The organism is Calothrix sp. CBUCES-K 9914 (assembly GCF_059640475.1).
This window is the reverse complement of the sequence record NZ_JBXXZH010000031.1, coordinates 1-55,546: the sequence shown is the minus strand read 5'-3', so window position 1 is coordinate 55,546 and position 55,546 is coordinate 1. Positions and strand designations below refer to the sequence as shown.

Below are 55,546 nucleotides of genomic sequence, written 5' to 3'. Positions count from 1 at the left end.
CGCCGTTGGAGTCGCTCATCGACACCCCGTCCGACAGGGTCAGGCCATAGGTCCGTTCGCCCTCGCGGGCCGTGAACTGATAGGATCCGCCGAACAGATCCTGTCCGCCCTCGAACAGATTGGCGTTCCAGGTGACGATGTGCTGGCGGCTGGCAGTGGTCTTGAGCACCACGTTCACGACGACCGAATAGCCCTGCATGTCTATGCCCGGCGCGCCGCCGCGGATCAGCTCGATGCGATCCACCTGATTGGCCAGGGTGCGGCCCAGCACATTGGTGCCTGTGTCGCTCTTGGAGGCCGGCCGCGCGCCGTTGATCAGGATGTTTCCGACCGCGCCTTCGAAGCCACGCGCGCCGGATCCGTTGTCGGCGGAGAAGCCGGGCACGCGGTTGACCATGTCCAGCGCGGTGTTGGGCCGCTGCTCGGCGAAGAAGTCAGGGGTGAAGACCAGGACCCCCTTGTCAGCGGCGTCCACCAGTGGCGAGGTGGAGGTCGGTCCGGTGGGGACAGGAGCCTGGGCGACCTGAGGTTCGGGACCGTCATTGCTGGTCTGGGCCAGGGCGGCGCTAGGAATGAGCAGCAGGGCCGTGCCGGCCAGCAGAATGGTCTTGGACATGGCGGTCCCTCCTCGTGTGGCGCGAAGGTGGCCGTGCGGCCCTGATCAAGCCAGTTACAAGGCGGCAAGGTGGATTAAACATTCGCCATGTATTACAGTGGTTTAAGATTACGCATCGGCAATGTTCGCGCCGCATTCCGGCCGCGATCCACGGGGGCTTCGATGATCCGACGAATGGTGGTGCTGGTCCTTGCGGCCGTGCTGATGCTGCCGGCGCACCCTGGGCGAACTCAGGACGCTGCGCCTGCGACCCAGGTCGAGGACATCATCGTCACCGCGCGGCGCTCGGGCGCGCCGATGTGGGAGATCACCCAGGACGACCGCACCCTGATCCTGGTCGGGGCCATCACGCCGCCGCGCGAACTTGAGTGGCGGCCCGACGCCCTGGAGGCGGCGACCCTGCGCGCCGACCGCATTTTGTTTCCTCAGCAGGGGCGCGCCTCTGCGGCGGACGTGCTGCGCCTGATCTGGCGCATCCGCACCATTTCCAACTTGCCGGCCGGAACGACGACCGCGGACTATCTCGAGCCCGAATGGCAGGCGCGGCTGGAGGCGGTCATGGCCAGTGAGCGCAGTCAGCGCTGGCGCACCACCAACTTCGTGCCGCTGAGCATCGACCTGCTGAACGACAAGGCGGGCTTTTCGCGCCGGACCAGCGCCGGACCCGACGACGTTGTGCGCCGCGCCGCGCGCCGGGCGCGCGTTCCGGTCACGCCGGTGGGCATAATCCGGGGCGACGAACTGATCGACGGCCTGATCAATGCGCCGCCGTCCACCTATGCGCCGTGCGTCAAGGCGGCCATCGTCGCCGCCGAGGGCGGTCCCGAGATGACCCTGGCCCGCGCCGAGGCCTGGCGGCGGTTCCGCGTCGCCGAGGTCGCGGCCTCGCCGATCGACGCGGCGCTGGACGTCTGCTGGCCCTGGGGCGACCCGGAGGTCGCGCCCCTGTTGCGCGGCCAGTGGGACGAGGCGTTGAACCAGGCGCTGACCCAGCCCGGCGTCACCCTGGCCGTGGCGCCGATCCGACTGCTGGCGCGGCCGGGCGGCGTGCTGGACGCCCTGGAGGCGCGCGGCCTCGAGATCGAGGGGCCGGAATGGCGTCCGATCACGCAACCGACAGGTGACGCGGCCGATTCAGGCGTCTAGACGGATTCCACGCCTTGAAATGGCCGCGCTCCGCCGCTCGAACGGGGCGACCCATCCTCTGATCCGCCGCAGGACCGCTGAATGACCGCGCCCGTCGACGCCTCGATGCTGAATCCGATCGAATTGTTCATGCATGCCGACTGGGTGGTGAAGGCGGTCATGATCGGCCTGGCCGTCGCCTCGGTCTGGTCGTGGACGGTCATCATCGACAAGGCCGTGCGCCTGACCCGGCTGAACCGCCAGGCCGACGCCTTCGAGGCCGATCTGAACTCGGGCCGTTCACTGGAAGACGTGGCGGCCCAGTCGGGCGCCGAGCCCGCCCACGCCCTGCCGCGGATGCTGAAGCTGGCCCTGGCCGAGTGGAAGGACACGCGTCAGCGCGGTCCGGTCGACGCCGATCAGGGAAGCCTTTTGGTCGCGCGCATCGACCGCTCGCTGAACAGCCTGATCTCACGCGAGGGCCAGCGGGTCGAGAACGGCCTGGGCGTGCTGTCGGTGGTCGCCACCTCGTCGCCCTTCATCGGCCTGTTCGGCACGGTCTGGGGCATCATGAACGCGTTCGACGCCATCGCCTCGGCCGGCAACACAAATCTGACCACCGTTGCGCCGGCGATCGCCGAGGCCTTGTTCGCCACCGCCATTGGCCTGGGCGCGGCGATCCCGGCCTATATCGCCTACAACAAGTTCTCGATCGACGCGGGCAAGTACGTCGGCCGGCTGGAAGCCTTCGCCGACGACCTGCAGGCGGCCGTGGCGCGCCGGCTGGCCTCGCCGTCCGCGCCGCCGCCTCCGCCGCCCCCGCCCTCGTCGGACTTCAGCCTGCGCCGGGGCGCCTGACCCATGGCCCTGGGCGGAGGAGGCGCGGCCGGCGGCTCGGGCCGCGGTCGTGGCCGCAGGCGGCGCGCGCCGCCTGTGCTACAACACACGAAAACGTTTGACATGAACCACTAATACAGCAATATCCTGATATAATTCATCGGCTTCGTTGTATCTGTTGCGTTCCTACTCATCCGAAGCAGACAAACTATGTTCTAACTGTTGCGGCGCCTCCAAAGCAACCGCCTGACTAGTTTGTTCAAGTTCTGCTTGTTTCGGTAGAATATCGCGGATTACGTCCGGTGTCTCGCTAAAATAAGAACCCACCAATTTATTGTAGTTGGAAGCAACCGCCAGAAAGGCGCCTCCTAATATATATATAGGTAAGGGCAGAGTAAAATCTTTTACCCAGTCAAATAATTCTGCTAAAGCAAACAGTAGAAAGAAACAAACAAACCAAACTGCCATATCAATACCCCAAAGCTGCAAGTAAGTATATATCATAGTGCAACTTTTAGAATAGTGTATTAGTACCATAAAAATAAATATGGTAGATGCATGGTTATTAGTAGACTTGATTAAATCTCTTATTTCCGAACTAAAGCTTGTCGCAACTGCTTGAGTTGTGCAAACAAGTCTTTGAAGTATGGATGCTGGGAAATTTTGACAAGTACTTCAGGTGAACTTGTTCGTACAAGTTGATTGTAAGCGTTGATTACCTGATTCAATTGGTTGATATTTACAGAGCTACAAGACCCCGACTGGCAACTTGGCAATAAATTTGACAGCGCATTTTTGAGTGTATCTACTGTATCCTCTCTTGCGCCCAATTCGACTAACGCTGTTTTAAATTGAAATCCTGCGACACCTGCTTCTTTGCCAAGCATCAGGTCAATAACAACATTGTTTTTGCCTTGAAACTCTTCACGAATATCGGTGGCAATTTTATCAAATTCTTTTAATGTTTCACTTGGTGCCGAGAGCGAACCACCATCAAAGTTGATGTTAGTATCAGGCGCCACTTGGGTAGTTACTTCTTGGTTAAACGGATGAAACGTGCCTGAATAACCGGATGATTCATCAGTGGCGCCTGTCACATTAGTAGAACCAGCATATACACTTTTAGGCATTGATAGCAGTGCAGTACAGACAATTAATACTGTACTTAAATAAGTGGAAATACGCTTCATAATGTTTACTTTGTTGTTGAACGTTTAGGATTTGAGCTAAGACTTAAAACTGGAACGCAGAACCTGCGACAATTGTCAAACCAGAGCCTTGATTCAAATTATCGGTGACATCTGTAAAAATGGCATTAATGACAAGAGGAATATTTCTAATAGGCACAACTGAGGTGCCAACGTTTAAGCGGTTGCCAGTCCAGCTAGTAGTTAAAGAAATTTCGGGTGTAACTTGTAGACCCACACTCCCAAATAAGTTAGGAGTGTTTTCACCCTGAAGAATTGCACCTTTGGAACGGAAGGCGCCGCTGCCAACACCAACAGAAATAGTTAATGGCAGTCTATCTGAAAGAAGTGGAAACGCTTGAGTAACTACACCGTAAACCGTCGCATTTGCTGCAAGAGTATCTCCCCAACGAATAGGGTTTGACCATCCAAAAGCTGCTGCTGTGCCTCTACCAAAATATTTATGCAGCTTGAAGCCTATCGTACCGCTATCTCCAAAGTCAAAATCATTGAAGTTGCCACCACCAACACTAGTGATATTAAAGTTGAACTCAATGCCCAGTGAATTAACGGCATCACCTTCACCAAAACCGAATGCCAACGAGCCATCTACTCTATCACGCTTGTCATCAAAAGGAAATCTCAACCCACCACCAATATAAGCTTGTCTGGAACTGGCGCCGTAAGCAGTTGGAGTTCCAGCACTCGAAGCTGGAGCAACCCTGCTTTGTGTTCTAGTCTCAATGACAATAGGTTCGATAAGAAGGTCTTGACGTAATTTGTTGATTTCTCCAAAAGTATCGCCAACAGTACCGGAAGAATCTGTCTGAGCAAGTAATGGTTGCTTTTTTGATGACTTCCTATTAAGAGCGTTCGATAGCTTAGAATAGGGTTTCAAGTCCTCTTTATTAAAATCCCCATTAGATGTTTGACTAAAAGCTTGACTAACAACTTGACTCGAAGCTTTATTGAAGTCAGATAGCAAGCTCTGAGGTTTCTTTACAATAGGTTGCTTTACAATAAGTTCTTGTTTGGCAGCATATCTATATCTACTTTGTGCATAAGCGCGTAGTTTCTCAAGAAGTTGATTTTGTGATGAATTTGCTAAAGTGCTGTCAGCAATTTCTGATTTTGTAATGGTATCTTGACTTTCCACACCTTTAACCGCTTCTTTTGCCGTCAAAGATTGTTCCTCTGCAAAAAAAGCATAACTGGCAGTCGGACTTAGTAAAATAGCTGATGACACTAACCAAGAGGTAGTGAATTTACTGACGGTATTTTCTAAACGTTTACACTTTCGTAAAGAAACGGTTGTATCTATTCTGTTATTCCAATTCATTTAAGGGACTCCTCACACCAAATTTTGATATGGTATGTATTTGTTTTTTGCTCTGTACTCATAGAGTTACAGTAGAAACAACAGTGTGCAAGATTCTCATCATTAATGTCCGAGAGGCGCCACGTGTCTTTACTTACATGAGCATGTACATATAATTCCCAGAAATCATGTGAAACGAACATCAAAAAATCACAATTTGCTGGAAAAGTTAAAGATTTTATTCACTAAAAGAATAATGAAATTAAAATAGGGGCTTGTACGTACTAGTACAAGCCCCATGCGTATGGGCACTGCCCACCCTACAATCAAGCTAATTTATTTAACCAAGGACTTACGCAAACGTTGAGTTTCTCACCTAATTTGAGCATTAGTCGGCATTGAGTTGTATCTTGACGATTCGCAATGCTTGCTGCACAGTTAGGTAACACGTGATTGTGTAAGTGATGGAAGTAAAGTTCCTGCGGTCTGTCCATAGAAATACCAATATTTAGCTGATGTGCAGCATTAACTAGTCGCTCGAAGTGCTGAATATCGGTTTCTAAGTTGCCGTTGGCATCGTGTAACAATTGCCAAAGGCTTTTTAGGATGACTTGCTCCAATAAAATTTTGCCTTCTGGAATATTAAGTTTACAGTGTAGATGTTTAGCTTCGGTAACTACAGCTTCTAACTCGACAAGATGATTTGTAATTTGCGCGCGTTCAGCAATGTCTTGCTCTAATAATCGCAGTATAATCATACAGCGATACCCTAAAGCAATATCTGCTGCAACCTGTAATTCTTGAGGTACTGGCAAACCATCGCGATGAAATGCCATTAAAATTCCGTAATTATCTCGATAGGTTTGTGTATAAAGTTGGTCTAATCGGCTTAATGTTTCTTGGCTTAACAAGTGCATAATCCGATGACGTTCTTCAGCAAAGAGAGTTTGTAGGTTATATGCTTCGTCGCCAAATAACTGTGTCATGACCAAAATTGTGTTCGCCGTACTTGCTAGTTGCAAGGCGCCAAACAATTTTTCTTTGAGGTTAGTATAAGCCCGTCTTCCCTCAAATGGTTGAATACAACAATGAAAATCCCATCCACCAAGATGCAGGACAGCAAACTGCAAATGTTCGCTTTCCCAGGTTATTTGTGAAACTAGATTTAAATGCCCAATTGCTAAAGTCATGGCGCCCATGCGTTGCAACTGGAAGTCTTGCTCGGAGACTGTATAGCAATAAATCTGTTTTTGGTAGTTAGCAGTCTGATAGTGCGACTGTTTGTTAAATAAACAGGTAATTGCGTATTGCGCGGCAACTTGTCTAAAGTTAACCTGTGCCGTCATCACAAGCTGTCGATAAACTTCGGCACCGTGTCCAAACAGCTCTATATTACTGGGCGCCGCATTTAAACGCTTAACAAACCCAGATTCAAGCTGTACACCTGCCACATCACCAGCAAGTTCCAACGCGCGGGCAGCATAGCGCAGAATTTGTGTACCTTCTGGACGTGATAGTTCTTCAAAGAACCAACCACAACTTGTAAACATTAGTAACGAGTGACGCTGCATTTCTAACAAACGCAGTGCATCAACTTGCTCTTCTTCTGTCAAATTATGGTTTTGATGACGGCTAAGGAAACGCTGAACATTTTCTTCGCTACGGTCGCGAATGACATTAACATATTCATCACGCGCTTGCCAAGGGTCATTGAATAATTTTCCACCCTGGTCAGAGTAAACTTTTATTAACTGATCACGCAGCCAGTTTAAAGCATCGCGTAATGGGCGCCGCCATTTTAAATGCCAACCTGGGGCGCCACCACAACCACAGTCATCTTGCCATCGATCAGCACCATGAGCGCAACTCCAAGCGGTAACAGGTTTGATCTCAACTTCCCAAGTTGGCTCGTTCAAACTCAAATAATGAGCAAAGTTTGTTACCGTCCAACCGCGATGAGGAAATTCTCCAGTAAAAGCAAATGCGAGTGTTTTTTCGGTTCCACCTTTGTGATGTCCAAAAGTCTCACCATCTGTTGCGACCGAAATTAACTGCGAAGAACGATGATCCCCGCGTACAGCGGCGCCGATACGTCCGGCAAAGTGACTTGAGTTATAGACAACATCACTAAATCCCATATCGCGCGAAATCGGGCCATCATAGAAAAAGATATCTATAAAACGTCTATGAACCCCTTTACCCTTTTCCCCTTTTAGATAACACCGATATGGACGTGTGGGATCAATTTGACTTCCACCAACTTCTTGCCATTCTGGGTTAGCGTTGTCCTGAGTTGGAAGATTACGACAGCGCTGTGCTTGTGATGGCGCCAGTACTATAAACTTTATTCCTTCTGCCACCAAAGCTTCTAAAGTTGCATAGTCTACAGCAGCTTCAGCCAACCACATTCCTTCGGGATCACGTCCAAATCTGGATTTGAAGTCTGCTTTACCCCAGCGAATCTGCGTATATTTATCGCGCTCATTCGCTAGCGGCATGATGATGTGATTGTACACCTGAGCCATAGCATTACCATGACCATTAAGGCGCGCGCTTGATTTGTGATCAGCTTCCAAAATTCGCTGATAGACTTCAACATCGTACTTCTCTAGCCACGACATCAGCGTTGGACCGATATTAAAGCTCAAATACTCGTAATTATTAACGATCCCCACCAACTCGCCTCGGTCATTAAGCACTCTAGCAAAGGCATTCGGACGATAACACTCAGAATGAATCCGCTCGTTCCAATCGTGAAACGGCGCCGCACCACTTTGACGCTCAATTGCGTCTAAATAAGGGTTTTCACGCGGAGGCTGGTAAAAATGCCCGTGTACCGCAACATAAACACCCGTTGCATTTAACAGCGGATTCGTAGATGTTGAATGCGGCATCGAATGTGTGCCAGAGCTAGCTGGCAGTTCAGCAGCAGAAGTCATGTAATATTATTCCAGTGTTTAGATAAACTTGCGCGATTTGTCACGCGACAATCAATATAAAATTCTCTACACTTGCAGTTTCGCTCTCATCAGTACAGGTGACAATTAGTCGAGAACTAAATGCTTATTTTCCTATCATAATTCGACATTCGTGAGTAAACCACATCACCTTGTAGCTAGATTTTTGAAGGCATAACTATATCCAAAGTATTTAATAACGCCTTCATCTGAGCAATTGCCCCATATACAGTCAGAATTTAATACTGTCTTAATTTATTAAACATCATGACTAGGATATAATTTTGCTTTTTATTTTAAATTTTGCTAAAAATAATTATGAAACTTACATTATTGCACAACTAAACTTCATAAAACTCAACAAAATGAAACAAAACTAAAAAGCAGTAGAAATTCGGAGCCGCTCACCCATACCTAAAGGACTATGCTAGAGGTTTAGTGATGAGTAATGAGAGTAATGAGTGCTGAGTGCTGAGTGCTGAGTGCTGAGTGCTGAGTGCTGAGTGCTGAGTAATGAGTTAAGAGTTAATCTAAAAGCCTATTTCAATAATAAATATGCACACTTAACTTATCAAAATGACAACCACTGGTTGTCAAATTAAAACCTCCAACTCCGCACCTCACCACTTATTACTCAGCACTTAGCACTCAGCACTTCTACGTATTGAATAAGGTGAAAAATGTCAGTAAAAGATAAGATTTTCTTAGTGTTGTTACTATTTGTCCCCATTTCCCTTGCTGCACACTATTTGGAATGGGGAGACTTGACGGTTTTTGTTACAGCAGGTTTGGCAATATTGCCTTTGGCTGCTTGGATGGGTACGGCAACGGAAGAAATAGCTGTTGTTGTAGGCCCTTTACTTGGAGGGCTACTTAATGCCACTTTTGGTAATGCTACAGAACTAATTATTGCGCTTGTAGCACTTAATGCTGGTTTAGTCGATGTCGTTAAGGCTAGCATTACGGGATCAATTATTGGTAACTTGCTGTTGGTTATGGGTTTGGCGATGTTGCTGGGAGGGTTACGCTATAAGGAGCAGAAATTCCAGCCAATTGTCGCGCGTGTAAATGCAGCCTCAATGAATTTGGCTGTAATTGCGATATTATTACCAACTGCGATGAACTACACATCGCAAGGAATTAGTCCTAAGACGCTGCAAAATTTCTCTTTCGCTGTAGCAATCGTGTTGATAGCAGTCTATGCACTAACCCTGTTATTTTCAATGAAAACTCACTCATATTTATATGATTTGGGTGTTGCCGAAACCGAAATATTAGAAACTCCAGAGGGAAAACCGAATATGTGGCTTTGGACAGGAGTACTACTTGTTTGTACTTTGTTCGTAGCTCTTGAGTCAGAATTATTGGTAGATTCACTTGAAGTTGCGACATCAAAACTTGGTTTAACTGCTTTATTTACTGGGGTGATATTAGTACCTATTGTGGGTAACGCTGCCGAACACGCAACAGCCGTTACCGTTGCCCTGAAAGATAAAATGGATTTATCGCTATCGGTAGCAGTTGGTTCGAGTATGCAAATTGCCCTTTTCGTGGCGCCTGTACTCGTGATCGTAGGCAAAATAATCGGTCAACCAATGAACTTAGATTTTAATCCATTTGAACTAGTAGCTGTTGCAGTATCAGTACTTATCGCTAATACTATCAGTTCCGATGGTAAATCAAACTGGTTAGAAGGTACTTTATTACTAGCCGCATACACAGTTTTAGGATTTGCTTTTTTCTTCCATCCAGTCCCAGCAGTTAGCTAGTAGGGTGCGTCAAAGCTATTAGGGTCTTCAATAAAACGAAAAATCATGTGCTTTGACGCACCAGCACGAGCTTAATTATTGAGCGCAATGCGACTTTTGATAGATTTTCTGTAAATAGTTGATGCCGCGCGTGTATATATAAGCGTAGTACTCTCCTCAATCTAAACTGATATGGATTCTCAACCAAGTAACCTAAACAATACCGCAATATTTGAAGGCTTTTTTCTGCAAATGGTTATGCCAAGCCTGGAAAATAAATGTCAGGAAATCGTAACTAAAGTACTTGGTTCCGATTGGGAAGTTGAGATGATTGGTGATAATGGTACTGAGTTTGAAATTACAAAGGGGGATGCGACGACATTCTCAACAAAACAAGCTTGGGACAAAACTTATTATTTGCGCTCTCAACCGGGAGTAGTATACGCAGAACCGCTGTTTGCTGTCCCCGTTGACATGCGTATATACTCGAACCAAAACTTAAGTCAAGATGAAAATCAACCACTCGCGCGACAGTTTAGAGGATTCAATAACCTTAGTCAGGAAAATCAATCAAGTGTAGATGATGAAAGTCAAGATGTAGACTGGCCTTTAAAGCAACTTCGCGTATTTGAAGTATGGCAACGTTTTTTTCCTGACCCTAACAAGTTGCCGGGAAATGGAATCATTATCGGACATCCTGACACAGGCTACACGCCACATCCAGAAATTGTCTCAAATCTACTTGTTAACAGAGGCTACGATTTTTTAAAGAAAGACAACGACCCAGAAGACGAACTCGAAACATCTCCAAACGAAATCATTAATAACCCTGGTCATGGTACATCATCTGCCAGTGTAGCTATTGGGACTGTAGACAAACAAGCGAACTACCCAACTGCAAAAGCTATAACGGGTGTTGCACCTGGCTCCAAATTAGTTCCTTTACGAATATCTTTATCAGTAGTACTAATCAGTATTATAAATATTTCTAAAGCTATTGAATACGCAGCAGATAACGGGTTTCACGTAGTCTCAATTAGTGTAGGAACCGCTCTCCCAAGTCAACGGTTACGGAGTGCAATTATTTATGCTCAAAAACGAGGTGTAATAATTGTTGCTGCCTCTGGTACAGCAATTCCCTTTGTTGTATGGCCTGCTGCTTACGAAGAAGTAATTGCCGTTACAGGTTGTAATGTAAAGCGTGAAGTATGGGTCGGTTCATCGCGCGGAAGACAAGTTGATGTAACGGCGCCGGGTGCAGGTGTTTGGTACGCAAAAACGAATAAAACCGATACTGGTTTAGAATATGACATCAACCAAGGTAATGGTACTTCGTTTTCGGCGCCATTTATCGCGGGTGTAGCAGCACTATGGCTTTCGTATCATGGACGCGACCAACTTGTACAACAGTACGGCGCCGAAAAAATTCCCTTTATATTCAATCAAATATTGCGTGATAGCTGTGAAAAGTTTCCAACATGGAGACCTAACCAATTTGGTGAAGGACTTGTCAACGCAGAAAAAGTACTCTCCACACCATTGCCTGATAACATAACTCAATCAGTAATGGCGCCAGCATTCGCATTACAACAACACTCACCTGTAGACAACGGCATCAATATATTTACTCATCTATTTGAACAACAGCTAGTAGATCAAAACGAAACTAATACAGAAAATCCAGATAACAGCACACTGCAATATAACTTAGCTCAATTATTACAAACAACACCAAACGAATTACCAAAACGTTTAAAAGAAGTCGGTCAAGAACTAGCTTTTCACTTTGCAGCAGACCCAGAACTTTACAACCAGCTAACTCAAACCATGACTCCAAAACCCGGAATAACTATTCAATCAGAAAGCAATTCACCCAACAAATTAAATAACTTACGCACCCGCTTATCACAAGGCGCCTCCCAACTGTTAAAAAATAAAATCCAATAACCCCTCTTAATAAAACATTCACTTGTAAAACACTCTCTTGTGGAACGGGCATCCTTGCCCGTCCCAAAACTATTATTTAATTTTTATATTCTAAAATTATCTCTCCAAACCAAATTAAATTTAGCTTTAAGCTCAAATGCCTCCCAAGGACTAAGCCAAAAAATAAATGACCTTAAAGTGATTAGTTAGTTCTTTAGTACTGTTTTAGCAATATTTAGCACTTCAGATTACGTAGAATCAGGATTTTGTTATTAGAACGTTGGAATCAAGAGCGAGGATAAAATGTTGAGGAATCTTAAGTCTTGAACAAGCATCGCTAGTAAAGGCGTTATCTCTGCTAAAATATCTTGGTTGTTTAAGAAGTGCGAAGCATCCGTCTTTGAGCCAGTCAACAGACCTTATTAATAATATCGACACATTAGCGCAAGAACTGGCGACTATCCAGCAAACAGGTTCTAAACGAATTGCACTGCTGGGTTCGCGTCACGTCCCCATTACGCATCAGAGTCTGATAGAGATGATGACTTATGCCCTGGTCTTATCAGGCAACCGTATCATCACTTCGGGTGCAACCGGTACCAATTCTGCTGCGATCAAAGGAGCAATGCGCGCTGACCCCAATTTTTTGACGGTAATTTTACCTCAAAGTCTAGACCGTCAGCCGCTAGAATCGCGCCAACAACTCGAACAGGTTATGCATCTTGTGGAAAATCCAAGTAATGATAGTTTGTCGCTGGCTGAAGCCAGTTATCTGTGCAATAAGGAAATAGTATCCCGTTGCCAGCAACTTATTTGCTTTGCCTTTCACGATAGCCGCACCCTGCTACAAACATGTGGAGAAGCCGAAGAACAAAGGAAGGTGGTAACTTTATTCTACTTTGATTAATTTTTCGTTCCAGTCGGCAGTCAATAAGTCAAGAGTCAAGAGTTATTAGCTATAATTCTAGATTATAGACTTAAGACTGAGGACTTTAAACGACAAAAATCGATGACAAATCAAAATTAACATTTCAGAGTTAGCCGTGTCTGCCATTTTTTTATACTGTATTTTCGCTAGCTTTTTGCTGATTTACGCTCCATTTCTAGTAGTCAGCTATGGTCGTTTTCACGTAGGTTACGATATGGCTGCTCCTCGCGCAATGTTTGATAAGTTACCACCTTACGCACAACGAGCAACTTGGGCACACCAAAATTCTTTTGAAACGTTTATGGTGTTTTCCATAGCAGCTTTAATGGCTTATGTAACTGGTGTTAATTCACAGACTTCAGCAGTCGCAGCAATTACTTTTGTTATCGCTCGATTGCTTTACTCTATTTTTTATATTTTGAATATACCCATTTTGCGCTCCTTAATGTTTGCTCTCGGCGGACTCTGTTCTATAACTTTGTTTGTTCAGAGTTTCATTCAAGTTCATAATTAGAAGGGGCAATGGGATTGCGGGTAAGGGAAAAGGTTCTACAAAACCTATCCCTACCTCCACACCTTTTAATCAAAAATCAAACATCAAAAATTCTTATGGCTTCAACATATTCGTTTGACATTGTAAGCGATTTCGACAGACAAGAATTGGTCAATGCTGTAGACCAAGTTGTACGAGATGTCAAAAGTCGTTTTGACCTCAAAGACACTAACACGACAATTGAGTTGGGTGACGAAAAGATCACTATTAATACTGACAGCGAATTTACTTTAGATACCGTACAAGGTATCCTACGTGAAAAAGCTGCAAAACGTAATCTTTCACAAAAAATCTTTGAGTTTGGCAAAATTGAATCAGCAAGCGGAAACCGTATTCGTCATGAAGTAACGCTTAAAAAAGGTATTAGTCAAGAAATTGCCAAGCAAATCTCTAAGTTAATTCGCGACGAGTTTAAAAAGGTTCAAGCTTCAATTCAAGGTGACGCAGTTCGTGTCAGTGCTAAAAATAAAGATGATTTGCAAACAGTTATTGCTCGCTTGAAGCAAGAAGACTACCCTGTTGCTTTGCAGTTCACGAATTATCGATAAATGTCTCAAGGGGTAAAGGGTAAGGGCGCCTCTAATTCAATCTTTTAAGCTGCTCTATATATACTATCCTTATGTGCCCGCAATCTTATCTGCCGTTATTTTAAACTCCGAAGTGACAAAAAACGTTGCTGTCTCCACTTCTTGGGATTGTCCTGCTCGCCTTATTTTGACTTTTCCGGTCAAAACTATTTTTTGCTCGGATTTATAATACTCTGCTTTTTCGGCAGTTGCTATAATCTTCTCCTGCTCGTATTTAAACTCTACATCTCCCGACCAGGTGATTACATCCGAACGTATCAATCCATTCGGTACTACTACATTCTCCGTCGGCGCCCCTTGTACTGGTATTTTAATTATCCCATCTAATGGTGCCTCGATAACTGGAGCTTTCACTGTATTGGTCGCTGGCGCCTGCAAATCCACCGTTTGAGCATAAATACTCTTGACAGTTGCATGGAATAAAACCACGTAAGTTAGCACTCCAGGCAGCAAAAACGATAAATGCAGGCGCCGTAACCATGAGAAGTTACTCAATAAACCGTATTTCCCAAACATTCTTACTAGAACCTCACATCCAAAATATAACTGCAACATCTTGGCACGACACATACACAAATGACCACATTCTTCAACTACCAAACGGCGCCTATGTAATCTCCCAATGTAGTACATATACGTACATGTAGTGTACTTGTTTTACTTTCAGCACCAAAAAAGCGATTTTTGTCAATTGAATATCAAATATAAATTGCACAAAAATGAGATATCAATTAGTAAACATAAGTCAAGTCTGTATAGTATATAAGTTTTAAATACGCATATACTTTAAAGAAGTAGTCCTGTCACATACCAGATTCTTACAGGTCTATTTAGTTTTTCTCAATCCTTAATTATGTTTATAATGAATTTAACTGGATACATAATATACACGTAGTTTACCTAAAAGTAAGCTCATTGGCTTTGAGATGTTCAGTATAAGGACATAGCAAAATATATATGAGGATAAATAATTGACAACACTGTTTTAAGTAAGAATACTTGTATTAAATTTAGAAGCCAAATTGGCATAAATTTGTCAAAAATTAGATATTTTTTGGGTATTCTATAGTAAACTCGATTATGGTATATTAAATACTTACAAACAAAATTTAAATGTAAAGCCTTCATTTTTGCCTTTCTTGAAATACAGTTAAGCTAACTTTTTAGCTACCTATATCAATTGCAGTAATTGATACAGTATGAATTTAAAAAATGCAGTCAAAACCTGTTCATCACTTATTTGTCCACATTTAAATTAAAGATTGTCTTAATTATGAATAAATCTGCTTTAAATCAGGGTCAAATTAACACAGTTAATCTCGGTAGGCAAAAATTTTTCCAGCCACTGGAACATTTATCGTTTTTGCAAAAGGTTTCTCAGGACTATATAAGTGGAAAAATACAGGTATTTAGCATTTCTCAACAATGGTCTATATATTTTGAGGAAGGAAAGCTAATTTATGCTTGTCAACTGAACGGGATGTGGGATGTATTCTACAAAAAATTACAGCAGCTAAATCCAGAGTTTATAAATTTAAACGGTTTAAACGGTGAAGTATCTAATCAATTAAAAGCAATTTTCGATGGGACTCATGATGATTTTAGTTGTTCGAGCTATTTAGCAATATGTTGGTTACTAGACCAGCAGTATTTAAGTACTTCACAAGTCACGCAACTAATTGAAGAACTTGCACTCGAAGTAATGGATTCATTTTTAAAATTGCGGGACGGTATCTACGAATTCTTGCCCGAAAGCTTTTTAGATGATTTGCCAAAGTTTACTCACATTGATATTGCCACCATCGCGCGGCTTTGCCAACAGCGCGCTCGAAACATGGGTAACTTCATTCACCCAGTATATCGTAGTGGTAGTTATTTATTTTCTGATACAAAAGAACCTGATATCAATATTAATCGAACACAGTCACCTAATCAGCTTAAACAGGGGCCTGTCAAAGTGTATCAGCAAGAGTCAGCAGTTAAAGTGAAGGTTCCAATCAAACGAGTTAATGGTTATATTGACACATTAGCCGCAAAACCAGTAAAAGAAGCTACTACAATTAATACACAATATCAGGCGCCAGTAACAGACACAAGCATTAAGTCAAACATAATAGGTCAATACAAAGTGATATGTATAGACGATAGTCCAACAATAATCAAAGCCATCCGAGGATTTTTAGACGAAGAATTATTTGAAGTTATCGGTATTAGTGATTCACTCAAAGCACTAATGCAAATTCTTCGTATCAAACCCGATATTATTCTACTTGATATTTCAATGCCCAATTTGGATGGCTACGAACTCTGTTCCTTATTACGTAAACATCCAGAATTTCGTAACATCCCTGTAATTATGGTGACAGGAAGAACTGGATTTATCGACAAAGCGCGCGCAAAACTCGTTAAATCATCAGGATATTTAACCAAACCTTTCACTCAAGCAGAATTAATCAAAACAGTATTTCAACAAATTGGTTATATAAAATAAAATGAGTGCTGAGTGAGCGTGATAAATATTTTGAAGCTGGATTGAGAACAAATAAATGCTAGATAAAGTTAATAGTGCCAGTAGTAACTTAAATCATGATAATGATACGCAAGATGTTAATTCTATAGCTTTATCTAACTCTCAATCAGCAAAACATTTTTTTAACAAAATTGGATTACGCTCGAAAGCTGTTTTGTTTGCTGTCTCGATTAGTACATTACCAGTGTTAGTTATAGGTGCCATTTCGTATTCATTTGTTAGTCAGTCACGTCGGCAAGATATTGAAACAGCACACACTAATCAAGCAAAGCAAATTACAAGAAATCTGAAAAACTCTTTAAAAAAACATTTACAAGAAATTCAGTATTTACCAAATCCATATTTACTCGATAATCGTCGGTTTCTAGAGCAGCAACAAATACTTAAGAGATGGCAAGACCAAAATTTAGCAAATTCAAATAATCAATTATATATCATTGATTTGAATGGCAATATCGTTACAAATTCTCAAAACAAATTAATTGAGAACCAGAAACAAGAAGAATATTTTGAAACCGTTTTAAAAACCAATAAACCTTTTGTTAGTCAACCTATAACCGATACTGATAATCAAGATTACCTCATATTAGCGGTGCCTGTAAAAGATGCTAGGACGGGTGAGACAGTTTATGTAATTCGCAACTCTATACCTGTTAACTATTTTCATAATATAATTAAAAATATCATCAAGGATACTACTAAAGGAAATTACTATATTACTGACGCTTCAGGAAAAATATTTTTGTCTAACGATGAAAGCTATTTAGGTAAAAATGCCCGACAATTCCCAGAATGGACACAAATCCAGAATTCCAATCAAAACCAAACTGTCACCAATATAGACGTGCGTCGAAATGGAAGAGAAGTACTGCTGACCTACGCTCCCTGGCAACCAGAAGCACCACTTAGTGATTTACAATGGAAAACGGTTTTGACGACAGATAAAGCAGTCGAAGAAGCTCCTGTTTCTCAATTACTCTGGAAACTAGGTCTTGCAACAATTGCCACAACTCTAATAACTGGAGGTATTGCGGCAATTTTAGCTCATCGAATGATTTTGAGAATCATTAGTGCTAATCATGCATTAAAAAAACTGGGACGTGGTAATCTCCAAACAAGAATTCCGTTACAGGGAAGGGATGAGTTGACGAGTTTAGGGCTTAATATAAATGAAATGGCTTCTAAACTAGAAGAATTACTCCAACAGCAAAAGCAGGAAACCGAGCAACTACGGTTATTTACCAACATATTAATTTCTACTCGCGTACCACATAATACAGAAACTCTACTTTCTACAACTGTTGCTAAACTTAGACAGGTTTTCAATGCTGACCGGGTGGTGATATATCGCTACGTACAAGCTGATAATGAAGTGCTGGCTGAATTCGTTATGCCGGGATTGCTTGGTTTATCAGATAAAATTATTACAAACCAGTATGTCGAACTAGAACCAATAGAGACTCTTAGAAATAATCAAGTTCTAGCTATTAACGATATTCGCGAAGCTAATTTTGAGGTTGAGCAAAAGTACTTATTAGAACAGTTGCAGGTGAAATCAAAAATAAGCGTACCTATACTTAAAGACAACGTATTTTTTGGTTGTTTGATTATCCATCACTGTAGTACACAGCATCTTTGGCAACCGCAGGAAGTAAATTTTATTCAACAGCTAGCGCTACAATTTGGGTTGAGCTTGGAAAGAATACGCTTGCTCGAAGATTCCCAGTCTCTCAAAAATCTAGCGGTGCTTTTATCGAGTTCGTGGAAAACCCTGGAAATATATAATCTAGCGGTACTGAGTATTCGGCAAGCACTCAAAGCAGACCGCGTTGTAATTTATAAATTTGATGAAAACTGGCAGGGAGTTTTTCTTGCTGAGTCGGTAGTTGCAGGTTTTCCTTGTGCGATGAATGTCAAGCTGGTAGAACCATGTTTAGAAAACTATATAGATCAATATAGAAAAGGTCGAATTCAAGCGACAAATAATATCTATCAAGCGGGATTAAGCGATTGTTACTTACAACAGTTAGAAACTTTTGGTGTCAAAGCTAATTTAGTGGCGCCAATTATTGTAGGAGACAATCTACTAGGTTTACTAATTGCACATCAATGTTCACACCCGCGCAACTGGCAGCAGTCAGAGATTGATTTATTCGAGCAGTTCGCGCGTTTGGTTGGTTTAGCGTTGGAAAGGGCAAACTTGTTAACAGTTACAGAGCAAGCACGAGTCAGTGCTGAAAATTTATTTTCAGAACAGCGTCAGCAAAATGTTACACAAATTCATGTTGCAGCGACTCAATTAGAAGATGTATTAACCAAAAATTCCACAGTCATACACCACTTAACTGACATCAAACATAACCAAGCAGAACAAATAAATAACGCGCTCACGACAGCTACCGAAACTCGAAACGCAATTAAAACTGTTGCCAAAAGCGCGCGTCAAGCTGCACTAGCTGCAAACAACGCTAAAATTGCAGCAGTAGATACTAACTCGATAATCAATACAGTAATTGAGAATTTCACGACGTTAGAAACCGCAATTGATATCAGAACGAGTAAAATTAAGCATTTAGAAGAAGATTCAAATGAAATCGCTAAAATTGCCATGTTAATCCACCAAATCGTTACACAAACCAATTTATTAGCGATTAATGCTGGTATTGAAGCTGCACATGCGTTTGAAGATAAAGGATTTAGTCTTGTTGCGGAAGAAGTTGCTGCATTAGCAACTAAATGTATTGCCGCAGCAAATCAAATATCTTCGATAACTAATCGCATTCAGTCGGAAACTACAGAAATTATTACGACGATGGAATTGGAAAGTCAGCAAGTCAGTCAAGATACCCTTTCGTTAACCTCAATAAAAGCTACTTTAAATAATCTTACTGACTTACTTGGTGATATTGACAACGCAGTGAATTTGATTTATGGCACCACAGCATTGCAAATTCAGGCATCGAAACAAGTTGCTACTGTGTTAAAAAATGTAAGTAAAGAATTAGATACAGCGAGCGAATATTCCCAGCTTGTAGATTGTCAAAATGAAATAATGGCAATTATTGAACAAATGAAATCTAATGTTGAAATGTATAAAGTTTAAGTTAAGGACTAAAGTCCTTAATACGATGAAAGGAGAAAACAATGGAGAGTGATAAAGAACAAGCAATCAAACTTCATTTTCTCGAAGAAGCTAACACACATCTTAGTACAATTGAATCTGTACTGTTAGAATCCCAGATTAATATCAGTATCCATAATATCAATAACGCGATGCGCGCGGCTCACTCGATTAAAGGGGGAGCAGCGATGATGAACTTTGATAGCTTGAGTCAGTTCGCACATCAACTCGAAGAAGTTTTTAAAGTTTTAAAAATAAAAAAACAGCAGCTAGATATTGATACTGTAAAACCTGTCTTACTTGCAAGTGTAGACTCTTTGCGTCAAATAATATATTCCTATAAACAGAGTGATAATAATAATCACTTATTAATCGAGCATGTGCGCGCGCATTTTGAGAAACTGCACGAATTATTCGGTGATGCTCCCCAAGAAAATGCAGCGACTATTCTCGCAACCGAGGAAAACCCACAGGAAATTATTCCCTTAATCTTCCAAACTCAAGTAGAAGACTATTTACAGCAACTCGAATCACTTTTACACGAAAAAGACCCTGACTCTCTACGAGAAGAACTAGTCTTAATGGCAGGGGAATTAGGTGGTTTGGGATACATGTTACAAATCGAAACATTTACCTGTTTATGTGAGTCGGTTATTAACTGTATATCCACTGCAAAAACGGACGACGAAGTAATCGAAATTAGTCAATTGGCACTACATAACTGGCGCCAATCTCAAGTATTAGTCCTTCAAAATCAACTTAACTCAATACCATCCAGCATTACCCTTACACAACAAACTACTCCGACTCCAGCTAGAGCAACTACCGCAACTCCTCCTACAGGAACTCGTGTTGGAGCAAAACAACTTGAAGCTATTAACGACTTATCAAGCGAACTAACAATCCAACGTCAAAGTCTTAAACTCAAGCTTGAAAATTTGAGTCAATTATTTAGCCACCTGAAAAATTGTGCAAATAGTCTTGAAAAGGAGTATCGTCAAGTATCTTCCTCAAGTCAAATTAGTAAAATACACTTCAAACCACTGCAAGCAAATATTACAAAACTTCAAGAAGTAATCAACGATATCAGTTTTAAGCTTACCGACTCAGAGCATACAAACTCCGCACTTAATAGAACAGCGCAAAATTTGGAGAATTCCCTCGCGCAAATACTAATGCGTCCACTCGCTGATATTCTCGAACCCTTTGCGCGCGCGTTGTACGATTTGAGTGTTGAATACAACAAACCAGTTGAACTGAAAACAACGGGTGCAGAAATTATTGTCGAACGCAGTATCTTAGATGCGATACAAGAACCTCTACTACATATATTACGCAATGCTTTTGACCACGGAATAGAGGATACACAAACTCGACGTGACTTAGGGAAACCCGAACAAGGTCTAATTAAAATTACTGCTACAGCTAGTCAAAATCATATCGTGATTTTAGTTAGTGACGATGGATGTGGTATCTCCGTCGATAAAGTTAAAAAGCGCGCGTTTGAAATCGGATTTGATGCGACACTGCTACAGCAAGCAACTGATGATGAATTAATACCGCTCATCTTTGAACCAGGGTTTAGTACCCGTGAGCAAGTAACCGCACTTTCAGGTAGAGGTGTTGGTATGGATGTTGTACGTAATAACATCAATCAAATTGGAGGAGATGTAACAGTTTCAACACAACCAGGAAAAGGCACAGAATTTACTCTCTCCATACCCTTTAATATATTGATATTTGAGGTGATGTTTATCGAATCTAATTCGATGTTATTCGCATTTTCAAGTTCCAGTATTCGTGAAGTATTAGTTCTTAAAGAAAACCAGATATTTTGTATAGCAGATAAAGAATTTCTACCTTACCATAATCAAAACATACCATTGATTCGTTTGAATAATCTTTTACATTTTAATCATCCGGATGCTCAACAAGCTTTTTTGGCAAAAACTTCTACTTTAGAGGCGCCGACCATATTAATAATAGATTATGATAACGAGATTATAGCCATTCAAGTAGACCGTTGTTGCGGAAAACAAGAAACCACAATTCGTCAAGTAGAAGGTAACATTCCTTTACCAGTAGGGTTCGGCAACTGTACAATTATTGGGAATGGTAAAATTGTTCCCATTATTAATTTGGATGAGTTGATAACGAGTCAATTACCACTGCAAAGCGAAAAAAGTATAAATTTAGAAAATGTAAATCCAGAAAATATAAATCCAGAAAATATAAATAAAAAAACTGAAACAAAGACAATTTTAGTAATAGATGACTCAACGAATGTTCGTAATTTACTCGTACACGTATTGGAAAAAGCAGGTTATCAGGTAGAAGAAGCTTTCGACGGTTTAAACGGCATTGAAAAACTACAAACTGAGGTATTAATTAAAGCTATAATTTGTGACATTGATATGCCACGATTGGACGGACTTGGCTTTTTAGCGCGAGTCAAAGCACAGCCTGCATTTAAACATATACCTATTATTATGTTAACATCCCACACGGGGGATAGGTATCGTAATCTCGCTTTTCAACTTGGAGCAAAAGCATATCTGTCTAAACCTTACAACGAGTATGAATTACTTACATTATTAAGCGATTAAATAAGAAATAAAAACATCCGGGTTGTTTGTGTAAGCTGTGTATAATTTATTATCAACTAAAAAACATGACTTTAGTCATGTTAGTTCTTATGCTAAGTCTATAGAAAAAGTTTATGTAGTTCGATAAAATTTATAAGCTGGGTAAACCCAGCTTCGATATAACGATACGAATCGTCAGGTGGTGTGATGGATATTAATTACAGACTCGGAATGATTTTGATACTTGCTGTTGCTTTACACGTAGTGATTCCGAAATCAATACACATAATGGCAAGCGAGCGTTTATGTCCTGCTCCAGAACAATCAAGCAGTCAATCAATTTATTATTCTCTAAATTTTAACCTCGAAACACAATAACAATGGCAACGGATGATGAACAGATGTAACGGATAGTTGATCTTAAATAAATAGATTTATTTGTAACTTATAAATCATCCGTTACATCCGTTGCATCCGTTGCCAATTTATGGTAATGCAGCTGCTGGTGCCAAACCGAGCGATGACAGCAAGCGGTCAGCATCGAAATATTGAAGCATTAACTCGCGAATACAGTTAACTTTGATTGGTTCGTGAACGCGCACTTGCCCGAAAGCCTTATCAACTATTTCCACAGTTGTTAAAGTATCTAAGTCTACTGATAGAATCGGTATTTCAAGTTCTTCCGCGCGATTCAGAATAAAGTTTGGGGGTGGTAGTTGTCCCGTCAAAATCAGACATTGCGTTGATGTTTCTAACGCCGCTTGTTGAATTTCTACTCTATCTCCTCCTGTAACAACAGCCATATTACTACGTTTACGGAAATACCTTACCGCTGAATTAACGTTCATGGCGCCAATCGCTAAACTTTCCACCATGATGAAATCTAAACGGTGGTCGTTTACACATAAAACTTCAGCTTTAAGTTGAGTCGCAAGTTCTTTAACGCTGACGCTACGTAGCAAATTATTTCTAGGTAAAAGACCTAACACAGGAATTGAAATTGCTTCTAAGTATGGACGAATCGTTGTATCGACTTCTTCAAACAAAGTGCCTGGAATATCATTGATTACAATACCAAGCAAACGACTACCAAGCCGCTGTTTGGCACTCATTAGCGACTCAACTAAAAGCAGTGAACTGTAGCGACATACTAATAGTACTTTTGCATCAACTGCTTCTGCCATAGAAAGCAAAGACATATCGAATAAACAACCTTCGTCCAAGTTACCGGCTGCTTCGAGCAGTACCAAGTCCCCCACCTGCAATTGAGAATACTGCTCGACGAAGGACTGTTTATAATTTAATTTATCTTCTCCACGCAGACGTTTTTGTACAGCCAACTCGTCTAAAGCGAGTAAGGTTGGCGCCAAACGGTTGACAGGTAGACTTAAACTAGAGGCAATGAACTCAACGTCTTCCTCCACCAAACTACCTTCTGATTCACTCAAACAGGTGCCCAAAGGTTTACCGTAAGCAATATCAAGTCCTCTTTGAACTAGCTGGTGAGATAATCCTAAAACTGTTGTTGATTTACCGCTGTAAGCTTCAGTCGAGCCGACTAGCAAGTATTTAGGGGATTTCGGCATTCGGCACTCCTAATGTAATTCCGATAACGGCAGCGCGGTTAATAGAGAGGATAATAATAGCGTATCTGGGCGCCTTCCCCAGCTACTTAGTCCTCTAAAAATCACTCATCAGTTGTAATGCACCCAATGAACGACAAAGATTACTAGGAAGCTTGACAAATAATACTTTAAGTGCATTAAGTCGCGCCTTTGTCGAAGTAGGTGCATATTAATTTTAGGTCGAACTACAACTTTAAGGTTGTTATCGCCTGCAAGCGTGGTCGTAAGCGTTGTAACCGCGCTGCCATCAAAGAAAGCAGGTTTCTTCAATTAGATTCATCAATGCGAAGTAATTTACGGTAGAAAGACTGGGAGAAATCAGTTGAACGATTACGTTTGTAACTTTCCAATAATTCAATTAAATAACTAATGAACTCAAAACTAACTGTCATCACTTCGTAGTTGAGTTCCGCATTGCCATTAAACTGCATCCGACACCGCGTTAAGTCCGAAGGTATGCTAGCAACATTCCAAGTTGCCACAAAAGGAACGCCTTCACCACCCTCTATTTTGCGCTCTCCTTCCAAGCTTCCTTTTTGGTAGAGACTAATTGCATAAGGTAAAAAATTACGTTTGGTTCCCTGAATGTAAGGCAAGTAGACGCTGGCTTGCTGCTGTGTAGCAGCCTGAAGTTTATCAATAGCCATAACTTAATCTTCCTCTGATAGTGAGTAACTCGTTGTGGTTTTAGCTAGTCTTAGTGTTCCCAAAAACACGCGCGTTACTCACATGTAGAGTCCAACCAGGAATTATGAATTGTACCAATTGCAAAGAAATGTGAAAATCTCAGGTACAATAAGGCTGCACTTGCTTTTACTGAAGTTGTAGGCAACGGCACCCAAAATCACCGTATTATACACGGTGAAGGCAACCTTAATATATTTCTCTTGTTAGAGATATTTAGAAGGATTGTATTGTCTGCTGTTAATTCCTTCGCTTCGATCAGAAGTGTAGAAAAGTACTGGTGGTTGAATCAAGTGACCTATGCCAGCGAATTCCTGGCCCGAAAACAATTTTAACAGCGAGTTTGACCCGCTGACCTTGTTATCTGAGTTATCAGGAGACGAGGATTCTGTGGAAGAGGCAAACAATACCCTGTCCCTTCCATCTCGATTTCAAAATCGAAGACGCAAAGCCGCTATAGTCCTATCTATAGTTTGGAGTAGCACTATTGCCCTGCATTTAATTTCTTGGGGTTCATTGTTAGTGTTGGGATTATCTACCATCGTAGGGCTTCATGCTCTTGTAGTAGTTTTCGCCCGACCCCGACAGGACACAGAAGTTATTGAGGGAGAGTTGCCCTTTGTGTCGTTATTAGTAGCAGCAAAAAATGAAGAAGCTGTTATTGGCAACCTCGCCAAAAATCTTTGTAGCTTGAAATATCCTCAAGATAATTACGAAGTTTGGATTGTTGACGATAATAGCAGTGATAATACCTCACTCGTTCTATCTCAAGTCGCAAAAGAATACAGTAATTTAAAAGTTTTGCGACGTTCCCCTGATGCAACTGGTGGAAAATCCGGCGCCCTTAACGAAGTTTTACCACTTACTAAGGGTGAAATTATCGCTGTTTTCGATGCCGATGCTCAAGTCGGCCCCGATTTACTTGTGGATATAGTACCCATGTTTCAACGTAAACAAGTTGGTGCCATACAAGTAAGAAAAACAATAGCTAACGCCAAAGAGAACTTTTGGACTACTGGACAAGCTGCCGAAATGGCGCTTGATACATTCTTACAGTCGCATCGAAATGCGATTGGTGGGATAGGCGAACTGCGAGGGAACGGTCAATTTGTTCGTCGTCAAGCTTTAAACCGTTGTGGTGGTTGGAATGAAGAAACTATCACTGACGATTTAGATTTAACTTTACGATTACATCTTGACAAATGGGATATTGAGTGTATATTTGACCCGCCGGTAAAAGAAGAGGGTGTCACAAATGCACTAGCACTTTGGCATCAACGTAATCGATGGGCAGAAGGTGGATACCAAAGGTATCTAGATTATTGGGATTTACTTTTACGGAATCGCCTTGGCGCCCGCAAAACGCTGGATATGCTGGTATTTTTGTTGACACAGTATATTGTGCCAACAGCAGCAGTACCAGACTTATTAATGGCATTAATTCGCCATCGTCCACCGATGCTAGCTCCAGTTACGGGCATTGCGGTTAGCATGTCGATGACAGGAATGTTCGTTGGATTATCGCGAATACGTAAAGATAAAAAATTTAGAGTCTCAGCGTATTTGTTAATCTTGCTTCAAACCCTTCGCGGCACCATATACATGCTCCACTGGTTAATCGTAATTAGCAGTGCTACGGCGCGTATGTCTGTACGACCCAAAAGGTTGAAGTGGGTAAAAACAGTACACCAAGGCAAAGCAAGTAGTTAATTTAAAACTACGAGCGTGCGCTTTTTTCGTTAATCATCATCATTTTCAACCACGTCTATTAAATCAGACGATGCAGCAGAGTCAGCAAAATCTGCTGCATCTTCGTTGTAACCAATTACTTGTCCATCAAAAAATTGTGCTAAACGTTCGGCTGCATACCAAACTTTCTCAACGTCTGCACTTGATACTACAACAGGTTGGATTTGAACGTCTTGTGAATCTTCTTCTGTTTGATGCGCCTCCTCATTCAAATTAGATACATTACTGTTGTTTACTGCCTCTAAAGCAAACTGCGGTTGTACTGCGTTTGTCTGAGTTGTTTGAGTATATTTATGATTCGATGGCGCCTTCACATCATACGAACCGTTCTGGGCTAAATTATTTTGGGTAATATTATTTTGGGTAATATTATTTTGTGAGTCTTGATTTAAGTGTGTTGTATTGTTTTCTGTAGAAGATACCTTATTACTAGCTAAATGAACATTAGCTCCATTAGCTCCGTTAGCTTGAGAAGATTTAGGCTGTGTAGATTCAACTTTATGAGATTCAGTTAATTTAGTGGGGGGAGGTTGTTCGGTCGTGTAAGTAGCACTTTCTTCTTTAGAGCGATGTGAACCAGAAGAGAGAATTTCTAGATGTACAGTAATTTCACGATTAAAAGTCGCTTTAAAAGCTCGTCGAATAATTGGCAAGTCTTCTTGAACTCGTTTATGCCAAGCTTGTCTAACACTGAGTCGGGCAAGATCGGGACGAATTTCAAGGACATTACACATCTGACGCAATAATTCGCGTCTTGAAACAGGTTCAAGATGGGATAGAACCTGCTGCCATGTTTGAGTTAAGTCGTTTTGCTGGTTATCCTCTGCTGGCGCCTGATGATTTGTTGTAGGTTGATGATTATTAGCAGGCGCCTGATAATTTGCACTCTGTTGATGATTATTAGCAGGCGCCTGATGGTTTGTTGTAGGTTGATGATTATTAGCAGGTGGCTGATGGTTTGTTGCAGGTTGATGATTATTAGCAGGTGGCTGATGGTTTGTTGCAGGTTGTGTTGGCACCTTACCGTTAGTTGCTAAATTATTATTTTTATTTTGAGCGTTAAATACTGGCACCGTTGAAGTACTCGGTGCAACTTGCTGTTGTGCAGAAGGCAGTAAACCAAGTAGCGTCACTTCTAACCACAAACGGGGTTGAGTAGTATTTTTCAGTTGAACTTCAGCGGTTCGCAAATGCTGTTGTCCCGCTAAAATGCCATGAATATCAATAAAATTAACCACTTCAACTAAAGCTTGCCAAGTTTCAGCCGTGCAGGCAACCAAATCACCACGACTAGAAGCAGTTTTGGCAATCAGTAAATCTCGGTAAAAACCAGCTAAGTTCTGTAAAATAGTTAACGGCTCGCGTCCTCTGTCCAAAATTTTGCGTGTATTATCAATCAAAGCTTCCGCATCATCAGCAGCGATAGCTTTGAACAACCAATACAAATCATGTTCGCTGACAGTACCGACCAAATCCCAAACGTGATTAGGATTAACCTGCTCAGGCAATAAACTCAACTGGTCGAGTAAACTTTCCGCATCACGCAACCCACCTTGTGACAACTGTGCCACTAAAGTCAATGCTTCGGTTGTAATATTTATATCTTCTTTTATAGCTATATGAGTTAAATGCGCTACCATGTCGTCCAAAGGAATCCTGCGGAAATCAAACCTTTGGCAGCGCGAAATTATTGTAGGCAATACTCTTTGTGGGTCAGTTGTCGCAAGTACAAATACTATATGTTTAGGTGGTTCCTCTAGCGTCTTTAGTAGCGCATTGAACGCCTGGGTACTGAGCATGTGGCAGTTATGGACGCTTAGTCCATTCGCAACAAAATTATGATTGTCTTCGACCTCGATATCATAAACGCGCTCAAGTTTTCCTAATTTTATAGACTTAACTATCTCGAAACCTGTAGAAGGCGCCACAAGCGCATTCGCAGGGGATAGTATCTTCATTGCTTCTTTTACGTCTCTTGCTGGTATCCACCCTTGGTCAGTCCTAATTAAATGATTGCCTGTGCATCGAATTTGACGATTAGTTGTTTTGATAACCAAGGTTTGACGTTCGCCTTGGTCGAACCAACGAACAACTTGTTTGTATTCCCAGTTTCCCGTGGAATCGTTATAACTTAGAACATTATGACCTTTTATTTCAGGATTATCTATTCTGACTAATCCCTCGCTTGTTAATACTAGAGAATCTCCTGTTAAGCACTCGTCGATGACGTAAACCTTGTATCGACACTGTACGGGGGCAAACTGAGCTTTTTCAATGATGTCGCGAACGTTCTCAACACCTGTATTACTTGCTGCGTCTATTTCAATGACATCGACGGTATAACCTTTGTTAATTCCCTGACAAGTGTCACACACTCCACACGGTGTTGCTGTTGGTTGCGGACTATTTAGGCAATTTAACGATTTGGCGAGAATACGCGCGGAAGATGTTTTACCTGTACCGCGCGGGCCTGTGAATAAATACGCTGGTGCAATTCTCGACGTATTGATGGCGTTAGTAAGCGTCGTTGTTATAGCTGATTGTCCCACTAACTCGGCGAAGGTCTTGGGGCGGTACTTGTGATGTAGGGGTTCGTAAGACATAATACTTAGTAGTTTGCAGCTATATAAAGCGAATAAATTACACAAGTGCCCACGGTGGGACTATCTAGGAAATATATATTTTAAGCACAGGCGGACACAAAATCCCAAAAAAGTGAGCATTTTTCTACATTCATAAAATTTAAATAAAATTTAAATATTCTAGTAAAGCATGTTGATACAGCTAAAATTTATCCTGTAGATTTTATTTAATTGATACACCACTAAAAGGCAGCCTCGTCGCTACAATAAACGGATACACACCAACGCCCAAGAGGTGCATATAGATGTTAAAACGGCTCATTCAGTGGTTCAAGGACTTCTTCAAAGCTTTATTTGGAGCCAAGAAAACAAAGTCCAATGCAGCTTATGTTGAGAAGAAACCCGCTCCCCCTCTCAACGATACAGATTTGGAATTCTTGTTTACCGAGCTTTTGGAAGGAGTTAACCAAGCGCGCGGACAAGCTTGGGCACTGAAATGGCTGCATAACATCGAACATCGTGTTTCTACTGAGCGGTGGACAGAGTGGCTACATCGGTTTGGCAATAAACTGCTGGCATCATCGGCGCCGAATAACGAGCTAGCAGCACGACTCGTTCAACTAGGTGAGCTAGAAGTTGGTGAAGTCGGCGACATCGCTTATGATATCGGAATGCAGCTGCTAACACGTAATCAGACCGAACCGATTTGGGAATACAGTGGACCCGACGCAGCATTAAGCTTACCCAATACAACTGAGCCAGAAATTACACAACTCCAACAACCAGAAAATCCAGAAGGGGAGTTTCAAACTATCACCCTCGACCAACTCTACGAGCTAATGCACCAAGATGCGAACTTACGTTCCTCGATAGCTCAACAAGTCGGTGTTGAAAGCGACGACCCAGACGTTATTATCAACGCATTAGTTGAACAGTTCCAAGCTGAACAAGCTAACACCGAAGAAATAGCTTAGTTCAATAGTACTATGAAAAAAGAAATATGGGAAGGGGCAAGGCAAACAGAAATTCTAGTTAAGTTGATTAATTCTTGGTAGCAAAAATATAGCGAATAAATAGAATGAGTGGTATTGTATCTTTTGTTTCTTAGCATAATGTTTTCACTTATGAGCAATATGTATTTTGATGACATTTTGTTTCAAACATTTGTAACTAAGTGAACAGTTAGCGATTATCAAATTCATAAGTATCGCTACAATCAATAAGAGACATCCAGAGTATAACGGTAGATGCTCAGGTGGTTAGTAAAATTGCTTAGGAAGTTATTCAAACAACTGTTTGGCACAAGGAAAGAGCGTTCTATTGCTCTGGTAACGCAACATACCGTGGTGCAACCACCACCGATGTTGACAAATGCTGATTTGGAGTATTTGTTTACCCAGTTGTTAGAAGGTGTGTGTCAAGCGCGCGGGCAAACTTGGGCTATCAAATACTTGGAACGAATGTCCAATCGTATCACTGAACAACGCTGGTTAGAGTGGTTGCAAATTTTTGGTGAGCGGTTACTTGCTTCCCCTGCGCCAAATGAAGAATTGGCGTTTCGACTCGTACAGTTAGGAGAGTTACAAATTGGAGTCGTAGGCGCCAAAGCTCACGACATCGGGATGCGACTGCTCGCCCGCAACACTGGTGTTTCATGGCAAGATATTCGTGACGACGAAGTAACGGAAGGCAGCATTGAGATAATCGTGCCAAACCCTGACTATGAAGCAGCAATTCCATTAGAAGATGCTGAATCTCAAGATTTAGATTTTGTTAATTCTAAGATTGATTTAGAATTACAGCCAGAAATATCTGGGCAGGATTTACTAGATATATATAGTGAAGATTTACAAAAGTTCGAGCAACCTCAATCTCAACCTAGTTCAATTTATTACTCTGACTTAATTGATACTACTGCTATCAGTTCGGTAAACGAAGATACTGGTAGTGTTTTTATTAACACTCCAGGTCAGGATTTACTACGTCAGTTTGGTGAAGATTTATGGGGTAGCTCGCAGGACAATAGACAACCAGATAAAATAAAATTATCAGTTGATGATTACACCTCAACTGTAGATAATGCTGAAAGTAATATTGAAGATATTATAGAAAATACAAATATTACAGACAATATAAGCTATATAGAATTTGCGAATACACCAGGAGAAGATTTACTGCTTGAGTACGGTGAAGAATTGTGGTCAGAACCAGCGGCGCCTGTAGAACCTGTAATATACGAATCAAGTTTAGCTAACAACGAAGCAGCGATAGAAACAAACGAAATATTAGCATCAATAGATACTAGTGAAGAAAGTCTAATTTCTGAGACAGAGAATTTCTGGAACTCGAAAACGGATATTACAGTACCTGTTGAAAAAATTGAAATTACAAGTGAAGGGCTGACTAGCGAGCAGTGGGTGCAAATTATAGATGAAAATTATATTGAATTTGTGGCGCCTGAAGCTTTGTCTCAGGATGTAGCGTCGCAAACAACACAGCAGGAAGAATTAGTCACCAATAATTTTAATGATTCGTTCAACGAGTCATTATATGATGATAGTTCTAATCGTCAAGCTAATCATCAAGCTAATCATCAAGAGCTTGAATTAACGGACGAAGCTAACTTACCTGTGTCCGAGGTAATAGAAGCAGAAATAGATTTAGATTCGCCAATAATTCCTGTTGAAAGAAATTTGGTGCCCATAACACAATGGGATAATTCATTACGAGATGATTCGTTACCCAACATGTCTTCTACCGTCGCGGTAACTCTTGACGAACTTTGGGTACGTTTACAACAAAGCGCTAATTTAGTTGAACAGTTAGCATCAGGTATACTGCCTCAAGCGAATACCTCGCAAATTTTTGTTGATATTCCGAACCAAGCATCTAAACAATTAGAAGCACAAGCATGGTTTTATCAAGCTCTCGCGCAAACCAAAGCTCTTAATTTATCGGGGGCTGTTTTTTCATACGACCAAGCGATAAATCTGGCGCCAGATGCTTACGAATATTGGTTTAATAGGGGTCTAGCGCTGTTTCATCTCAAAGAGCTACCCCTAGCAATTACTAGTTACGAAAATACTATTGCGATAAAACCCGACCACTATAAAGCTTGGTTTAATCGAGGTGCTTGTTTAGGCGAACTATCGAGATATAATGAAGCAATTGCTTCGTTCGATAAAGCGCTCGAAATCAACTTAGAATATAGTGATGCGTGGGCAGGCAAGGGATTAGCGTTACTAAAACTCTGGCAAATCTCCCAAGCAATTGATTGTTATGACCGCGCCACACAACTTGATCCAATGGACGCGGAAAATTGGTATTATCGCGGAGTCGCACTGTCACAAAACAAACAATACTCTGAAGCAATTAGTTCGTTTGATGAAGCCATCGAAATTCAACCCCAACATCCAGGCGCCTGGTATCAACGCGGTTTAGCAATGGCGCAATTAGAGCAATGGGAAGAGGCTGTATTCTCGTATCAAAAATCGCTGAAATCACAACCAGGTTCGTATGAACTTTGGTATCTCCGTGGAGTTGCACTAGATAAATGTAATCGACATGAAGATGCCGTTGAGTCCTACGATAATGCTTTAGCTCTAAATCCAGAATTTTACGAAATTTGGATCGACCGAGGCGTACTTCAAGCGAGTCTAGGAGAATGGCGTGAAGCTATCGCATCATGGGACAAAGCTCTTGACATTAACCCGAATATATACCTGGCTTGGTTTAACAAAGCGATTGCGTGGGAACAACTTGGAGAACGCTCTCAAGCAATTGCATGTTACGACCAAACGGTTGATAGGGAACCAAATTTATTCGCGGCTTGGTACAATCGAGGCTTACTGTTAGCTGAAGCGCAAAAATACGAAGATGCGATTTTATCGTTTGACTTCGCAATTCAAATTCAACCAGACAGTGCTGAAGCTTGGATCGCACGGGCGAATAGTACTGGCAAATCTCCTTCGTTCGATTATTATCTCAGTTCGCACAGTACACTTGCAAACCAAAATCCAATCTTAAACGCGCGTGGTGATGATGGAAAGCTAGCAACTTACACGGTCGCTGTTAATTATCTTAACAAAGATAGTTATCCTGAAGTTTGGGGTAAATTACACCTTGCCCTTGGAAATGCTTACTATGATAGAGGTAAGCGCTACACTTACATTTCCGATGATTGGTCGCAAGCTATTCACGCTTATAATCAAGGATTATCAGCTGCTACTCCAGAACAATTTCTTGAACTGCACTTAGAAGTTGCACAAAATATTGTCAAAGTTTTATTAGGTTTTGGTGATACTAATCAAGCGCAGCAATTTCAGACTTATGCGACATCGTTATTATCAAATGCGTTAAACGACTCAAAGCGTTCGGATGAAAGTAAAAAAGTATTAGCATTACAGTTTGCAGGTTTAGGACAACTTGCTGTCGATATTGCCGTCCAATGTGGTGAATTAGTTCATGCTTTGGAGCTTGCCGAGTTTGGTAAAAATGCTTGTTTGAATTGGTTACAATTTGGTTTTACTAACAACTTTTATTCTCCAAGTTATAATTCGATTCAAAACTTAGTAAATTCAACAACAGCCATTGTATACTGGCACATCAGTCCTTCTGGTTTACGTAGCTTTATCATCAAAGCCAAACACCCAGAACCAATACTTGTATTTACACCAATGTTGAATATTGGTGACATGAACGAAATTCCCATACCTGAAGTAGTTGAAAATTTAACAGCATTTGAAAACTGGTCTAACGAATGGGAACAGCAATATCAATACTATTGTTCTGCTCAAGATTTTGAGGGAAGCTCTTGGCTGCACGATATGGAAACACGGCTGCTCAAACTTCGTGATATTCTGAGTATTGGCGCCATTGAGCAAGAACTCGAAGGTATTACAAAATTAATATTAATACCTCATCGCGATTTATTTAGATACCCACTTCATGCACTATTTACTCTACCAAGCATAAAAACAATCACATATGTGAGTAATGCTGAATTGGGGCTAGCGCAGCAAAATCAAGCCAAGCAACCTCTTGATACACAATCATTATTAACTGTTGAAGCACCAACTACTAACAATTATCCCTTAATACAATCAGTAAAATTAGAAACAGAAGGAATAACTAATTTATTCGATAAATTTAAAAGAATTCAGGCAGAAAAAGCCACAAAAGAAGAAGTATTACAAGAATTAAAAAATCATCGTATTCTGCATTTTGTTGGTTATATTACTGACCAACCTAACAATCCAACAGAATCGGAATTTTTATTAGCCGAAGCAGATAAAATTTTATTGTCAGAAATTAATTCGCGAATTCTCTCAAATTATTCTTTAATTACGCTTTCGGGTGCTGATACAGCAATCATCGCACAAACAATCAATACCGAATATGTAGGTATAGTCAGTACGTTACTTAAAGCGGGTGTTAACCATGTAGTAACATCACAATGGATGGTTGAGAGAAACGCTAATGCTTTAGTCATGATTGAGTTTTACCATCAGCTAAAGCAAGGAAAATCTCCTGCTACAGCATTAAACGAAGCAACCGCATGGCTGAAAGAATTAACCGTAGGTGAGTTAAAGAAATGGTACGAAGATTTACTCCGAAAATCGCCTCTTGGAGGAATAAGAATACAGGCGCCAATTGCCGAACAACTACACAGTTTTAGCAACTTTGGCGCCAACCAAAAGCTTTACAACCATCCTTACTATTGGGCAGCGTTTAAAGTTAGTGGTAATCTAGATTAATTGTAGAGTGGGCACTTAATCGTATGGTGGGCAGTGCCCACCCTAGTTCGTTATAATATTTGTGGTTAAATCGAGAATAATATCAAGGCGGAAATTATCAACTAATTCCTTTAAACCTTGAATCAAATGAGTTTCATTGGCTGGAATTTGGTCAATTAGCACATGATTCTATTACACAGTCACTATGCCTAGGTTAACTTGCTCAAAGATTACACGTCAGCACTTATATGCCCAATGATGGATTTTAATAAGGGATTTTAGTAATCAATGATATATATAAGCCAATCACAAGTAATATAAATATAAAAGTATATTTGATATCAAAGCTCTCAACGATACAAAAATAGCGTTTAGATTAAAGTCGCTTTACAAATAGTATTAATCAATAAGAATTTGTTTAAACTATATCAATAAATAATTCGATATATTAAGCGAATACTAACAGTTGTTTCATGTTGTCCAACAATACCGGACGTTTTAAAATCAATTGTGTATCCTAGGAAAAATCAGTTGATTATTGGAAGGGAGGTAAAAATGACTCCGAATATTATGCGTCAGTTTTGGTCGATTATCGAAAGCGCTCATAGTAAAACGCTTTTGCAAATGGATGATGCAAGCTTGGTACAGTGGTTAGTTCGACAGACCAAGATGCAAGCATCCCTTGATTACAGCGAAACCGCTTTTTTAAACGATTACATCCAATCACGGTTAGCTCTAATTCGTGATTTAGCGAACGAACGATTGTACAGTTAGTTGTACAGTTAGTTGTACATTTAATAATCAATACAAGAAATTAGTAATTATGAGGTAAATATCCTTCAACTAGGCAGTCAGTACCGACAAAACGCATCTCGACACGTTCCAAAGAAAGTGCTTCTGTCATTGTGTTAAAGCCTAAATCTCCGACAGGAGTTGGGGCAGTAGTACCACCAATAATTTTAGGAGCGATAAAAGCTAGAACTTTCTGTACGGCGCCATTTTTAATTGCACTTGCTGCTAATGTTCCTCCACACTCCCACAAAACATTGCAGAAACCGCGCTCGTAAAAATATGACATTGCTTTATCGGGTGTAAGTAAATCCATTTCGACGACTTCTACCCCTCGACGACGCAAAAAAGCCTGAAAATCGGGGTTTGCTCCAGTACTCGTCAGTACCAAAGTTGGAGCTGCCTCGGTTTGCCACAGGTGAGCTTCTACAGGTAAATCAAGACTACGACTCATTATTACTCGTAAAGGATTACGGGCGCCACTGTTATGCGTCGTCAAATAAGGATTATCTTTTCTAACAGTATTTCCACCAATAACAACTGCATCAGAAGCGACTCTAACTTGATAAACTGCGTTACGCGAATCTTGACTTGTCACCCAAGCACTGTGACCAGTTGTCGTGGCAATTTTACCATCTAAAGTCATGGCATATTTCAAAATACCCAGTGGGCGCCGATGTAATATCCTATGTATAAATCCTTCATTCAACTTTTGACAAGCAGCTTCCTCAACTCCTACTATTACCTCAATACCCGCATCACGCAGTTTGGCAATACCACCACCAGCAACCAAAGGGTTAGGGTCAACCATGCCAACAACAACCTTTGCAACACCAGCTTTAACTAAAGCGGATGAACATGGTGGAGTGCGGCCGAAGTGGTTACAAGGTTCGAGGCTAACATAAATTGTGGCGCCACGTGCATTTTCTCCAGCTTCTCGGAGTGCAAACACTTCCGCATGTTGTTCACCAGCTTTCGGATGAAACCCTTCTCCAATTATTTTTCCATCCTTAACAATAACTGCTCCCACCATCGGATTTGGCGAAGTGCATCCTAACGCGCGACGAGCAAGTTCCAAGCATCGCTGCATCATGCGCGCGTCAACTTCTGTTCCCATCGACTTAGGCAAGTAATCCATAACTTAATAACAGCGATTATATATACAAGAATCCCGATTTCTGAACGAAACCGGGATTCTTATTTCTCACTCTTTAATTAAACTACGAGTTTTAATACGATTTTTAAAACTCAGTTATCACCACACTCCGCCCTTTGATAGATGTTAAAAAACTAGTTCTGTTCAGCAAGCTTTAGCTTTTGCCACCAGCGGTTCAAAGGATAATATACCACAGGCGCCCAAAGGCTACTAAGAATAGCAGAAGCAAGAGCGACGCGCTGAAAATATGCCCAGATAAAAGTAGGGTTACGATCACCGCTCAAAACTAACTGTGACGCAAAGACAGCTTCACTCAAAACTGCCATTACAAACACAATCAAGGCAATCGATATAAAGTCCTCCTGAATAAACCGCTGCTTCTGCATTCCTCCAGTCAATAGTCCCACTAAACCCAGTGGTAAAGCGTGAGTTGGTTCGGAATTTGTCATGGCATCTTGAAGAAGCCCTAAAATAATACCAGCGAAGGCACCTTGCCAAGCATTACGCTTCACACTCCAAGTAACTACCCAAATTAGCAGCCAATTTGGCGCAATTCCTAGTAACTCCATGCCGGGTAAGCGGTTAGGTAGCAACATCAGACATAAGAGTACGGTTGAGAGCATCAACGAGTAATCAACAATTTGACGTGCCCGAGGTGTCCAACTGGCAACAGGTTTAATATTAAGTTTAAAAAATTGTAGTTTTGGTTTTGGTTTTGATTTAGGCTGTGATGATTGACGCACAGCCTTTTTTCTCTTTTGGGGTTTGGGTGAGTAAGACCTAGTGCGACGCTTAGAACCCCATGAAAATAGCTTCATATGAGCTTATATAATGCGTATGGAATGTGGTTGGGTTAGTTTGGCTTTGCGGCTTGTGGCTGCTTTTCAGATTTTTGCTCTGACTTTTGCTCTGATTGTGGCCTAGTTGCGTTTATTGGTTGCTGTGATTGAGCATCAGGTTTAGGATAAATTTCCACCCAATCAAGCGAACGAATTGGAGGGAAAAGCTCGATTTTGGCGATTGATGCGGGTAGTCGTTTTAAATCTAAAGATTTAATTCGACCAACGGCAACTCCAGCAGGAAATTTTTGGCTATAGGTTGATGTTGCGATTAAATCACCGACTTTTACGTTGGGGACTTTTTCGTAAAACTCTAGTACAGCTTCACTAGAACCGTCACCTCGCAGTACACCTTTGGCACCAGTACGACTAACGGTTACACCAACTTGACTTTTGAGGTCGCTAACTAACAGCACGCGGCTAGAGTTTGAAGTTACTGTTTCGACAAGCCCAATTAAACCACCTTCCGCGCGAACAACGGAACCAACTTCAACGCCATTGGAACTGCCACGGTTGAGAGTAACTTGCTGCCACCAATTATCAGCACTGCGCCCAATTACGCGACCCACAGCTAAAGGTTTCACACCTTTGTTTTGTTCGTTATAGTTAAGAATTTGCTTAAGCTTCAAATTCTGACTTTGTAGCTCAACGATTTGAGTTTGCAGTTCGAGTATTTGAGCGTCGCGCAACCTTTCTTCCTTAGTTGATCCGGAACTAATCATTTCTAAGGGACGAGTAAAACCTTGATAAATCTCAAGTAATAGCGAACCTTGAGTTTGTCGCAGTACTAAGACGCTACCAACTGCTAAACCGAGTAAGCCGATTTGTAACCCTCTGCGCTCCCACCACCGTGCTGTAAACATACGTACCTTTTTATATAGCTATAAATAATAGGGATATTGGATTCTACCTAGAATCCAATAACACTTGCTGCATTCTGGTTTACATATTCCGTGAACGGGCACTAAATACCCGCTCGTGCTGCTTAAAGTTCTCCAATACACGACCAGTACCAAGAACTACACAACATAATGGGTCGCTAGCTATGTGCGTAACAATACCCGTTTCATGACTAATTAAAGTATCGATGCCCTTGAGCAACGCACCGCCACCTGCTAACATAATACCTCTGTCGATGATATCTGCCGCAAGTTCCGGAGGTGTGCGCTCTAAAGTCCGCTTCACGGCTTCGATAATCACACTCAAAGGTTCTGACATGCTTTCCCGTATTTCTGGCCCTTTGATGGTGACAGTACGCGGTAATCCTGAAAGCAAGTGTAAACCGCGAACTTCCATGATGGCTTCTTCGTCATCAGATGTAGGATAAGCCGAACCGATACGAATTTTTATATCTTCAGCAGTACGTTCACCAATTACCAAATTATGAACTTTTTTCATATATTGGATAATTGACTCGGTTAATTCATCTCCTGCGATACGTACCGATTCGCTGAGTACTGTACCTTGAAGACTCAATACTGCTACTTCTGTGGTACCCCCACCAATATCGATAATCATATTACCCGTTGGGTCAGCAACAGGTAATCCGGCGCCAATCGCAGCGGCAACTGGTTCATCAATCAGGTAAACTTCTCTGGCGCCAGCTTGAGCGGCAGCATCCATAACAGCCCGTCGTTCAACACCAGTGACACCGCTTGGGATACCGATAACAATTCTTGGCAGTACTAATGACTTGCCTTCGTTGACGCGCTGGATAAAGCTTTTTAACATTAGCTCGGCGGTATCAAAGTCAGCAATTACACCGTCGCGCAAGGGGCGGAGGGCAATCACATTACCTGGAGTCCGACCGAGCATTTTTTTTGCATCTTCTCCTACCGCCAGTGCTACCTTTTCGTTTTGATCGATGGCAACTACCGAAGGTTCTTGGAGAACGATACCTTTACCAGATACGTAAACGAGGGTGTTGGCAGTACCCAGATCGATACCCATATCCCGCGATAAGGAAAACTTCTTAAAAAGACCCACGCGCTTCTACGCCCCCTATTTGCGTTACTTTTGACTACGACCGAAAGAGTGAATCGTGCTGGATTCTATTACTTTTTTTATCCTGAGTCTAGTAAAGCAGACTATTTTTTATAGAACTTTTGGTAATCTTTACTATCTTTCGGATCGCTACTCTGTTTTATTCTATGGCTATGTCAGTATATCCGTAAGGATTTATGAAGCCTTAGAAGTAATTTTTACCAAATTTTCTGCTTTTAGAGATTAGCTTTTTATTTAACACAGTTTTTACATAGTGACAATTCGCTATTATACAAGTAATATTGTAAGGTACACCTGTACTGAAAAGCGAAAGTAGATTATGAGTATAAATTCTATCACTCTCATCGGTCGTGTTGGCACTGATCCAGAACTTAATTATTACGATTCGGGAAGTGTAAAGTGTAAATTGACACTTGCCGTCAATCGACGCACGCGCGATGCGGAACATACTGATTGGTTCAACTTGGAACTATGGGGTAAAACCGCAGAAGTTGCCAAAAATTATGTTACGAAGGGAAAGCAAATAGGGGTCAAAGGGTCATTAAAGTTCAATTCTTGGCTTGATAGTAAAACAGGCACCAATCGTTCGACACCTGTTATTTCGGTAGAACAACTCGAATTACTCGGTTCCAAGCGCGATACCGATAATTCTGGAGATGATTATCCTGAAAACTTCCAGTAGCACATAAAAACCGTAAGGTGCGTGACGCTATTAAATGCTAGCTTCGTTTAAAAATTGTTGTAGCGTCACGCACCCTACTAGTAACTAATTTGTAAAGTTACTGAAGCGTCTACTTTCTGTTCACCACCTACAACAGGTGTAGAACTTGGAACTGCTGGACGAGCTGCTAAACGCGCATCACCAAATTCCCTGTACACAGGTACGGGAGGATTGGCATTATTAACTTGTACACTAACTACTTCTTTGGCTTTTAAACCGAGAGTTGTTAGTACAGCATTTGCTTGTTGCTGTGCGTCTTGAGTTGCTTTTTGTAAAGCTAGCTTTTGTGCCTGTGAAATTGCTTCATCACTCGCTACAAAACTAATTCCATCAATACGTGTGGCGCCTGCTTTAACTACATCATCAAGTAAATTACCTGTTTTTTCAGTAGAAACACGGAAGGTGACGGTGTTTGTTGCACTGTAACCAGTTATTTTCTGCACATTATTTGCGTAGCTGTAAACTGGATTAAGGTTAATGCCAGTTGTTTGTAAATTTTCAACACCGGGACGTGATTTAATTAATGTTACTACTGCGTTTGAACGCCGTGCGGCTTCTTGTTGCACTTCCTGAACGTTCTTACCCTGAACTTCAACACCAACGTTAACTTGTGAGAGAGTCGTTGGTATTGACTCTACACCACGTCCACTTACTGTTAAAGTACGTAGCATCCTTTCCTTTTCTTGAGCCAAACTTGGTTGGGCAAAATAAACACATAATAACAAAGCTATAGGTAATGCTTTCCAAAACTTGTCTATCCAAAAGTTACCTGTATTGTTAATCCGCTTTGGACTTAGTACAACTGATTGGTTGATTATTTCACTCACTATTTTCACTCCTCGTATAGATAAAATTTAACACAAAGAAACACGTTTAATATAATAGTAGGTGCGTGACACCAACATTAACTGTGCTTCGTTTCAAAATTGTTAATTGTGTCACGCACCCTACGATAAAATTTGCATCCGAAATATATAGGAATACTGTGCAAATGAATAAAAACGATTCTATCCAAAAGCTATGATTTTTATTCTCTATTCGATGCAATCTTGTTAAGTTAGTGAAGCACCTTTCTGATGTTTTTACTTTGACATACTATGCTTTTTAACTGGGATATGGTTACGTTTTTTGAAACTAAAAATTTTATACTATTTTTCTACTATCTAAACTCTAGAGTAATTTTAAGTAAGCGTTCAGTCGGCGCCTGTAGTTACGCGCGCTTCTTGGGTTAGGATTAAATCAGACATAGATTTATTGATAATTTTTAGTATTAATTTCTCGTGAACTACAATTAGTCTTCAGGGACTTGATAAAGTAGAGTGATGATTTCCACTATACGAGCAATGCAGTTAGACTAATGACAATTCCATTTCATCAGTTACATTTACTTGCATCAGCAACTGAAACGTTTGATAGTTCTTATGTATTAGCAGCAGTGCTGTTGAGTTTGGTGGTGATTTACTTCGCAAGCAAATTAGGCGGAGAAATATCGAACCGCTTTGGTTTACCACCTGTTTTAGGAGAATTAGTAGGTGGTGTGGTTGTTGGTGTTTCAGTCTCACATCTTTTGGTATTTGGTGATGAGGCTGCATCCAGTTCTTTAATAATGCGCTTTCTGAGTATCTCGAATGGTTTGAGTCCAGAAGCCGTTTCGGGCGTGTTTCATGCACAGTCAGAAGTAATATCAGTTTTGGCAGAATTAGGTGTTATTATACTGCTGTTTGAAATTGGCTTGGAGTCGAATTTAAAAGACTTGCTGTCTGTTGGAATTCAAGCAACGGTTGTAGCTTGTGTTGGGGTAGCTGTTCCTTTTGCAGTTGGTACTGCTGGGCTAATGATAATATTTGGTGTTTCGGCTATACCTGCTATTTTTGCAGGGGCGGCATTAACGGCAACAAGTATTGGTATTACATCCAGGGTTTTATCCGAATTAGGGCGCCTTAATTCCAAGGAAGGGCAAATAATTTTAGGGGCTGCTGTAATTGACGATGTGCTTGGTATTATTGTTCTCGCTGTTGTTGCTAGCCTTGCGAAAGATGGCGCCGTTGATGTTGGCAAAGTCGTCTACTTGATTTTTAGTGCTGCTGGCTTTTTGGTAGGCGCCATTGCACTAGGTAATTTCTTCAACAAATCGTTTGTTGCGATTGTTAATAAACTAAAAACCCGTGGTGAGCTGATATTGCCTGCCTTTATTTTCGCTTTCGTTATGGCATATTTTGCCGCAACAATTCAGCTAGAAGCGATTTTAGGTTCGTTTGCAGCAGGTTTAGTGCTTGAAGAAACTGATAAACGCAAAGAGTTGCAGCAGCAAATAATCCCTGTTGCTGATATGCTTGTACCTATTTTCTTTGTGACAGTAGGCGCCAGAACTGACTTAAGCGTTCTCAACCCCGCTCTTCCCAGTAACCGAGAAGGGTTGATAATGGCAATATTTCTAGTAACGGTAGCAATTATTGGTAAACTTGTTACGGGTTTGAGTGTATTTGGACAAGAAAAAATTAACCGCTTGGCTATTGGTGTGGGTATGATACCACGTGGAGAAGTTGGATTAGTATTTTTGGGTATTGGCTCAAGCACAGGAATTCTTACAAAGCCGTTAGAAGCAGCCATTATTGTAATGGTGATACTAACAACCTTCTTAGCACCACCATTCTTGCGGCTTGTATTCCCAGATCCTGAACCAGCAGCTTTAAGTAACACTCCAGAAGAATCTGGTACATAAAAATCGTAGAACTGTGGGTTGGGTTCCGTTCCTCCACCCAACCTACAATTAAGTCCAATTTTTTAATAAAATTTATTTTTAGAGAAAGTAATTTACATTATACCGTGGCTATACGGAGCATAGTATGATAGCATATGACGCTACTAGCTGCATCTTCCCAGTAAAAAACCGTAATTTCAAGGTCACGAAATGCGGGGTATGGAGATTTTAAGCTATTGTTGCCGTAAATTACTGATGTTCAATTAGTAATAAGGTAGTAAAAAATGCTAAATTCTCCGTGCGTTGACTGCATAAGGATTTGCCAATGCTGTCTTCAGATTGCACTACTCCCAGGAACTTTTTTGGTAGAGAAAACACTGTGAAACTACATTGGTTATTATCAGGCACTTTTATAACATCGTTTTTAGTGCTACCGTCTGCTCGTGCAGAGAGTCTAGCTTCAGTAACGTTTAGTCAGGATAATAAACTACAATTACAACAAATTGCACAAGCTGCAACGCAAATCGAAAGTATTCGACTTACGGGTGATGGTTTCTTTATTCGTACTAGCGGTGGAAACCCTTCGATTCGTACCGAGCGTAGTCGTGATAAAAAAACTATTAATATAGATATCGCAACTGCATCGCTATCACCTTCTTTGGCGCCAGAGATGATGGTAAATCGTTTTGGCGTTAGTCGAGTTGTCTTATCACAGCTTGAAGGTAATACTCCTACTGTCAGGATGTCTTTACAAGTTGAAGCAGACAGTTTTGATTGGCGAGTACTCAAAAGTGGTACTAATTTAATTGCCTTACCTAACCGTTTTAGTGCTGACGCCTCTAGTAGTTCTAATAGTTCTAGTAGTGGAAATAATAACCCGACATCAACAGAGGCGCCATTTCCGGGTATTCCTGCAACTAGCAAAACTGATAGTAACGCAAAAGCCACAATTCAATCAATTGAACTTGCAGGTGGCGGAACGCAATTAGTTGTTCGCGCAGACCAAAATTTTACTGCTACAAGTGGTTGGGACAGGTCTACTGGCATGTTTCGCATCACAATACCCAACGCGCGTCTCACTTCAAACGTTCGTGGACCAATACTTGATACTAGTAGCCCGATTCTCAGGGTTCGGTTAACCGAACAAAAAGATTCTTCGAGCGTGGTAATTATGGTACAACCTGCTATTGGAGTGCAAATTGGTCAGCTCAATCAGATTACTGGGCAGTTTTTGGCGCTTGAATTACGGCGCAATAGACCCATAACCCCACCCTTGACATTGCCTCCACTACCTCAAATAGGTACATCGGGACCTATCGGTAATCCGCAAATTCCACCAAGAAGTGTACCAGGACGACGCAATGATGGGCGCCTAGTAGTGATTATTGATCCGGGACATGGTGGAAAAGACTCAGGTGCCCTAGGTATTGGCGGATCAATGGAAAAAGATGTAATTTTGCCGATAGGAATTAGAGTGGCGCAGATTCTTCAGCAGAACGGGGTACAGGCTGTAATGACGCGCAATTCAGATTATTTTGTAACTTTACAAGGTCGCGTTGATATGGCGCAGCAAATCAACGCTGATGTATTTGTAAGCATCCACGCAAATTCGGCTGGTGAAAGTCGTCCGGATGTAAATGGATTGGAAACGTATTATTACGACAGTGGTCTAGAACTTGCTCGCATAGTTCACAGTACCATACTTCAGAGTCTCTCAGTACGAGACAGAGGAGTACGACGAGCTAGATTTTTTGTCCTAAGAAAAAGTTCCATGCCCTCAATTTTAGTCGAAACCGGTTTTATGACAGGTCAACAGGACGTATCAAGACTCGTTACACCACAGTACCAAGCTCAAATGGCCGATGCTATTGCGCGCGGTGTTCTGCAATATCTCCGACAAGTTCGATAGCACTAAATAAATTCATATGTTTAAACCGAACACCAAGTATTTTGCAGTGCGATTACAACTAATAGCTATAAACACTCCTTGCCGTATCGTTGTGATTGATTTTTAGCAGCTAGTTGGAATACAAGGGCATATTCATCAATGACGCTTGTACCAAGAACAAATTGCTAGTGATCAACGACTAGATAAACAAGATTGATATTTTTAGGTGTGCATTGATTTGTAACAATCGTTACTCTTGCCCTATTCCTCTCTACTTCCATCAATTTAGGATTTTTTTAATGTTTGGGTTGACACTACGAATCAAAAGTGGATAAATTGTTTCAAAAAATACAATTTTTATCTTGAGCTGTCTACTATAGGCAGTCTACTAAACGTAGGTCGAACAAACCCGAAAGGGTGGCTTCACTCAAAATCTAAAATTGCGCGTGTCGTGTGTTACAACCTAGGATTGACACTCGTCATTAATTTAGGTTATCTGATTGTTGGCGTAATCGTAACGCCTTAAATGCCAATTTTAGATATCATTACGTATTTAAAATGGTTTTCGCGCTTACTCTCGGTGTGGTGCCGACAGTTACGGTAGCAATACAAGCAAAAAAATGACTCACTATTATTGAGTGAGGGCAACCTACGAGCGCGCTTTGAAGAACAAACTCGTTCTTTGCAGGTTGGGCGTTGAAGCAGTTTGAATAACTGCTTCTCGTTGGGTGACGGTGTGAGGAATAGCCGACACTTCGTTCTTGACGCTTCGGCGTTGCATCAATGGATTCAGGAGAAAACACTGTGAGATTACACTGGTTACTACCCAGCACCATTTTTACTGTCTTCATACTTTCGTCGCCCGCCCATGCAGCCAAACTCAACTCTTGGCGGTTTGATACCAATCAAAACCGATTGGAAATTATCACTGACGGTGCTGTGCAGCCAAAAGCACAGCTAATTTTTAATCCTACCCGAGTAGTTATTGATTTACCGGGAACGCGATTTGGGCGCCCCCAACTCACGCAATCGGTAGGCGGTGCAATACGGTCACTTCGTATCGGACAATTCGATGAAGATACCGCCCGTCTTGTTGTTGAACTAGCTCCTGGTTATACTCTAGACCCAGCTCAAGTCAAATTTGTTGGGGTCAGCCCTAGTCGTTGGACAGTGCAGCTACCAAAACCCGAACGTGAACAAGTTGGAGAAGAGTCGAATACGAATAATGTTTACAATGTCGTCACAACTCCCCCCAGCAGTTCGAGTAACTCGAATAATAACTCGAATAATAACTCGAATGTTAGCCGCCCACCGATTCAGTCAACTGTTGTTGCGACTTCATCGAGTGCGACTACAGTCGAAAATGTTCAAGTCACAGGGGATGGTTTCTTTGTTCGCACTAGTGGAACTGGGAATCCGCAGTTGAGAGTGATTCGCAGTCTCGATAGACGCTCGGTAGATATAGATATTAGCGGTGCGACTATTTCACCTCAAGCGCAACGCGACCTTATAGTCAATAAACATGGTGTCAACCGAGTTTTATTATCTCAGGTAAATTCTGGAACTCCCACTGTTAGGATGCAGCTACAAGTAGATAAAGACAGTCCTAATTGGAATGCTTCTAGAAGCGGTCTTAATGGTTTAATAGTAATTCCAGGTACTCCAGTCGTTCGACTTCCAAGTTCAAGTAACCTTCCAAATAACTCTAGTCCAGATAACAACCGGCCTTCTTCAAATAGCCCTATTATTAGTAACGCGCTTGCAACAATTCAATCGGTTGAATTAAACGCTACAGGCACACAGTTAATTATTCGCGGTGACCAGCGTTTGACGGGGAGTGGTGGATGGGATACGTCTACAGGGCAGTTCCGCATTACAATTCCCAATGCCAAATTAACTAAAGGTGTTACAGGACCTAATTTCGGCACCAACAGTCCAGTATTGAAAATTCGTTTACAGCAACAAGATCCAAGTACCGTTGCTATTTTGATACAACCTGCTGCAGGAGTGCAAGTTGGTCAAATCAATCAACTTAGCGGTCAGTTACTTTCACTCGAACTTTCTCGTGGACGTGTTGCCATAAACCCACCTATAAACCCAAATCCGCCAATTCGACCAGGTATTCCTCCCGTTCTTTTGCCACCTTTACCGCGCCCCGACCCAAAACCGTTACCACCAAATGGAGGACCAATAGTTAGTCCACCACCTGTAACTCAACCACCTACAAATCCTCGCCAAACCCCTAAAAATAAAATTATTGTGGTTGTTGACCCTGGACATGGAGGCAAAGATTCTGGCGCCCCAGGTCTTCGTGGGTTGCTGGAGAAAGACGTAATTTTACCTATTGGCTTACGGCTAGCGTCAATTCTGGAAAAAAATGGTATCCAAGTCGTAATGACTCGTAATCGCGATTATTTTGTTGACTTAAAACCACGGGTAGATTTAGCAGAACAGGTTAGAGCCGACTTATTCGTTAGTATCCACGCCAACTCGATTGATGGGCGCCCCGATGTCAACGGTTTGGAAGTATATTATTACGACAGTGGTTATCGTCTGGCTGAAACTGTTCGTCGAAGCATTCTCCAGAATATTTCTACCATCAAAGACCGAGGCACCCGTAAAGCCAGATTTTACGTTTTAAGAAAAAGCTCAATGCCTTCAATTCTTGTAGAAACAGGCTATATGACAGGAGTTGAGGATAATCCTCGTCTTGGCACCACAGAATACCAAAACCGGATGGCAGAAGCTATTGCGCGCGGTGTTCTTAACTATCTGGGAAGGTAAGAAGGTAGGGTGCGTGACGCCATAACAATCGTAAAGTGAAACTAACGAACTAGTAGCGTCACGCACCTTACGAGTTAGGAGTCTTTTGCCTTTTTACTTTTTACTTTTCCCTTTCTCCTTCCCTATTTGTAATCAAAAATCTTGGCGAATGTTTGTGAAATTGCTATAGATACTGTATCTTTAATCGAAAAACAAATATTTTAATTAACTAACCAGCTGTGTTTCTATCCTCAATTTTTGAAACCAACCTTTACTCCGTATCCGATAAACAACCTCAACGCGCGCCAATTGGGGTATTCGATAGTGGTGTAGGGGGCTTAACCGTATTACGCGAACTTTACCGCCAGTTGCCATCCGAGTCAATTATTTACTTCGGTGATACGGCTCGTTTACCTTACGGCATTCGCTCACAAACTGAAATTATTCAGTTCAACCGTGAAATTTTAACTTGGATGCAAAACCAAGGTGTTAAAATGGCTGTAATGGCTTGTAATACAAGCTCCGCTCTCGCCCTTGAAACTGTACGCGAAGAATTCAACTTTCCCGTTATCGGCGTTATTCTTCCAGGCGCCAAAGCCGCAGTACAATACGGCAAGCGAATTGGTGTAATCGCAACTCCAGCCACAGCCAAAAGCAACGCCTACAAAAATGCTATTCTAGAAATTGAGCCGAACCAAAAAGTATGGCAAGTAAGCTGTCCTGAGTTTGTCCCCCTAATCGAACAAAACCGTATTCATGACCCCTACACTATTGAGGTTGCAAGTTCATACCTCGAACCGCTAATTCAACAGCAAATTGATACCCTCGTCTACGGCTGCACTCACTATCCCCACCTGTCTCCAATTTTACGTTCTCTGCTACCAAGTACAGTAAACCTAGTTGACCCAGCAGTTTACGTGGCGGCTGCCGTTGCTACTGAACTTGATATACTTAATTTGCGGAATAATTTCCCACCAATGCCAACTCGGTTTGTTGTCAGTGGTTGCTCACAAACATTTGCCCAAACATCAATTAACTGGCTTGGTTGTACTCCCACTGTTGAAGTTGTAAACTTTGCTAATACCCCTGAATTATTACGCTTTCCTTCAGATTTAATTGGATAGCTTAGTTCTTAGTCACAATTAAATAGTTGTTAGCGTCAAAACTAACAACTATTGTCACCAATATGCTACTATATATTCGCACGCTTTAAAGATCATCAACAGCAGAAGCTTTGCTGCCAGTGCGTTTAGCTAACGCTAATAATAGATATACAGTAAACAGATATCCGGAAGCTAAAATAAAAATCATCATGGTCGTTCTCACATAAACTATTCTTTGTCAGTACCTTTTGTTGTAAATTGAACACTCTACTTTGCCATAGCAAAATAATGACCGCACGAGTGTTGGTTCTCACGACCGTTGCAAACATACCTATACTAAAAATTATTAGTATAGCTATGCTTTAAGCCTACTTCTTTGTTTTTGTCTTATAGTTATTTATACTTACAGACTCACTGCCGCTATTAACGTTATTCGAGGCTTTGAAAGCTACAAAAAACGACATTTAAACAGTCTTTTCAAGTCTGCAAAATGTTTTACCGCCTTTTATTAAAGGCTTATTTATTTCTTCGCCGAAATTGTTAACAATTCCAGGAATCAAACTACGCCAACCTACCGCCGAACCACTGAAATCGCTTCAAAACAGCTTCCTTAGTTCAACTCACGGTGCATATTAACTCACGACTCTCGACTGGTAAATCACTTGTGGTAATTTACCCACTTGAGGTGAATAACAAAAAAGTTTCAAGTCCCTTAATTTTAGCGTAACACAACCACCGGGACTTTTTGCGCTAAATCACTGGTTATTTCAAAAAATTCTTTGTAATCAAACAAATAACTTTTTCTGCTGTGTGATTTTTTGTGTATAAATATTTTTTAAAAGTAAGTAAATATACTTTTGTTGCACCCCACCCTTAATCCAGCAAATACTATACCAATATCAATGATTATGCTTGATGACTAACAAAATAGTAGTATCTTATTTTACTAAAAGTTATTTTTTTTACGGTGTATGAAGCAGGGTGATGGGACAAGACAGAAGGTGTTTGGAGTTTATCGTTGTAGGAGTTAATACTAACGATTATCTGAGATTAGCTTTGCAGTCTACCTACGTTATCTTAAAATGAGTATAGAATATGTAAACTTTCGTAACTTAAGCCAGAGTCCGCCCATCCATGACCCCAGCAACCTCCCTTTTTACTCCTGTGGAAGCAGACCTGCGACTACTAGCAGATAATCTGATACAGTTAGTTGGAACAGACCACCCCATCCTCTATGCGGCGGCAAAACACCTATTTGGAGCTGGGGGAAAGCGTATCAGACCAGCAATAGTTCTGCTGATATCGCGAGCGACCATGTTGCAATCCGATATTACAACTCGTCATCGGCGCCTTGCTGAGATTACAGAAATGATTCACACGGCGAGTTTAGTACATGACGACGTGGTTGATGAATCTGATTATAGACGTGGTGTTCCAACAATACATAGTTTGTTTGGAAACCGTGTTGCTGTACTAGCAGGGGACTTCTTCTTTGCCCAGTCTTCCTGGCACTTAGCAAACCTAGACAATTTAGAAGTTGTAAAACTTTTATCACAAGTATTGATGGATTTCGCAGTTGGAGAAATTCAACAAGGGCTAAATCGTTTTGATGCGAGTATCACAATAGATACTTATCTTCAAAAAAATTATTATAAAACCGCAACATTATTTGCTAATAGTGCCAAAGCTGCTGGAGTTTTAAGCGAGGTTTCCGCTGAAACCGCAGAGCATCTGTACTGTTATGGACGTGATATTGGTTTGGCGTTCCAGATAGTAGACGATATTTTAGACTTTACTAGCTCACAAGAAGCGTTAGGCAAACCCGTCGGCTCCGATTTGAAAACCGGCACCTTAACGGCACCTGTATTGTATGCATTAGAAGAGAAGCCAGCATTGTTTATGTTAATTGAACGCGAGTTCGCTCAATCGGGTGACTTAGAGCAAGCATTGGCGTTAATTTCTGATAGTCAAGGTATCGCGAGAGCTAGGGAACTGGCGGCACATCACGCCAAGTCAGCCTCTGAGCATCTGATTGATTTACCATATTCAGAGTCTCGTCAAGCTTTGATAAATATGACTGATTTTGCCCTGAGTCGTTTGTATTAAATTTGTCGGCGCGTTAACTATGAGATCGAAAAGCTAAGGAATAAAGGCATTCAGTAAGGTTTTACTGGATGAATATGCCCTTAGCTTTTGAAATAGTTACAGCAATTTTCCACAATTACCCGTGTTACAAGTTAAGCTGATATCTGGTAGTTTTTAAGCGATATCAGGAGGCACTACCTTGTTTCGGTGTGTACGATAAGTTTGTTCGATTCTGGCTTGTAGCTCAGAACGTTGGATTTCGATTGTATCACCACTCACGCCAGAAGTTTCAAAAAAAACTATACTATCTACGGGTTCTAATGCCGTGAGTTGAAACAACAGATGTATAACGAGTTCAAGCTTGACGTTTACAACCGGGTGTGATGGGGTGCCAATACTGTTTGAGGCATCCTGTAATGTTGGGTAAGCATAAATTACCCGTTTTTCGATTTCTGGATTAGTACGATTGCTCAATGTAGTTACAACCCAGCGAGAGTCCATACCTTGAAGGATATAGTACTGTTGATGGGCCAATATAAGAGCAACTGCCTGCAAAGCAGGAGCGATTGCTGTAATCAGTTGTGGTGTTATACCATCTTGGGGTGCGTTTTCTTTCAGCAATTGAATTTGTGCTTCTAAATCCATAAAATACCTGCGCTTGTCTTGGTAATCGGTTTTGGAGGCTTGAGTGTGATTTGAGTACAAAAGCATTAATATTTGGGAATAATTAGGTCAAACCAATTTTTCAAATTTCTTGAGTGTGCTGTATGTTAATACAATACTCAAAAAGCGCAAGCACCATCGAAAGCCCAGGCTGGCTGGCTGTAAATATTATGTTAGGGTCTTTTTTATAACGAGACTATGAATTTAGCCGCAACCACAACTATTCAGGGAGAAAATTCTATCGGCGTGGAGGCGATACAAGAACTTTCCTTCCAGGAACTGACGCAATCAACCAAAGCTTCGGAGCAAAATCGCCGCGATGTGGCAATGCGTATCACTGCTGAGGTCTACCGGATTTGCAATGAGAGCAAACGCATCCAGGCATCCGGTTCGATAGAAAGCTCCGCCATCACTCTTGCTCGACATCGCTTGACCCAGTGCCTGCGATATTACCAATTAGGTTCAAGTCGCGGCAGAGTGGAACTTCACAGTACCTTGAGTGCGATTGTCTACCGTTACATCAACCCTCCGCAACGGCAATTAAGCTATCAAGGGCGCCTAACAATCATTGAAGATTTTCTACAAAGTTTTTATTTAGAAGCGCTTAACGCATTTCGTCGTGAAAACCAACTCGGTGCTACCTACCAACCGACTACGCTTCTTGAATTAGCCGAGTACATGGCATTTACCGAACGCTATGGAAAACGTCGCATTCCTCTACCTGGACGACAGCAACAATTAATCATTCTACGCGCGCAAACTTTTTCTCAACAACAACCACCAGAGACGTGCGTTGATATTGAACAAGCTGCGGAAGGTAGTGGTGGTGAAAGTGATGGCGCCTGGGAAGAACCTGCGGTTCAGATGTTGCGAAGCGCAATGGCGACGCAGCCCGAACCTGAACCTCAAGAGGATACGCTACGTTCTGTTGTAATCACAGAATTAATGAATTACCTAGAGGAGCGACAACAAACCGATTGTGCTGATTACTTTGCGCTACGGTTACAAGATATGTCGGCGACAGAAATTGAATCAGTTTTGAATTTAACCTCAAGGCAGCGCGATTACTTGCAACAGCGTTTCAAGTACCACTTGATTCGATTTGCTCTGCTGCACCGCTGGGAACTAGTGCATGAGTGGCTTGAAGCTGATTTAAGTACAAATTTGGGTTTAACGCCTATTCAGTGGGAAAAGTTCATAGAGGAAATGGATGCTAAACAACGGTCAATACTGGAGCTAAAGCAACAAAAAGAACCTGATGAAAAGATTGCCAAGTCCGCTGGGTTATCAATGGCACAACTTCAAAAACGATGGTTTAAAATTTTGGAACAAGCCTGGGAAATTCGTAACTCTTTAGTGTCCGGATCGGGTGCATCTACTAATGAATAGTGACTCAGAATCCTTACAAAACCAGTTATTCAAATGGTTATTAGCAAATAGTGCTGATGAATCAGAAGATACTTCGGTTGAATGTAAGGAAAGTAACGGGGTAGAAAATTTACTGGGTGCTGCAAATACTTCACCTGATTTGCAGCACCTGGAGTGGACACCCCAAACCTCTCAACTAGGAGAAATTCCTACTGTGCAAGAACGTTTCCAAGCCATCCTTAAACGCCGGTTGCAAATTCAAATACAAAACCATCCTCCGTTATTCCCTTGGGAAACCCAAATTCAAGAATATCCTGACTACGCTGACAGTCCGGAAGTCGCACTTGTTCCGACATGGGGATGGTCTCGCTCGTATAATTCGCTCTCGCTTCCCATCGACTTACCTGTTAACATTTTTCGGCAATTGCTGTCCAAGTGTCAGGTATTAGTCGCTTCTTCACTGCCACTAGGAGCAAAACTAGTGGCTGCTGTAGAGAGCTTATTTCCAGGTGAGGAGCAGTCGATCAATGATTTAGCATCTTTGGTGTTAAGAACTCCTTACCGTTCTGCGTCCACGCTTGAAGCAATGCCAAATCTAGATGGTGATTATTTTTCACTTCAATCTAGTCAGCAAATGGCTATTTCATTGATGGCCGCAAAACAACTGCTTGATAACTTGACGTTACCAGTTTCAGCTACCAAGCCAGTAGTTGAAAGAGAATGGTCAACTGATGTCGGTGTTATCAATCTTCACGTTGAGTACTTAGTATTTGGCGCCGAAGCGAAGCTTTGCGTTCAAGTTTCACTACCTACTCAAGGAAATATAAAAGTTAGCAATTCTGCAACAACAGCAATGGCGCAGTCTTCTAGTTCAGGTACGTTGAGTGTGGAAATACTTTGTGTTTCTCCACGTCAGCCATATACCCTCGAAGTCAAATTGACAGAAATAGACATTGCTCCGTTGACATTTTTAATTCTTCCCACTGTGTAATTCAAACGCTAGCACTAATATCAATATCAACGATAGGCACTAGTCAGATGAGGTGACGTTCCTGGTTTTAAAGCGTATGCTTGGTATAAATAAGCGGTCATTAGGAAGGCACTAGTACATGTCGAATATCGACGGTACAGTGCCTGTAGCGTCTACGGTCAGCTGCATTTCACAAAGGACAATGTATATCGGTATATACTGATTACGTTTGTATTCGTTATGTGAATGAATCGCTTAGTGATTATATTTATTAGCAGCTTTCTAACTCAAAAATGTTTAATTCCAGGATACGAAGAGGTGCTGGTTTACTTGAATGGATAAACTGGCGCCCCAAGACGAAGAATACACCAAATCAGGAAATTGAGAATTCAATAACTCTAAGGGTATTGGTGCTAGCATTAGTGGTTGTGGGAATTGCTGCAACGGATATTGCGGCGGAGACTCAATTATCTTTTTGGGCTGCTCCGCTCTCGGTTGTGGGAGCAACTTGGAGTTACAGTCGGCGCCAAAATAGTAACGTATCGGTAAAATTTTGTATCGCCATAGGAATGTTAGTAGCACTAGGTGCTTTCTTTGGGCGAATATTAGGGGAACTGAACGATACGCGGTTAGTTTTGGTGCAGTTGCTGGTGCAACTCCAAGTACTCCATAGCTTTGATATGCCTAGGCGTAAAGACTTGGGGTATTCGATAGTCATCGCGATGATTTTGTTGGGTGTAGCAGCAACATTAAGCCAAACCTTAGCTTTTGCGCCAATGTTGCTGTTATTCTTAGCTATCGCCCTACCGACTTTAGTATTCGATTATCGTTCCAGGTTAGGTATAACAAAAATAATAAAGGCAAACACGAAGCAGGAAAATATTGCTTCGTCTTTTCCTTCTTATTTCCTACTTTTTGCATTAATTATTACTATTGGGTTAAGTATATTTGCCGTATTGCCTCGTTTTCCTGGCTATCAACTGCGGATGTTTCCGGTTAGCTCGACTATTGAAGTCAAAGGCAATTTTACCGGACGTAATATTGTTAATCCTGGTTATGTACGTGCAGGCAATTCAAACGGTGGCACTGCTCAAGGTAATTCAAATGTACCGAGTGGAAATGGAGAGCCAGGGCAAGTAGACTCAAGTTTCTATTATGGCTTTAATAGCCGTATGAATCAAAACCTTCGCGGTGAAATGAAACCCAAAGTCGTGATGCGAGTACGTTCACAAATTGAGGGTTTTTGGCGAGTCCTAGCATTTGACCACTACACTGGTTCTGGATGGGAAATTTCCCGTAATGATAAAGTTCAGACTATTAGACGTTCTCCTTGGTCTTATCAAACTTATTTGCCTAGACCTTCCGCACTTGGCGCCACCAAAGAAGTAGTACAGACATATACAGTAGTTGCTGATTTGCCGAACTTAATACCAGCAATGGCGATGCCTGCGGAAATTTACTTTCCAACACCGATAATAGCAGTCGATACAGAGAATAGTTTACGGGCGCCTGTAGGTTTAGCAGACGGTTTAACATACACGGTAATTTCGGAAGTACCACTACGCGACCGAACCTTATTGGGTTCTTCAGGTAATGATTACCCAGAAAGTATTAAGAAGAATTATTTACAAATTCCTCCAGAACTTGCCGTTCGTGTTCGTACTTTAACAGAAGAAACACTGGCAAATTATAATAAAAACCGCGTTGGTAAGTCAGAAAAAAGTTTAGATTCGGCTTACGAAAAAGCACTTTATTTGGCGCAGTATCTTAAGCAAAACTATAAAACTCCTGAGAACCCTTCGGAGTTTCCCTTTTTAGAAAAAAACGAGGATTTGGTCGAAGCGTTTCTATTTAAGTATAAAGGTGGTTATCCTGACCACTTTTCTACTGTTTTAACGATAATGCTGCGCTCGGTTGGTATTCCCGCGCGCTTGGTAGCAGGTTTCGCACCGGGACAATTTAATCCGTTTACAGGTTTGTATATTGTCCGCAACACAGATGCTTACGCGATGACAGAAGTTTTTTTTCCTAAATATGGGTGGTTTGCGTTCGACCCAATACCGCAGCATCCTTTAATTCCTCCATCAATTGAGGAAACTCAAA

At 41.7% G+C, this 55,546-nt stretch carries 41 protein-coding genes; 24 read left to right on the top strand and 17 right to left on the bottom strand.

The window, feature by feature from the left end; genetic code table 11:
* Positions 1-616: TonB-dependent receptor plug domain-containing protein (locus tag AC2JBO_RS09870; RefSeq protein WP_496953467.1), on the bottom strand; the 616-nt coding region annotated here is incomplete at its 3' end.
* 87 nt (positions 617-703) lie between these two features.
* Here AC2JBO_RS09870 and AC2JBO_RS09865 point away from each other — a divergent pair.
* Together AC2JBO_RS09865 and tolQ are read left to right on the top strand one after the other, a co-directional pair.
* On the top strand, positions 704-1,762 hold the full coding sequence (locus AC2JBO_RS09865; protein ID WP_496953466.1) for a TraB/GumN family protein: 1,059 nt from the start codon (positions 704-706) through the stop codon (positions 1,760-1,762).
* An 81-nt stretch (positions 1,763-1,843) separates the two neighbouring features.
* Complete coding sequence (tolQ, locus tag AC2JBO_RS09860; protein WP_409608302.1) at positions 1,844-2,599, top strand: protein TolQ; 756 nt, start codon at positions 1,844-1,846, stop codon at positions 2,597-2,599.
* A 165-nt stretch (positions 2,600-2,764) separates the two neighbouring features.
* On the opposite strand, the gene AC2JBO_RS09855 is transcribed toward tolQ, so the two are convergent.
* From AC2JBO_RS09855 to AC2JBO_RS09840, 4 genes are all read right to left on the bottom strand, one after another.
* On the bottom strand, positions 2,765-3,046 hold the full coding sequence (locus tag AC2JBO_RS09855) for a hypothetical protein (protein WP_496953469.1): 282 nt from the start codon (positions 3,044-3,046) through the stop codon (positions 2,765-2,767).
* A 119-nt stretch (positions 3,047-3,165) separates the two neighbouring features.
* Positions 3,166-3,768: a hypothetical protein gene (locus AC2JBO_RS09850; RefSeq protein ID WP_496953465.1), complete on the bottom strand. Its 603-nt coding sequence runs from the start codon at positions 3,766-3,768 to the stop codon at positions 3,166-3,168.
* A 43-nt stretch (positions 3,769-3,811) separates the two neighbouring features.
* The gene (locus AC2JBO_RS09845) at positions 3,812-5,104 is read right to left on the bottom strand and encodes a hypothetical protein (protein ID WP_496953464.1); all 1,293 of its coding nucleotides are present in this window, start codon (positions 5,102-5,104) and stop codon (positions 3,812-3,814) included.
* Positions 5,105-5,409: 305 nt separating this feature from the next.
* Entirely contained in the window at positions 5,410-8,022 is a 2,613-nt protein-coding gene (locus tag AC2JBO_RS09840; protein WP_496953463.1) for a DUF3536 domain-containing protein, read from the bottom strand.
* Between the two features lie 698 nt (positions 8,023-8,720).
* On the opposite strand from AC2JBO_RS09840, the gene cax reads away from it, so the two are divergent.
* The 5 genes from cax (at position 8,721) to AC2JBO_RS09815 (ending at position 13,743) form a co-directional block, all read left to right on the top strand.
* Positions 8,721-9,809 carry a calcium/proton exchanger gene (cax, locus tag AC2JBO_RS09835; RefSeq protein WP_496953462.1) on the top strand — a complete coding sequence of 363 codons (1,089 nt, stop codon included), beginning with the start codon at positions 8,721-8,723 and terminating at the stop codon, positions 9,807-9,809.
* Positions 9,810-9,980: 171 nt separating this feature from the next.
* Positions 9,981-11,735, top strand: a complete 1,755-nt coding sequence (locus AC2JBO_RS09830) for a S8 family peptidase (RefSeq protein WP_496953461.1) — start codon at positions 9,981-9,983, stop codon at positions 11,733-11,735.
* A gap of 379 nt (positions 11,736-12,114) precedes the next feature.
* Positions 12,115-12,621 (top strand): DNA recombination-mediator protein A, encoded by a 507-nt coding sequence (locus tag AC2JBO_RS09825; RefSeq protein ID WP_496953460.1) that lies wholly within the window; start codon positions 12,115-12,117, stop codon positions 12,619-12,621.
* Positions 12,622-12,757: 136 nt separating this feature from the next.
* Positions 12,758-13,156, top strand: a complete 399-nt coding sequence (locus tag AC2JBO_RS09820) for an MAPEG family protein (RefSeq protein WP_496953459.1) — start codon at positions 12,758-12,760, stop codon at positions 13,154-13,156.
* A gap of 95 nt (positions 13,157-13,251) precedes the next feature.
* Positions 13,252-13,743 carry a YajQ family cyclic di-GMP-binding protein gene (locus AC2JBO_RS09815; RefSeq protein ID WP_496953458.1) on the top strand — a complete coding sequence of 164 codons (492 nt, stop codon included), beginning with the start codon at positions 13,252-13,254 and terminating at the stop codon, positions 13,741-13,743.
* Between the two features lie 69 nt (positions 13,744-13,812).
* Here AC2JBO_RS09815 and lptC read toward each other — a convergent pair whose 3' ends face one another.
* A complete protein-coding gene (gene lptC / locus AC2JBO_RS09810; protein ID WP_496953457.1) occupies positions 13,813-14,415 on the bottom strand; it encodes an LPS export ABC transporter periplasmic protein LptC in 603 nt (200 codons plus the stop codon).
* A gap of 640 nt (positions 14,416-15,055) precedes the next feature.
* Here lptC and AC2JBO_RS09805 point away from each other — a divergent pair.
* From AC2JBO_RS09805 to AC2JBO_RS09790, 4 genes are all read left to right on the top strand, one after another.
* Positions 15,056-16,273, top strand: a complete 1,218-nt coding sequence (locus AC2JBO_RS09805; protein ID WP_496953456.1) for a response regulator — start codon at positions 15,056-15,058, stop codon at positions 16,271-16,273.
* A 55-nt stretch (positions 16,274-16,328) separates the two neighbouring features.
* Positions 16,329-19,415 (top strand): GAF domain-containing protein, encoded by a 3,087-nt coding sequence (locus tag AC2JBO_RS09800; protein WP_496953455.1) that lies wholly within the window; start codon positions 16,329-16,331, stop codon positions 19,413-19,415.
* Positions 19,416-19,456: 41 nt separating this feature from the next.
* Complete coding sequence (locus tag AC2JBO_RS09795; RefSeq protein ID WP_496953454.1) at positions 19,457-22,039, top strand: hybrid sensor histidine kinase/response regulator; 2,583 nt, start codon at positions 19,457-19,459, stop codon at positions 22,037-22,039.
* 186 nt (positions 22,040-22,225) lie between these two features.
* Positions 22,226-22,396 (top strand): hypothetical protein, encoded by a 171-nt coding sequence (locus AC2JBO_RS09790; protein WP_496953453.1) that lies wholly within the window; start codon positions 22,226-22,228, stop codon positions 22,394-22,396.
* A gap of 107 nt (positions 22,397-22,503) precedes the next feature.
* Here AC2JBO_RS09790 and AC2JBO_RS09785 read toward each other — a convergent pair whose 3' ends face one another.
* On the bottom strand, positions 22,504-23,604 hold the full coding sequence (locus AC2JBO_RS09785; protein WP_496953452.1) for a phosphotransacetylase family protein: 1,101 nt from the start codon (positions 23,602-23,604) through the stop codon (positions 22,504-22,506).
* A 305-nt stretch (positions 23,605-23,909) separates the two neighbouring features.
* Positions 23,910-24,290, bottom strand: coding sequence for a type IV pilus biogenesis protein EbsA (ebsA, locus tag AC2JBO_RS09780; RefSeq protein ID WP_496953451.1), 381 nt, complete (start codon positions 24,288-24,290; stop codon positions 23,910-23,912).
* A 337-nt stretch (positions 24,291-24,627) separates the two neighbouring features.
* Between ebsA and AC2JBO_RS09775 the strand changes: the two genes are divergently transcribed.
* Positions 24,628-26,037: a glycosyltransferase family 2 protein gene (locus tag AC2JBO_RS09775; RefSeq protein WP_496953450.1), complete on the top strand. Its 1,410-nt coding sequence runs from the start codon at positions 24,628-24,630 to the stop codon at positions 26,035-26,037.
* 29 nt (positions 26,038-26,066) lie between these two features.
* Here AC2JBO_RS09775 and dnaX read toward each other — a convergent pair whose 3' ends face one another.
* The gene (gene dnaX, locus AC2JBO_RS09770) at positions 26,067-28,679 is read right to left on the bottom strand and encodes a DNA polymerase III subunit gamma/tau (RefSeq protein ID WP_496953449.1); all 2,613 of its coding nucleotides are present in this window, start codon (positions 28,677-28,679) and stop codon (positions 26,067-26,069) included.
* A 284-nt stretch (positions 28,680-28,963) separates the two neighbouring features.
* Between dnaX and AC2JBO_RS09765 the strand changes: the two genes are divergently transcribed.
* Complete coding sequence (locus AC2JBO_RS09765) at positions 28,964-29,632, top strand: hypothetical protein (protein ID WP_496953448.1); 669 nt, start codon at positions 28,964-28,966, stop codon at positions 29,630-29,632.
* 294 nt (positions 29,633-29,926) lie between these two features.
* Positions 29,927-34,414 (top strand): tetratricopeptide repeat protein, encoded by a 4,488-nt coding sequence (locus AC2JBO_RS09760; RefSeq protein ID WP_496953447.1) that lies wholly within the window; start codon positions 29,927-29,929, stop codon positions 34,412-34,414.
* A gap of 42 nt (positions 34,415-34,456) precedes the next feature.
* Here the strand turns inward: AC2JBO_RS09760 and AC2JBO_RS09755 are convergent, their stop codons facing one another.
* On the bottom strand, positions 34,457-34,576 hold the full coding sequence (locus AC2JBO_RS09755) for a hypothetical protein (protein WP_496953446.1): 120 nt from the start codon (positions 34,574-34,576) through the stop codon (positions 34,457-34,459).
* A gap of 372 nt (positions 34,577-34,948) precedes the next feature.
* Here AC2JBO_RS09755 and AC2JBO_RS09750 point away from each other — a divergent pair, with 372 nt between their 5' ends.
* On the top strand, positions 34,949-35,167 hold the full coding sequence (locus AC2JBO_RS09750; RefSeq protein ID WP_496953445.1) for a hypothetical protein: 219 nt from the start codon (positions 34,949-34,951) through the stop codon (positions 35,165-35,167).
* Positions 35,168-35,207: 40 nt separating this feature from the next.
* On the opposite strand, the gene ribD is transcribed toward AC2JBO_RS09750, so the two are convergent.
* The 4 genes from ribD to AC2JBO_RS09730 form a co-directional block, all read right to left on the bottom strand.
* Positions 35,208-36,320 carry a bifunctional diaminohydroxyphosphoribosylaminopyrimidine deaminase/5-amino-6-(5-phosphoribosylamino)uracil reductase RibD gene (gene ribD, locus AC2JBO_RS09745; RefSeq protein ID WP_496953444.1) on the bottom strand — a complete coding sequence of 371 codons (1,113 nt, stop codon included), beginning with the start codon at positions 36,318-36,320 and terminating at the stop codon, positions 35,208-35,210.
* 152 nt (positions 36,321-36,472) lie between these two features.
* Complete coding sequence (mreD, locus tag AC2JBO_RS09740; RefSeq protein WP_496953443.1) at positions 36,473-37,156, bottom strand: rod shape-determining protein MreD; 684 nt, start codon at positions 37,154-37,156, stop codon at positions 36,473-36,475.
* A 35-nt stretch (positions 37,157-37,191) separates the two neighbouring features.
* Entirely contained in the window at positions 37,192-38,040 is an 849-nt protein-coding gene (gene mreC, locus AC2JBO_RS09735; RefSeq protein ID WP_496953442.1) for a rod shape-determining protein MreC, read from the bottom strand.
* Positions 38,041-38,119: 79 nt separating this feature from the next.
* Complete coding sequence (locus AC2JBO_RS09730) at positions 38,120-39,127, bottom strand: rod shape-determining protein (RefSeq protein WP_496953441.1); 1,008 nt, start codon at positions 39,125-39,127, stop codon at positions 38,120-38,122.
* Positions 39,128-39,500: 373 nt separating this feature from the next.
* Between AC2JBO_RS09730 and AC2JBO_RS09725 the strand changes: the two genes are divergently transcribed.
* Positions 39,501-39,863, top strand: a complete 363-nt coding sequence (locus AC2JBO_RS09725) for a single-stranded DNA-binding protein (RefSeq protein ID WP_496953440.1) — start codon at positions 39,501-39,503, stop codon at positions 39,861-39,863.
* 77 nt (positions 39,864-39,940) lie between these two features.
* On the opposite strand, the gene AC2JBO_RS09720 is transcribed toward AC2JBO_RS09725, so the two are convergent.
* On the bottom strand, positions 39,941-40,684 hold the full coding sequence (locus AC2JBO_RS09720) for an SIMPL domain-containing protein (RefSeq protein WP_496953468.1): 744 nt from the start codon (positions 40,682-40,684) through the stop codon (positions 39,941-39,943).
* Between the two features lie 575 nt (positions 40,685-41,259).
* Here AC2JBO_RS09720 and AC2JBO_RS09715 point away from each other — a divergent pair.
* Together AC2JBO_RS09715 and AC2JBO_RS09710 are read left to right on the top strand one after the other, a co-directional pair.
* Positions 41,260-42,624 (top strand): cation:proton antiporter, encoded by a 1,365-nt coding sequence (locus AC2JBO_RS09715; protein WP_496953439.1) that lies wholly within the window; start codon positions 41,260-41,262, stop codon positions 42,622-42,624.
* Between the two features lie 304 nt (positions 42,625-42,928).
* Entirely contained in the window at positions 42,929-44,512 is a 1,584-nt protein-coding gene (locus AC2JBO_RS09710; protein WP_496953438.1) for an N-acetylmuramoyl-L-alanine amidase family protein, read from the top strand.
* A 628-nt stretch (positions 44,513-45,140) separates the two neighbouring features.
* On the opposite strand, the gene AC2JBO_RS09705 is transcribed toward AC2JBO_RS09710, so the two are convergent.
* Positions 45,141-45,272 (bottom strand): hypothetical protein, encoded by a 132-nt coding sequence (locus AC2JBO_RS09705; protein WP_496953437.1) that lies wholly within the window; start codon positions 45,270-45,272, stop codon positions 45,141-45,143.
* Between the two features lie 2 nt (positions 45,273-45,274).
* Here AC2JBO_RS09705 and AC2JBO_RS09700 point away from each other — a divergent pair, with 2 nt between their 5' ends.
* From AC2JBO_RS09700 to sds, 3 genes are all read left to right on the top strand, one after another.
* Positions 45,275-47,275, top strand: a complete 2,001-nt coding sequence (locus AC2JBO_RS09700; RefSeq protein ID WP_496953436.1) for an N-acetylmuramoyl-L-alanine amidase — start codon at positions 45,275-45,277, stop codon at positions 47,273-47,275.
* A gap of 218 nt (positions 47,276-47,493) precedes the next feature.
* The gene (gene murI, locus AC2JBO_RS09695) at positions 47,494-48,378 is read left to right on the top strand and encodes a glutamate racemase (protein ID WP_496953435.1); all 885 of its coding nucleotides are present in this window, start codon (positions 47,494-47,496) and stop codon (positions 48,376-48,378) included.
* Between the two features lie 1,113 nt (positions 48,379-49,491).
* A complete protein-coding gene (gene sds / locus AC2JBO_RS09690; protein ID WP_496953434.1) occupies positions 49,492-50,463 on the top strand; it encodes a solanesyl diphosphate synthase in 972 nt (323 codons plus the stop codon).
* A 153-nt stretch (positions 50,464-50,616) separates the two neighbouring features.
* Here the strand turns inward: sds and AC2JBO_RS09685 are convergent, their stop codons facing one another.
* The gene (locus AC2JBO_RS09685) at positions 50,617-51,087 is read right to left on the bottom strand and encodes a hypothetical protein (protein WP_496953433.1); all 471 of its coding nucleotides are present in this window, start codon (positions 51,085-51,087) and stop codon (positions 50,617-50,619) included.
* Between the two features lie 216 nt (positions 51,088-51,303).
* Here AC2JBO_RS09685 and hetZ point away from each other — a divergent pair, with 216 nt between their 5' ends.
* From hetZ to AC2JBO_RS09670, 3 genes are all read left to right on the top strand, one after another.
* Complete coding sequence (gene hetZ / locus AC2JBO_RS09680) at positions 51,304-52,494, top strand: heterocyst differentiation protein HetZ (RefSeq protein ID WP_496953432.1); 1,191 nt, start codon at positions 51,304-51,306, stop codon at positions 52,492-52,494.
* Entirely contained in the window at positions 52,487-53,464 is a 978-nt protein-coding gene (locus tag AC2JBO_RS09675; protein WP_496953431.1) for a PatU, read from the top strand. The genes hetZ and AC2JBO_RS09675 overlap by 8 nt, the downstream gene beginning before the upstream one ends.
* A 272-nt stretch (positions 53,465-53,736) precedes the next feature.
* Positions 53,737-55,546: transglutaminase TgpA family protein (locus AC2JBO_RS09670; protein ID WP_496953430.1), on the top strand; the 1,810-nt coding region annotated here is incomplete at its 3' end.

Coding starts and splice junctions, on each gene's coding strand:
- AC2JBO_RS09715 (WP_496953439.1), top strand. CDS start 41,260: ATGACAATTCCATTTCATCAGTTACATTTACTTGCATCAGCAACTGAA.
- AC2JBO_RS09830 (WP_496953461.1), top strand. CDS start 9,981: ATGGATTCTCAACCAAGTAACCTAAACAATACCGCAATATTTGAAGGC.
- mreD (WP_496953443.1), bottom strand. CDS start 37,156: ATGAAGCTATTTTCATGGGGTTCTAAGCGTCGCACTAGGTCTTACTCA.
- sds (WP_496953434.1), top strand. CDS start 49,492: ATGACCCCAGCAACCTCCCTTTTTACTCCTGTGGAAGCAGACCTGCGA.
- lptC (WP_496953457.1), bottom strand. CDS start 14,415: ATGTACTACATTGGGAGATTACATAGGCGCCGTTTGGTAGTTGAAGAA.
- AC2JBO_RS09850 (WP_496953465.1), bottom strand. CDS start 3,768: ATGAAGCGTATTTCCACTTATTTAAGTACAGTATTAATTGTCTGTACT.
- AC2JBO_RS09705 (WP_496953437.1), bottom strand. CDS start 45,272: ATGCAACGCCGAAGCGTCAAGAACGAAGTGTCGGCTATTCCTCACACC.
- AC2JBO_RS09805 (WP_496953456.1), top strand. CDS start 15,056: ATGAATAAATCTGCTTTAAATCAGGGTCAAATTAACACAGTTAATCTC.
- AC2JBO_RS09725 (WP_496953440.1), top strand. CDS start 39,501: ATGAGTATAAATTCTATCACTCTCATCGGTCGTGTTGGCACTGATCCA.
- AC2JBO_RS09765 (WP_496953448.1), top strand. CDS start 28,964: ATGTTAAAACGGCTCATTCAGTGGTTCAAGGACTTCTTCAAAGCTTTA.
- hetZ (WP_496953432.1), top strand. CDS start 51,304: ATGAATTTAGCCGCAACCACAACTATTCAGGGAGAAAATTCTATCGGC.
- AC2JBO_RS09855 (WP_496953469.1), bottom strand. CDS start 3,046: ATGGCAGTTTGGTTTGTTTGTTTCTTTCTACTGTTTGCTTTAGCAGAA.
- ebsA (WP_496953451.1), bottom strand. CDS start 24,290: ATGGCTATTGATAAACTTCAGGCTGCTACACAGCAGCAAGCCAGCGTC.
- AC2JBO_RS09785 (WP_496953452.1), bottom strand. CDS start 23,604: ATGCCGAAATCCCCTAAATACTTGCTAGTCGGCTCGACTGAAGCTTAC.
- AC2JBO_RS09815 (WP_496953458.1), top strand. CDS start 13,252: ATGGCTTCAACATATTCGTTTGACATTGTAAGCGATTTCGACAGACAA.
- AC2JBO_RS09700 (WP_496953436.1), top strand. CDS start 45,275: ATGGATTCAGGAGAAAACACTGTGAGATTACACTGGTTACTACCCAGC.
- AC2JBO_RS09795 (WP_496953454.1), top strand. CDS start 19,457: ATGGAGAGTGATAAAGAACAAGCAATCAAACTTCATTTTCTCGAAGAA.
- AC2JBO_RS09845 (WP_496953464.1), bottom strand. CDS start 5,104: ATGAATTGGAATAACAGAATAGATACAACCGTTTCTTTACGAAAGTGT.
- AC2JBO_RS09865 (WP_496953466.1), top strand. CDS start 704: ATGTATTACAGTGGTTTAAGATTACGCATCGGCAATGTTCGCGCCGCA.
- AC2JBO_RS09775 (WP_496953450.1), top strand. CDS start 24,628: ATGCCAGCGAATTCCTGGCCCGAAAACAATTTTAACAGCGAGTTTGAC.
- AC2JBO_RS09790 (WP_496953453.1), top strand. CDS start 22,226: ATGGATATTAATTACAGACTCGGAATGATTTTGATACTTGCTGTTGCT.
- AC2JBO_RS09710 (WP_496953438.1), top strand. CDS start 42,929: ATGCTGTCTTCAGATTGCACTACTCCCAGGAACTTTTTTGGTAGAGAA.
- dnaX (WP_496953449.1), bottom strand. CDS start 28,679: ATGTCTTACGAACCCCTACATCACAAGTACCGCCCCAAGACCTTCGCC.
- AC2JBO_RS09840 (WP_496953463.1), bottom strand. CDS start 8,022: ATGACTTCTGCTGCTGAACTGCCAGCTAGCTCTGGCACACATTCGATG.
- cax (WP_496953462.1), top strand. CDS start 8,721: ATGTCAGTAAAAGATAAGATTTTCTTAGTGTTGTTACTATTTGTCCCC.
- AC2JBO_RS09685 (WP_496953433.1), bottom strand. CDS start 51,087: ATGGATTTAGAAGCACAAATTCAATTGCTGAAAGAAAACGCACCCCAA.
- tolQ (WP_409608302.1), top strand. CDS start 1,844: ATGACCGCGCCCGTCGACGCCTCGATGCTGAATCCGATCGAATTGTTC.
- mreC (WP_496953442.1), bottom strand. CDS start 38,040: ATGTTTACAGCACGGTGGTGGGAGCGCAGAGGGTTACAAATCGGCTTA.
- AC2JBO_RS09800 (WP_496953455.1), top strand. CDS start 16,329: ATGCTAGATAAAGTTAATAGTGCCAGTAGTAACTTAAATCATGATAAT.
- AC2JBO_RS09730 (WP_496953441.1), bottom strand. CDS start 39,127: ATGGGTATCGATCTGGGTACTGCCAACACCCTCGTTTACGTATCTGGT.
- AC2JBO_RS09675 (WP_496953431.1), top strand. CDS start 52,487: ATGAATAGTGACTCAGAATCCTTACAAAACCAGTTATTCAAATGGTTA.
- ribD (WP_496953444.1), bottom strand. CDS start 36,320: ATGGATTACTTGCCTAAGTCGATGGGAACAGAAGTTGACGCGCGCATG.
- AC2JBO_RS09750 (WP_496953445.1), top strand. CDS start 34,949: ATGACTCCGAATATTATGCGTCAGTTTTGGTCGATTATCGAAAGCGCT.